The sequence below is a fragment of the Micromonospora sp. M61 genome (assembly GCF_018070245.1).
GTDB lineage: Bacteria > Actinomycetota > Actinomycetes > Mycobacteriales > Micromonosporaceae > Micromonospora > Micromonospora zamorensis.
This window is the reverse complement of record NZ_JAGPYA010000004.1, coordinates 111652-169142: the sequence shown is the minus strand read 5'-3', so window position 1 is coordinate 169142 and position 57491 is coordinate 111652. Positions and strand designations below refer to the sequence as shown.

Below are 57491 nucleotides of genomic sequence, written 5' to 3'. Positions count from 1 at the left end.
CCGCGATACCCGGCCCCGGGCCGATGCGCCGACCCGTCGGTGGCGGCGAGGCTTCCCAGGTCACATCGCAGCCACTGGAGGAACAATGACGACCCACGCCCCACCGGACACCAGCCAAGCGGCCGTCGCCGCCGTCGACCTGGTGAAGGTGTACGGCAGCGGGGACACCGCGGTCCGTGCCCTGGACGGCGTCTCGGTCGGCTTCGGTCGGGCCGAGTTCACCGCGATCATGGGTTCGTCCGGGTCCGGCAAGTCGACCCTGATGCACTGCCTCGCCGGCCTCGACACCGCCACCTCCGGCCGTGTCCTGCTCGGCGGCACGGAGCTGACCGGCCAGTCGGACCGGACGCTGACCCGGGTACGCCGGGAGCGGATCGGGTTCGTCTTCCAGTCCTTCAACCTGCTGCCGCAGCTGACCGCCGCGCAGAACATCACCCTGCCGCTTGACCTCGCCGGCCGGCAGCCCGACGCCGAACTCCTGGCGCGCCTGGTCGACCTGCTGGGCCTCGGCGACCGCCTGAAGCACCGGCCGAGCGAGCTGTCCGGCGGTCAGCAGCAGCGCGTGGCGCTGGCCCGGGCGTTGGTGGCACGGCCCGAGGTGGTCTTCGCCGACGAGCCGACCGGCAACCTCGACTCCCGCTCCGGCGCGGAGGTGCTCACCATCCTGCGCGACTCGGTGCGCGACCTCGGTCAGACCGTCGTCATGGTGACCCACGACCCGATCGCCGCCGCGTACGCCGACCGGGTGGTGCTGCTCGCCGATGGTCGGATCGCCGGCGAGATCGACAAGCCGGACCAGGGTTCGGTCACCGACGCGCTGCGTGATCTGGCGGCCCGCGCATGAGAGCGACAGTGCTGCGTACCCAGACGAGCGCCGCGGCCCGGCGGCCCGGCCGGCTGATCCTGACCGGTCTGGCGATCCTGGTCGCGTCCTTCGTCGTCTTCGGCACCGTGCTGGTGCAGCAGATCACCGAACGGACCGTGCGCGACAACCTGAGCGGCACCCCGGCCGCCACCGACCTGGTGATCGGCGACTTCGACCACGCGCCACCCACTGTGGCGGATCTGGAGCGCGTCCGCGCCGTGCCCGGTGTGGCCGAGGCGGTGAGCCGGGTGTCGATCGGGGTGTCCATCGGTGAGGGGTACCTGAACCTCCAGGCCGATCCGGGCACCGGCCCGCTGACCAGGGTCCGGGTCATCGAGGGCAGCTACCCCGACGCCCCCGGCGAGATCGCGGTCACCCCGCGAACCGCCGAGCGGCTCGGGCTGCCGGTCGGCGCCACGACCAGCGGCACGGGCGGTGAACTCACCACGCCCGCCCGGCTCACCGTGACCGGGTTGGTCGACAGCGCGGCCGACGCCGGGTACGACGCGTACGCCCCGGACACCGTCGTGACGTCCTGGGGACGCCTGACGGGCCTGGAGCGCGTCGACGTGCGGGTGGCGCCGGGCACGTCGACGGAGACCGTCCGCCAACAGGTGGTCGCGGCGGTCGCCGGCCAGCCGATCCGGACCGGTGCGCAGGTGCGCCAGGCGGAGGCCAACGCGGCGGCCGAGGAGGTCGGGAGGCTCTTCATCCTGGTCGGCATGTTCGTCTCGATCGCTGTCGTCGCGGCGGCGCTGGTGGTCACCTCGACCTTCCGCATCGTCTTCGCCCAACGGATGCGGCAGCTCGCGTTGCTGCGTGCGGTCGGCGCGGACCGGGGCGCCCTGGTGGGGGCGATGACCGCCGAGGGGGCGCTGACCGGGCTGGTCGCCGGCGTCATCGGGGTGGCCAGCGCACTCGCCCTCGGGTACGCGCTGCCGGCCATCCTGCGCGCCTCCGGCATGGCCGTCTCCTCGCCGGGTCTGCCACTGGCGACGGCGGGCGTGGTGGTGATCGGTGCCGTCGTGGTCACCGTGCTGGCCGTCCTGGCGCCGGCGCTCTCGGCCGCCCGGGTCTCCCCGCTGGAGGCACTGCGCACGGCGAGCACCACCTCCGGCCGGCGCGGCATCGGGGTGCTCCGCCTGGTGTTCGGGCTGCTCCTGGCAGTCGGCGCGGTGCTGGCCGCCGTCGTGACGGTCAGCCAGTTGCCGGAGCCGGACCAGTCGACGTACGACCCCGTGATGCCGCTGCTCCTGCTGGTCGGGTCCGGCGGGCTGGCGTTCTTCGCGCTGGTGGCCCTCGGGCCGCTGCTGGTGCGGCCGGTCCTGGCCGTGGTGGGTTGGCCGCTGCGCCAGCTCGGACCGCTCGGGCGGATGTCGGTCGGCGGGATCGGTGGGGCACCGCGTCGGGCGGCAGCGGTCTCCGTCGTCGTCGCGCTCGGCGTCACCCTGATCTCCGGGGTGGTCATCGGCGGCGCGTCGCTTCAGGTCCTCGCGGACCGCGAGGTGGCGCTGTCCGCACCGACCGACTTCGAGGTCACCAGCAACGGCGGGACGCTGCCGGGGGCCCTCGTCACCCAGGCGAAGACGGCGGACGGGGCGCTGGCCCGGGTGGTGCCGTACCGGCGGGTCGGCGACGTCACCCTGACGCGCGGCGGTGATCAGCTCAGCGACATCGAGTCCGGTTACCCGACGAGCGACCTGGACGTGGCCGCGTTGCCGACGATCCGGGACCTGGACGTGGCGCAGGGTGCCCTGGCCGATCGTGGTCCGGGTCGGATCGTGCTCGCCGGTTGGGTCGCGCGGGACGCCGGACTGCACGTCGGCGACACCGCCACGCTCGCCCTCGGCGGACGGACCGTGGACGTACGCGTCGCCGCGGTCCTCCCCGCCGAAGGCCCCCTGCACGTCGGCATCCTGGCCGACCGGGGCGACCTCGACCGGCTCGGCGTTCCCACGGCGTACACCGGTCTGCTGGCCGACGCGGCCGGAGCTGGCGAGGACGGTCGGACCGCCGGTGTGCGGGCATTGCGGCAGGCGATCGCCGGCACCGACGGGGTGGGCCTCGCGGTGCTCGCCGACGAACGGGACCGCAATGACGCCCTGGTGCGCACCCTGGTCTGGATCGCTGTCGGTCTGGTCAGCCTGACCGTGCTGATCGCGGTCGTCGGCGTGGGTTCCACCACCGCGCTGTCGGTGGTGGAGCGGATCCGCGAGTCCGGGTTGCTGCGGGCGATCGGCCTGTCCCGGACCGGCCTGCGCACCATGCTGACCGTCGAGTCCGGCCTGTACGGGGTGATCGGTGCGACCATCGGTCTGCTGCTCGGCGTCCCGTACGCCTGGTTGGCGGTGCACGCCCTCGGGATCAACGCACCGCTGACCGTGCCGGTGCTGCCGCTGGTCGGGCTCTTCGTGACGCTGGTCGGGCTGACCGCGTTGGCCGGAGTGCTGCCGGCACGACGGGCGTCGCGGGTCAGCCCGGTGGCGGCGTTGGGGGCAGACGGCTGACCACCGCCACAGGTCGGCGCCGGAGTGGGGCGCCGACCCGTGGTGCCACGGTCAGCGTCACGGGTGCATCGACGCGCCCTTGAGCACCTTGTCCACCACGTTGCGCGGGGCGTGCAGCGCCAGGCCCACCAGGTCGAGCTTCTCCCGACCGACCGCCTGCACGGCCGCGCGGTTGTCCCGGTCGTTGCCGGTGGCGAACAGGTCGGCCGTGAAGACCGCGAGCCGCAGCCCGCGGGAGAGGGCTCGCGAGTGCGCGCCGACCAGCGTCGCCCGATCGCCGGCGAAGACCAGCACGGGCTGGCGAAACATCGGCAGGTACCGGGTGCCGTCCGCGTCGCGGTACTCCTCGCCGAGCAGCTCCGGCTGGGCGTTCGCGATGCCGCTGACCAGGAAGGCGGTGACGTTCAGCCGCTGCCAGCTCGCCAGGTCGTCACGGAGCAGCACAGCGATCTTGGTGGGAAAGCGAATCGGTTCGGTCATGGCGTCGAGCCTGCCCGCCCCGAGACCGACAGGTCTTGTACGTTCTTAGCGTGGCCACCCGCCCGGCGGGCTCGCACGTCAACGCGTGGCGACCCCTGGTAGCCGGGGTCGCCGAGGTCTTCCACGCCCATTTCGTGGACCACGCCTATCCCCGACACATCCACGACGTGTGGACGCTGCTGATCGTCGACGACGGAGCGGTCCGCTTCGACCTGGACCGGCACCGGCACGGTGCGCTGCGCACGTCGGTCACCCTGCTGCCACCGTACGTGCCGCACGACGGCAGCTCCGCCACACCGGGCGGGTTCCGTAAACGGGTCCTGTATCTCGACACCTCGGCGCTCGGTGCCGAGCTGGTCGGCCGGGCGGTCGACGAACCGGACCTGGCCGACCCGCAGCTACGCGACCGGATCCATCACCTGCACCAGGTGCTCGCCGCACCCGGGGACGAGTTCGAGGCCGAGAGTCGGCTCGCGCTCATCCTGGAGCGGCTGCGCGGCCAGCTCCGTCAGCGCCCTCCGGTCGAGGGCCAGCCGGCCGGACCCGGCCTCGCGGTGCGACTCCGGGAGCTGCTGGACGCCCGCACCGTCGAGGGCGTCACGCTGGGCGAGGCCGCCGAGCTGCTGCACGCCCACCCGACCCACCTGGTCCGGACGTTCACCCACGTGCACGGCGTGCCGCCGCACTCGTACCTGACCGGCCGCCGGGTCGAGCTGGTCCGTCGCCTGCTCCTCGCCGGGCAGCGACCGGCCGAGGCCGCCGTCGCTGCCGGATTCTTCGACCAGGCGCATCTGACCCGCCACTTCCGGCGTTACCTGGGCGTCAGCCCGGCCCGCTACCTCGGCGGGCCGGTCACCGGGATCAGACGAGCTGGCCGCCGATGACGGCGAGCAGGCGCAGCTTCTCGTCGCTCTCCGAGCCGGGCACGGCGGTGAAGACCAGCAGCGTCTGGGAGTGGTCGGGGTCCACCAGGGTCTGGCAGTGCAGCTCCAACGCCCCGACCTCCGGGTGCAGGAAGTGCTTCGACGGGCAGTAGCCGGTAGGCACCGGGTGCTCGCGCCACAGCTGCGCGAACTCCGGGCTCCTGGCCAGCAGGTCGTCGACGAGGGCGGCGGCCCGCGAGCCGCGCCCGTCACGGGTGTACGACGCGCGCAGGTCCGCCACGAGCAGGCGGCTCTGCGTCCGGTGGTCCTCCGCCGGATGCAGTTGCCGCGCGGTCGGGTCGATGAACCAGCGGTGGTGCGCGCTGCGGGCCAGCCCGGCGTACCGGGTCTCGTCGCCGAGCAGGGCGACGGCCGGCGCGGTCTGCGCCAGGGTCTCGCCGAGGTGGTTCACCACCTGGGCCGGGGTGTCGTGCATCCGGTCGAGGATGCGCATCATCCCCGGGTTGACGTGGTCGGCCCGTACCGCCCGGTGGGGGATCGCGTGGCCGGCGAGCTGGAACAGGTGGTCGCGTTCGGTCAGGGAGAGCCGCAGGCCACGGGCCAGGGCGGCGAGCATCTGCTCCGACGGGTGCGGCCCCCGCTGCTGCTCCAACCGGCTGTAGTAGTCGGTGGACATCCCGCTCAACGTGGCGACTTCCTCGCGCCGCAGCCCACCGGTACGCCGACGCGGCCCCCGGGGCAGCCCCACGTCCTCGGGCTGGAGCGCCTCCCGTCGGGTGCGCAGGAAACTGGCCAGTTGGGCGCGGTCCACGGTGTCTCCGATCACTGCGTGCCGGCAGGGGCCGGCCTTTTCACTGCAACAGGCGAGCCCGGCGACGGTGTTCCGCCTACCCCAAGATCGCACGTGATCCTGGGGCAGGCGGGCCAGCGGGACGCGGGGCCGGTGCGTCCCGCGGGTGGGGGTTGTCCGGTTCGGTCAGCGCTGGATGGACTTGGTCTCCAGGAACTCCTCCAGGCCGAAGCGGCCGAATTCGCGGCCGTTGCCGGACTGCTTGTAGCCGCCGAACGGCGCGAGCGGGTTCCAGTGCCCGGCGTTCACGTCGACCTGGCCCACGCGCAGCCGCCGCGCCACGGCGAGGGCATGCTCCGGCTCGCCGAAGACACCGCTTGTCAGGCCGTACAGGGTGCCGTTGGCGATGGCCACGGCCTCCTCCTCGTCGGCGTACGGGATGATCGTCAGCACCGGCCCGAAGATCTCCTCCTGAGCGATCGCGGAGGACGGGTCGACGTCGGCGAAGATCGTCGGCTGGACGTAGGCGCCGTTCGTCAGGCCCTCCGGCCGGTCCGGCCCGCCGAACACCAGCCGGGCACCGTCGGCGCTGCCCCGCTCGATGTAGCCGACGACCTTCTGCCGGTGTGCCTCGGAGGCCATCGGACCGACCCGGGTGGCCTCGTCGTTCGGGTCGCCGACGGTGTACTGCTTCGCCGCCTCGACGGCCAACGCCACGACCTCGTCCTGACGGGAGGCGGGCACCAGCATCCTCGGCCACGCGCCGCAGACCTGACCGCCGTTGCTGAACGCCATCATGAGACCCCGCTCGACCGCGGCGGGCAGGTCGGCGTCGTCGAGGATGATGTTCGCGCCCTTGCCGCCCAGCTCCAGCGCGACCCGCTTGACGGTCGCCGCGGCCACCGAGGAGATCCGCTGCCCGGCCCGGGTGGAGCCGGTGAAGGAGATCATGTCGATGTCCGGGTGGGCGGAGATCGCCTCCCCGACGGTCGCGCCGGTGCCGTAGACGACGTTGAACACACCCGCCGGTACGCCGGCCTCGGCGGCGACCTCGGCGAGGATGCGCGCGGTCAGCGGGGCGTTCTCGGACGGCTTGAAGACCATCGTGTTGCCGGCGAGCAGCGCCGGCGCCAGCTTGGAGACGATCTGCTGGAGCGGGAAGTTCCACGGTGTGATCGCACCGACCACACCGATGGGCTCACGGACGATCAGCGAGTTGCCGACCTCCTCGGTCCACGCGAAGTCGTCGGCCAGGCCGGCGATGGACTCGACCACGGCGGCCGGGAAGGCGACCTGGGCGGTCCGGGACATCCCGATCGGGGAGCCCATCTCGGCGGTGATCGCCTGGGCTATCTCCTCCGTGCGGGCGGCGAGGCCCGCGCCGAGGCTGCGCAGGACGTCCGCCCGGTGCTGCGGCGTGGTCGCCGCCCAGGCCGGGAAGGCTGCCCGGGCGGCGGCGACGGCACTGTCGACGTCATCGGCGGTGCCGGCCGGGGTCTCGGCGACGACCTCACCGGTGGCGGGGTTCACGACGGGAAGGGTGCCGGCGGAGCCGACGACGGTCTCGCCACCGATCCAGTGGCCGGTGACGGCGTAGGTGGAAGTTGTCATGGACCGACCGTCGCACCGGCCCGGCACCCCAACCAGGTGCGCTCTATCCAGGGTCTCGCGGTCCCTGGCTGGGGCCCGGCCCGGTCAGAGCGCCAGCACGATTCGCCCGGCGGCGATGCCGGCGTCCTGCCGGGCCCAGGCGTCCGCGACCGAGTCGAACGGCACGATCTCGTGGTCGACGGTGAGCCGCCCCGCCGCCGCATGCCCGGCCACCACGCCCAGCGCCGCCGCCCGTTGCGCGGTCGACAGCCCGTTGTTGGTGTAGCCGACCAGGCGCAGCGAGCCGCCGCGCAGCACGGCGGACTCGATCGGCGCGGTTGCCCCCGCCGCGCTGCCCAGGTTGACCAGCCGGCCACCGGGGCGCAGCACCCGCAGGGCCGCCGCCGCAGGCACACCGAAGACCGGGTCGAGGACGAGATCGACCGGACCGTCGGCGACCGCACGGAGTCGGTCGGCCATCGACGCGACGTCGTCGTCGGGCAGCAGCGGGATGGCGACCGCCGCGCCGAGCTCCTCGGCGCGGGCCCGTGCCGAGGCAGAGCGGGCCACGGCGATGACCCGGCGGGCGCCGCCGAGCAGGGCCAGCTGGACGGCGGCCTGGCCGACCACGCCGCCGGCCCCGAGCACGATGACCTGCTCGCCGGCAGTCAGGCCACCGCCGTGGGTCAGCGCCGCGTGGGCGGCCACCGCGGAGAGACCCAGGGCCGCGAGCAGGGTCAGCGGTACGCCGGACGGCAGCGCCACCACGTCGGCGGAGGGCACCGCGACAGTGGTCGCCATGCTGCCGTCGACGCCGGACCTCATCCCGGCCGACGTGCCGAACCAGACGGCCGAGCCGTCGGCGAGCCGGCCGACACCCTGCACACCCGGCACGTACGGGGTGCTCGGCGCGCCGAAGTAGCTGGTGCCGCTGGCGCAGAGCAGGTCCAGCGGGGTGATCGGCACGGCCTCGACGGTGACCGCCACCTCGCCGTCGTTCGGCACGGGCGCCGGCCGCTCGGTGATCGTCGGCGGTGTGCCGCAGGCGTTGAGCACTGCCGCGCGGATCACGTCGCGATGTCCGGGTAGGGCATCGGGAAGTGCGCCAGCCGTGCGCCGTAGGACTTCTGGTATTCCAGCGGCTCGGTGTTGTCCCGCTCGAAGAGGGCGATGAAGAGGGTCAGGGTGAGGAACGGGTGTGCCCCCAACTCGAACAGCTTCACGTGGTCGTGGGTGGCCAGCGCCTCCCGTTCCACGTCGTCGAAGCGCAACCAGGTGCTCGCCTCGCCGGTGTGGCAGTTCAGCACGGTGTTGGCGCACTCTGCCTCCCACCAGGTGACCAGCTCGCGCGGCTCGCTGCGGTAGCGCTCGACCAGCTCGGGGTCTCGGTCGACCATGAAGAGGAACTTGTTCAGCAGGTACTTGCTCATGCCGCCGGCGCTCCGTTCGGGTACCAGGTGAAGTAGGCCTCCATGGTGTGGAACAGATCGAGGGTGTCGACGTAGTCGGCCTTCGCGCCGGCCCCGGCCACGCCCATCATGAGCATGAAGTCCATGAAGCCGTGGGTGGCGTTGCCCGGCGAGTGCAGGCTGTCCAGCGTGACCTCGCGCAGGCAGCCGTCCAGGTCGCCGTTGGCGATCCATTCGACGGCCCGCTGGTCGAACTCCGGGTCCGGGCCGTGCGGGCCGAACTGTCGGGGGCCGCCCAGCTCCAGCGACAGGTGACCGGTGCCGATGACGGCCACCCGCAGGTGCGAGGGCCACGACTCGACGATCTCCCGGATGGCCTCGCCGAGCTGCACGAAGCGCTTCGGCTGCGGCAGCGGCGGCGCGAAGATATTCGTGTAGATCGGCACGATCGGCAGGTCGGCTTCGGGCCGCAGCGTGATGATTGGGCAGGTGATGCTGTGGTCGATGCGCAGCTCGTTGCTGAACGCGAGGTCGAAACCGGAGTCGAGCCCGGCCCGCAGGATGTGCCCGGACAGGTCCTCCTGGCCCTTGAGCAGCATCCGGGGCAGCCCGAACTCGCGTTCCTCGTTGTACCAGTTCGCGTCGTACGAGGGTGCCTTGCCGACCAGGAACTGCGGCATGTTGTCCAGCCAGAGCTGGTGGAAGTGGTCGGAGCCGACCATCACCAGCACGTCGGGCCGGGCCCGGGTCAACGTCTCCCGGAAGGCCAGGATCTTGCTGGTCCACTCGTCGGCGAACGGCGGCCGGTCATCGCCGGTAGCCGTGCTGGCCCGGTAGTAGAAGGGGTGGTGGGTGGAGGCGATGACCGCGACGACGGTGGCCATTGGGCTCCTTTCGCTGGCAGCAGAGGGGGATCAGGGCTCGTAGACGGCGTTGCGGTCCACGGTGCGGTAGATGTCCATGCCGAGCGGGCGGCGCCGCTCCTCGGCGAGGTGCCCGAGCAGCCCCGCCGCGCGGGCCAGCAGGGCGAAACCGCGCAGCATCTCGACGGGGAGCCCGAGGTCGGCGAGCGCCGCGCCGCAGACCCCGGCGCCGTTGAGGGGCAGGGTCCGGCCGAGCACCTGCGGGTGCACCCGCCCGATCGCCTCGAACAGCCGCAGGTGCGGGCCGTGCAGACCCTCCTCGGTGGCGATCCGGATCAGCACGGGCGTGCGCGGGTCCTGCTCCTTGTGCACCGGATGCCCGAGCCCGGGGACCAGCCGGCGCTCCTGCCTGGCCCGGGTGACCGCGTCGAGCGCCAGCGCGTCGTAGTCGGTCACCTCACCGGCCCCCGCGAGGGTGTCGGCGAGGAAACGTCCACAGTCCTCGGTGACACCGAGGAAGCGGGAGCCGCCGCCGAGCAGGCCGGCGGCGAGCGCGCCCTGCAACGACTCCGGCGCCGACAGGTACGTCAGCCGGGCCGCGATCGCCGTCGGGGTGAAGCCGTGATCGGCGAGCGCCACCAGCACCGCCTCGAAGACCCGCACCTCACCCCGGGTGGGCCGGCGGCCGGCGACCAGCCAGTACGCCAGCTCGCCGAAGCCGACCTCGCCCATCAGGTCGCCGGCCAGGTCCTGCCCGAGCAGGGAGATGCTCGTCGGGTCGGACGTGCCGATCCCGGTCGGAAAGCTCAGTTCTTCAGCCACGCGCGGATCTCCTCGCCGTGTTCGTCGAGCCCGGGCGGCGGCAGCTCGTAGCGCGCCGGGGTGTCGGAGAAGGTGATGGGGTTGCGGACGCCGGGCACGTCACCGACGGCCACGACCGGTTCGAGCCCCAGCTCCTGGGCGAGCGCCACGCCGCCGTCGATGGTGTTGATCGGCGCACAGGGGACGCCCGCGGCGAGCAGGTCCCGGAACCACTCGTCCTTGGTCCGCTGGGCGAGTCGTTGCACCAGCAGCGGTCGCAGCTCCTCGCGGTTGGCGGTGCGGTCCTGGTTGCGCCCGAAGCGCGGGTCGTCGGGCAGTTCTGGCAGGTCGAGCACCTGGCAGAGCTTGCGGAACTGCCCGTCGTTGCCGGCGATGACGATCAGGTCGCCGTCGGCGGTGGGCAGCGGCTCGTACGGGAAGAGGCTGGGGTGCGCGTTGCCCATCCGGAACGGGACGGTGCCGCCGGCGACGTAGCCGCTGGAGTGGTTGACCAGCCCGGACAGCGCCGAGCTGAGCAGGTTGACCTCGACGTGCTGACCCCGCCCGGTCTCGCCACGGTGGCGCAGCGCGGCGAGGATGCCGATGTTCGCGTGCAGCCCGGCCATGACGTCGAAGACGGAGATCCCGGCCCGGTACGGCGAGCCGTCCGGGTCGCCGGTGAGGCTCATCAGGCCCGAGATCGCCTGCACCATCAGGTCGTAGCCGGGGAAGTCCCTACCCGCGCCGGTGCCGAAACCGCTGATGCTCGCGTACACGATCCTGTTGTTGCTCGCGGCGACGCTGTCGTAGTCGAGGCCGAACCGCGCGAGGCCGCCCGGCCGGAAGTTCTCGATCATCACGTCGGCGCGGCGGGCCAGCTCCTGCGCGGCGGCCACGTCGTCCGGCTTCTTGAGGTCCAGGGCGACCGACCGCTTGTTGCGGTTGATTCCGAGGTAGTACGTCGAGACGCCGTCGCGGGTGGGCGGCATCCAGGTGCGGGTGTCGTCGCCACCGGGACTCTCCACTTTGATCACCTGTGCGCCCAGGTCGGCCAGGAGCATCGTCGCGTACGGCCCGGCGAGGATCCGGGAGAAGTCCGCGACGAGCAGGCCGGCCAGTGGCCCCGTCGATTGCTGCACCATGTTTCCGCCCGTCCTGCGGACACCTGTCCGCCCGAACAGCTTGCGACACCGCACGGTGCCTGTCAACGGCGTATTGATCGCGCGGAAACACGCTCTTGACACGTCTCGTGACCGGGACCACACTTGCGCCACTCGGGCTGGCCGCACAGCGGACAAGAGTCCGGGCTCCCCTCGTACCCCGGAAAGGAATGGGTGGCGATGAGCGCAACCGACCGGCCGGTGGTCTTCCGAAACGGCCTGGTTCTCACCATGGACGACGCCCACACGGTGCTGCCCGGCGCCGACGTGCTGGTCGTCGGCGACCGGATCGCGGAGGTCGGCGTCGGCCTCACCGCGCCCGACGACGCCCTGGAGATCGACGCCACCGGCGGCATCCTGATGCCGGGCATGGTCGACACCCACCGGCACATGTGGCAGACCGCCATGCGTGGGTACGGCGCCGACTGGACCCTGACCCAGTACTTCGTCTGGTACTACCTCGAATCCGGCAAGCTGTTCCGTCCCGAGGACGTCTACGCCGGCAACCTGCTCGGCGCCATCGAGGCGATCGACGCGGGTGTCACCACCACCGTCGACTGGTCACACGGGCTCCAGACGCCCGAGCACGCCGACGCGGCGGTGGACGCCCTGGAGGCGGTCGACGGACGGTTCGTGCTCGCCTACGGCAACATCCAGCAGGGGCCCTGGCAGTGGGCCACCTCGCCGGAGTTCCGCGACTTCCACCGCCGCCGCATCGACGGTGGCAAGCTGGCCGGCTTCCAGATGGCGTTCGACGTCACCGGCGACCCGGCCTTCCCGGAGCGGGCCGCCTTCGAGGTGGCCCGGGAGTTGGGCGCCGCGGTGACCACCCACGCCGGAGTCTGGGGCGCCACCAACGACGACGGCATCCGGCTGATGCACGAGAACGGGTTCATGACCCCGTCGACGGTCTACGTGCACGCGGCGACGCTCACCCACGACTCGTACAACCGGATCGCCGCGACCGGCGGCTCCGTCTCCGTCTCCACCGAGAGCGAGCAGAGCGCCGGTCAGGGCTACCCGCCCACCTGGCAGCTGCGCCACCACGACATCCCGGTGTCGCTGTCGATGGACACCAGCGTGTGGTGGAGCGGCGACCTCTTCTCGGCGATGCGAAGCACGCTCGGCGCGGACCGCTCCCGCGAGCACCTGGAGGCGCACGCCAAGCAGGAGACCATCACCCACTGTCACCTGCGCGCCGAGCAGGTCGTCGAGTGGGCCACCCGAGGCGGCGCCCGCGCGCTCGGCATGGACTCCACGATCGGCGCCCTCACCGCCGGCCGACAGGCCGACGTGGTTCTGATCAAGAACGATGCCTCACCGGTGATGTTCCCGATCCTGAACCCGCACGGTCACGTCGTCTTCCAGGCCCAGCGCGGCGACGTGCACACCGTGCTGGTCGGTGGCCGGGTCGTCAAGCAGGACGGCCGCCTCGTCGGCGTCGACCTCGCCGCCGCGCGGGCCGCGGTGGCGTCAACCATCGACCACCTCCGCGAGACAATGGGGGAGGAGGCGTGGCAGCGGGGCATGAACCCGGACGTCCCCGAGACCGCGATCCTGGAGAACCCCTACCAGTACACCGAGTGGGACGCCGGCTCGGCGCAATGGAAGCATTAGGACATGAGTGACAACGGAAGGGGCGCCGGGCCCGACTTCATCGAGGCTCTCGCCCGTGGCCTCGACGTCCTGCGCTCCTTCCGTCCGGCCTGCCCGTCGATGACGCTCAGCGAGATCGCCGCCGCCACCGGCCTCGCCCGGCCGACCGTCCGGCGCATCCTCATCACGCTCGAATCGCTGGGCTACGTCCGCGCGGTCGGCCGTGGCCACACCCTCACCCCGCGCGTCCTGGAGCTGGGGATGGCGTACGTCAACGCGCTGAACATGTGGGACGTGGCCCGCCCGCACATGGAGAAGCTGGTCGCGCAGACCAACGAGTCGACCTCGATGGCGCAGCTGGACGGCAGCGACATCGTCTACGTCGCCCGGGTGGCCGTCCCGAAGATCGTGACGCTCGGCGTCACCATCGGCACCCGCTTCCCGGCTCCCGCGACCTCGATGGGCAAGGTGCTGCTCGCGGCACTGCCACCGGAGACCCTGGCCGCCGTGCTCGCCGAGCCGACCCGCTCCGGCATCACACCACGCTGGCAGCCCTCCCCGGGCGACCTCGACGCCGTGCTGCGCGAGGTGCGGGCGAAGGGCTGGGCCCTCGCCGACCAGGACCTGGCCCCGGGAATCCGGTCCGTCGCGACCGGCGTACGCGACGGCGACGGACGTGTCGTGGCCGCCATCAACGTGACAGTGCACGCGGCCGAGACCTCGCTGGAGACCCTGCGGGAAGAGCATCTGCCGAGGCTGCTGCGCGCCGCCGCCGACATCGGGCACGACTGGGCGCTGACCGCCGCCGTGCCGGTGGTCACCGTCTAGGTGCGCTGGCCTGCCGGTCATGAGGTCGGCGGATCGTCCGGGGCGGCGCCGACACCCGGCCGATGCCATAGTGCCGCGATGAAGGCAGACCTGCACAGTTACTTGAGTGGCGGCCGCGACACGCTGCTGTGGAAGCTCGACGGGCTCGGCGAATACGATATTCGGCGTCCGTTGACCCCGACCGGGACCAACCTGCTCGGTCTGGTGAAGCACGCGGCGGCCATGGAGATCCTCTACTTCGGCGTCGTGTTCGGCCGACCCTTCGACCAGGAGCTGTCGTACGTCGGTGACGGTGCGGAGGCCAATGCCGACATGTGGGCGACCGCGGATGAGACCCGCGAGGAGATCGTCGGGATGTACCGTCGCGCGATCGCCCACGCCGACACCACCATCGAAGCCCTCGCGCTGGACGAGGTCGGCCGCGTGCCGTGGTGGGGTGACGCAGCGGTCACGTTGCACCACGTCCTGGTTCACGTCATCGCGGAAACCCAACGACACGCCGGCCACGCTGACATCGTGCGCGAACTCATCGACGGCGCGGCCGGGCTGCTGCCCAGCAACGACAACCTGCCCCCCGCCGACGAGTCGTGGTGGCTGGACCACCGCCAGCGAGTGGAGCAGGCTGCCCTCGACGCCGGCAAACGCAGCAACTAGGCGTGTTTCAGAAGGGTTCGCTACCAGGGCTGCGGCGTCGCTTCGGCCGGCTAAGTGCCTGTTGACCTTCGTGAGAGGATCTGAGGCGTGACCTTCCACAGAAGGGGCCGTGCCTCGTAGGCAGCCTCAATCGCTTCGTCGCCCCGTACCGATCACGCGAAGCCCGTGGACCCGTTATCGGGATGTTCCTGGACTCTCCGGTCCCGGGAACGCTGCTGTCCGCCTGCTGGAAGGGCAGCGGTGGCTGCCGGGCATGGTGGCAGCCGCAGTCAGCGTATGGGGCGTTCATGCATACGGCGGGCAGCGTCGGTGGAGGCCGTGGGAAGCGGAGTTCACCTGTTCCTGTTGTGGCGATGGCTGGGCCCGTCTGCGCTTGGAGGAGGCAGTCACCATGCTGCCTGGCCATGCCGCGCGAGAGCTCCGAGTCGTTGTCGACCGTCTGGATGACGCCCTGTTGAAACGTACTTATCACGACCCCCAAACGCCCGGGGATGATCCTTGGTGGCTACGCCGCTGTTAAATCCTCGACGTCGTTGCGATCAACGAATGGCTCCGACCCGAGCTATGAAACAGGACCTAGTTCTTTGCCGGTCGTGTCCTCTGCCGGTCGTGGCAGCCAGATGATGACGGCGACGAGGACCGGGCTGGCCCGGTAGAGGGATGCGCGTTGGCGTAGCGGGCGGTCAGGCTCGCCACTGCAGGATCCCGTCGTTGGCCCGCGACCAGAGCCACGGATGCATCCTCCACGGGTCGGCACGGCCTACGGCGGCGGGGCCGTCGGCGCGGAGTCTCCGTTCCTCGGCCGGCTTGCCGCCTGGCCGGGTCTGCTGCGAATCGATCATGATGACTGGAGTTGTCGTACACCTGTTCTAGGCTTGGGTCATGGTCGAGGAGTTGTCGCAGGCAGAGGATGCCATCGCGGCCTGCGCCGACACGGCCATCTGGGCGCTGCCCGAGGGCGAGCTGATCGCCGCGCTCGACACCGCGTACCGCATCGAGCAGCGTCTCGCCGCGGTGCAGCTGGCCCTGATCCGTGAGCTCGACGGCCGAGGCACCGCCACCACGCAGGGTGCCTCCTCCACCGCGGTCTGGCTCCGCGAACGGTTACGCCTCACCAACCCGGCCGCTCGCCGCCTCGTCGACCTCGCCGCCGTCCTGGACACCGGCAACCCTGGCGTACGCCACGCACTGGCCGATGGCCACATCACCGTGGAGCAGGCCCGGGTCATCACCGACACGATCGACACCGTGCAGACCGCCGCCGGTCCCGAGGCCGCTGACAAGGCCCTCGGAGTGCTCGTCGAGTGGGCCGGGCAATTCGACCCCACCCTTCTCCGCAAACTCAGCACCCGCATCCTCGACCACGTCGCACCCGACATCGCCGACGCCGCGGCCAAAGCCGCCCTGGATGCCGAAGCCCGCCGCGCCACCCGCGACCGCCACCTCACCCTCTCCACCCTCACCGACGGCCGTCTGCGACTCACCGGCATCCTCGACACCGAGACCGCCGGGCTGCTCCGCGCCGCCATCGACCCCCTGAGCGCACCGTCGGGCCCTGATGACCAGCGCACTCCCGCGCAGCGCCGGCACGACGCCCTCAGTGACGTGTGCCGCCTCGCCCTGCGCACCGGCGAGCTGCCCGAGCACGGCGGCGATTGCGCCCAGGTCGTCGTCACCACCAGCTACGACGGGTTGACCCGGCAACTGGGCAGCGGCACTCTCGACACCGGCCTGCACCTCATCCCCGAGGCCGTGCGCCGACTCGCCTGCGACGCCGGCATCCTTCCTGCCGTCCTCAGCGGAGCCGGCCTGCCACTCGACATCGGCCGGCAACGCCGTCTCATCACCGGCCCCCTCCGGCGAGCCCTGGTCCTGCGGGACGGTGGCTGCGCCTTCCCGGGCTGCGATCGACCACCGCGCTGGTGCGACGCACACCACATCGAGCACTGGGCCGACGGCGGCCAGACCAGCCTCGCCAACGCCGTCCTGCTCTGCGGCCACCATCACCGGCACCTGCACCACAGCGACTGGACCGTGCGCCTGGCAGGCGACGGCCACCCCGAATTCGTCCCACCGGCCTGGCTCGACCCCGAACAACTACCCCGTCGCAACCACTACCACCGACGAACGTGAGCACCACGAGCACATAACGATCACCCCGGTCAGTAGGCCGACCGGGTGGCCAGCACAGCATGTCCTGATTCCACCCGGCGACCGAGGCGAGGAGAGGCGCGGGACCAGGATTCGCTCGCTGGCTCGCCCTGACCCCGGCGGGCTCGGTGCTGCTGGTGGAGGGCCGGGCTGCCCTCGACGCCGTGCTGCCGTGCTGCCGTGCCTCGTCGTGCCTCGTCGTGCCTCGTCGTGCCTCGTCGTGCCTCGTCGTGCCTCGTCGTGCCTCGTCGTGCCTCGTCGTGCCTCGCCGTGCCGGGCTGCCCTCGACGCGGCCGCCGTGCTGCCGTGCTGCCGTGCCTCGCCGTGCTGCCGTGCTGCCGTGCTGCCGTGCCTCGCTGTGCCGCACTCGCCGCGATCCGGTGATGGACGCGCCGAGCGTGACGATGGTGATCGCGTGGCTGCCGCGCCGCCGATCCCTGGCCTTCGCCGGGCTGATCCGGGCCGCTGCCCGTCCGGCTGGTGGTTCTGCTGGTTGGTCGCCACCCCGACGAGTGGCTGTAAATGGACGGCCGTTCGGATACGCGGCCCGGCGGTCACGAAAACCGGCGGCGAATCGTCACAACCGGCAGTTAGTCTGCCTGCGCGCGTCGTCGTCCTGGCACGTCGCGCCCCGCGCCTGGTCGGCGCGGCATCGCCGCCACCGCCCACCATTGGCCGGCTCAATCGACTTCAGGAGAGTCAGTGACACAGCAATCCGTCGCGACAGCGGACAAACTCGACGCCGCAGTGCTCAAGGTGGCGGGCGTCGTCGTCCTCGGCGCGATCATGTCGATCCTCGACGTGACGGTGGTCAGCGTGGCGCTGCCCACCTTCCAGAGCGAGTTCGACGCGTCGTACGCCCGCGTCGCGTGGACGATGACCGCCTACACCCTGGCCCTGGCCACCGTGATCCCGCTCAGCGGCTGGGCGGCCGACCGGTTCGGCACCAAACGCCTCTACATGGTGGCGTTGGCCCTGTTCACCATCGGCTCGGGTCTGTGCGCCACGGCAGACACGATCGGCGAGCTGATCGGCTACCGCGTGCTTCAGGGCCTCGGCGGCGGCATGCTCATGCCGCTGGGCATGACCATCATGACCCGCGCGGCGGGGCCGCACCGGATCGGCCGACTGATGGCCGTCCTCGGCATCCCGATGCTGCTCGGGCCGATCGGTGGCCCGATCCTCGGCGGCTGGTTGATCGACACCGCGAGCTGGCACTGGATCTTCCTGATCAACCTGCCGATCGGCGTCGTCGCACTGATCTACGCGCAGATGGCGCTGCCGAAGGACGCCCCCGAGCCGTCCGAGTCGTTCGACTTCGTCGGCATGCTCATGCTCTCGCCGGGCCTGGCGCTCTTCCTCTACGGCGTCTCGTCGCTGCCGGAGGCGGGCACCTTCACCGAGGCCAAGGTGTGGGCCCCGATGCTCGTCGGTGGCGTGCTGGTGGTGGCGTTCGTGCTCTACTCGTTCAAGCCCCGGCACCCGCTGCTCGACCTGCGGCTGTTCCGCAACCGCAGCCTGACCATCGCGTCGCTGACGCTGTTCGTGTTCATCATCGCGTTCATGGGCGCCGGCCTGCTGTTCCCGAGCTACTTCCTGCAGGTGCGCGGCGAGACGACGCTGGCGGCCGGTCTGCTGATGGCCCCGCAGGGCATCGGCGCGATGATCACCATGCCGATCGCCGGCACGTTGGCCGACCGGGTGCCGATCGGCCGCACCGTGCCGTTCGCGCTGGGGCTCATCGTCGTCGGGTTCTTCAGCTTCACCCAGGTCGACCCGCAGACCTCGTACTGGCTGCTCGGCGGGTCGCTGTTCGTGATGGGCCTGGGCATGGGCGGCACGATGATGCCGATCATGACGTCCGCGTTGCGGACGTTGCAGGCTCAGGAGGTGGCACGCGGCTCCACCCTGGTCAACATCCTCCAGCAGATCGGCGGGTCGGTCGGCGCCGCCGTCATGTCGGTGATCCTCACCAACGAGCTGAACGGCTCCCGGCCGATCCCCGGCCTGGTGGACGAGAGCGGCAAGCCGGTCACCGAGGCCGGGCTGGCCATCGCCTCCCAGCAGCGGCCGGAGCTGCTCCAGCAGATGCCGGTGGACCCGTCCATCATCGAACGAGGGCTCGACTTCGCCGCCAAGTCGTTCGCCACCACGTTCTGGGTCGCGTTCGCGCTGGTCGTGCTCACGTTCATCCCTGCGGCCCTGCTGCCGCGCCGACGTCAGCCGGCGCAGCTCGACGACCCGCAGGGCGAGCTGGTCAAGACGCCCGTCGTCATCCACTGAGCAACCCGCCCGCCGCGCTCACCATCCACGGATGGTGAGCGCGGCGCTGTCGGGCGGTCGTCAGCGCAGCGGGCCGTCGCCGGGGCCGTCCGGGTCCTCGACCACGTGGATCGCGGCCTCCTCGGCGCTGGCGGCACCCGCGTCGATCCCGGCGTCCCACGCCACCGACTCGGCCTCGTCGTCCTCGCGGAGGCCCTCGTCGTACGCGACGAGACGGCCGGCGCGCGCCTCGGCCTCGTAGCCCCGGCGGGTCAGCTCGTCCTCGTCGTCGCCGCCCTCGGCGTACGGGTCGACATCCGGCACCTCCTGGGCGAGATACTGCTCCAGGGACTCGCCAGCCCGCTCCTCGGCCGGCGTGGTGCCGAACCGGTTCGCCGCCGTCCAGTGGTCCTCGGCGACGATGCCGGTGTCGAGGGGGTCGCCGACGCGGTCGTCGTCCAGGGTGTCCGAGGCGTCCAGGACCCCGTCGTCCTCGGCCACGTTCCACTCGTCGACGGAATCCATCCGTTCGGTCTGGCTCACGGCGGTCTCCTCTTCGTCACGGTGCACCAAAGTGCCCAGCCTATGACCGTCCAACGCCGGCGCAGCCCGAGGCCTGCCCGCTGTGACGAACGGACCTCGGGCTGCGACGCCGGTGCCGGGTCAGCGGCTCAGCAGCCCCACCACGGCCTCGGTGAACTCCGTCGGCTGCTCGATGTGCCCGAAGTGCCCGCTGTGCTCCAGCACGACCAGCCGTGAGTCCTTGAGGCCCGCGTGCGCCTGCTCTGCCCAGTGGGGACCGCAGATGAAGTCGTACGCGCCCACGATCACCACGACGGGCACGGTGATCTCGCCGAGGTTGTCCCGTACGTCGAAGGGCGTGGGGTCCTGCGCGCCGGCCGGCGCCGACCAGATGCGTACGGCGGCCTGGAACGGGACGAACTCGTCCTGTCGGCCCCAGAAGTCCGCGAAGTACACCGGGAGGGCGGCACGCAGGGCGGCCCCCAACGACTCGTCGTCCGTCGCCGCGCCGATCTGCCCGAAGGCGGCCGGAACCGCCGCCGCCTCCGGCCGGTCCGGGTGCCGCTGCGGGTACGCGGCCAGACCGGCCATCGCCTCGGCCCAGAACTCTGCGCCGGTGACGGGTGAGGTGTCGTACAGGGCGAGACCGGCGACCCGGTCCGGGTGGGCGAGGGCGTAGCGCTGGACGACGAAACCGCCGTGTGAGTGCCCGAGGAGGTGGACCCGGGGTGCGTCGAGGTGCTCGACGACGGCGTGCAGGAACCGGACGTACGTGTCGAGACGGTAGTCGGCGGCGTCGTCGAGGCGCCCCGAGGCGCCGGTGCCGACCGGCTCGACGTACACCATCGTGAAGTGCTCTTCCAGGCTCGGCGCCCGCAGGTAGGCCCACTCGATGCCGGGGCCGCCGGAGTGCGCCACGCAGACCGGGCCGGTGCCGGCGACGTGGTAGACCTGCCGAACGCCGTCGACGGTGAAGGTGTGGGCGCCCGGTGCGAGGGCGCTGACGTCGTGGCTGGTGGAACCCATGAACTATCTCCCGTTCCGAGACCCGTGCGGCGGATGCCGGCACGGCAACTGGCGCATGACGCGGACCAGATGCGCGGGCCGAAGGAAAAGTTCGCTCGGTCGGGGAAGTTTCTTCAGACCAGCGCCGGGACGGGGTGGAAGAGGGTGAGGCGGCGCACTCGCCCCTCGCGCAGCACCTGCAACCACAGCGCCGCGGGTGGGCAGTGCTCCGGGTCGTCGGGCGGGCTGATCAGGTCGGTCTCCCAGATCAGCACGTCGCCGCTGGCGGCCACGTTGCGCAGCCGTTGGCGTACCCCTGCTGTCAGGTCTCGGTTCATGCCCTGGATCGCCAGGTCACGACCGCCGCGCGGGCCGCCCGGCACGACCATCTCGGCGTCCGGCCACCAGCTCTCGCGAACCACCCGGTCGAAGTCGCCGCCCATCGCCGTCGCGATCATGTCGCGACCCTCCCGCCACCGCGATTCGGTCGCCGCGGTGACGTCGGTGTGCGCCGCGGTCGCCGCCGCGCGGAGGCCGCCGGCGAGCGCGCGGCGGGCGTGGCTGAGGCGGCTGCGGACGGTGCCGACCGGCACGCCGCACACGGCCGCGATCTGCTCGTACGACGACGCGTCGCTGAAGTAGCGCAACAGGGTGACCAGCCGGTCCGGCTCGGACAACTGCCCGATGGCGTGCCACACCCAGTCGCGCATCGCGCCCCGCTCCAGTGCTTCCTCGGGGGTGGGTGTGTCGGCGGGGCGGGCGAACCAATCCGGTTCGGCGACCGGGACGGCTCTGGGCCCTCGCACGGTCATCCGACTGTTGTTGCGGACGATGGCACGCAGCCACGCGCCGACGGCGGCGGGGTCGCGGACCTCGCCGATGCGACGCAGCGCCACCACCATGGCGTCCTGCACGGCGTCCTCGGTGTCCGGGCCGTAACCGAGGACGCTCAACGCGACGGCCCGCATCTCGGCCTCGTGCCGGGCCAGCAGCGCTCCGAGTGCCGCCGCGTCTCCCGCCTGCGCCAGCGCGACCAGTTCCGCGTCGCTCTGCGTCACGCCCAGTTCCTCCCCGAAAGACCGATTTAGTACGCTTGTGCTCGACCAAGCGTACGGCGGGTCGGCGGGCCGATGCCCCGGCTCGGCGGCCGTCCTACGCTGTGGATGGGCTGGCGGCGCGGGTGGCTCGGACCCCGAGCTGCCGCAGGTGCGCGATCAACTCCGGCGGCTCGTGCACCTCCACGTCGCAACCGAGAGTCAGCAGGCGCCACGCCAGCCACTCCAGCGTGTCGGCGTTGCTGCGCAACAGGCAGGAGGTCGCGTCGATCGGCTCCAGATCGACGCCGGCGCCGCCGAGCGGGCCCGCCATCCGCTCGACCGGCGCGTACAGCGTCACCACCGCCCGGTAGACGGGCGTCAGCTCAAGCAGCTTCTCCGTCATGAACGAGGCGGCGTCCGACGCCGGCAGTTGCCGGGCGGCGACCCGGGTCCGGGTGTGCCGCAGGTCGGTGATCCGGTCGACCCGGAAGATCCGCCAGTCGTCGCGGTCGTTGTCGTAGCCCACCAGATACCAGCGCCGACCCGCCGACACCAGCTTGTACGGCTCGACGAGCCGTTCGGTGTCCACGCCGTCGCGACGGCGGTAGGTGAACCGCAGTTGCTCCCGGTTGTTGACGGCGCCGGCCAGCGCGCTGAGGTGCGCCGGGTCGACAGTCGGTCCCGCCCAGGTGAGCAGCGGTTCGGTGGCCGCCCCGAGCGCGCTGACGCGGTGCCGCAGCCGGGACGGCAGCACCTGCTCGAGCTTTGTCAGCGCCCGTACCGAGGCTTCTTCGATGCCGGCCACCGCATGACCGGCGGCGGTGCGCAGACCGACAGCGATTGCCACCGCCTCGTCGTCGTCGAGCAACAGCGGAGGCATCGCCTTGCCGGCCACCAGGCGGTAACCGCCGATCGCCCCCATCGTCGCCTGCACCGGGTAGCCGAGGTCGCGCAGTCGCTCCACGTCGCGGCGAATGGTGCGCAGGCTGACGCCGAGCCGGGTGGCGAGTTCGCTGCCGGGCCACTCGCGCGGCGTCTGCAACAGCGACAGCAGGCCCAGCAGTCGGGCGGGGGTGTCGGACATGACCTCAGCTTGCCAGCGATGTGTGACAGAACCTGTCCTATATGGCTCGTAGCGTTTCCGGCATGACGCCATTTCGCATCGACATACCGCAGTCGGACCTGGACGACCTGAGTGACCGGCTCGCCCGCACCCGGTGGCCCCGCTCGTTGCCCGGCACCGGCTGGAGCCGCGGGGTGCCGGTGGACTACCTCCGCGAGCTGACCGAACACTGGGCGAACGGTTACGACTGGCGGGCGCACGAGGCGCGGCTCAACGACCTGCCCCAGTTCGTCACCGAGATCGACGGCTTGGACGTGCACCTGCTGCAGGTCCGCTCGCCGGAGCCGGACGCGCTGCCGTTGCTGCTGACACACGGCTGGCCGAACTCCGTGGTCGAGTTCACCGAGCTGATCGGCCCGCTGACCGACCCGCGCGCCCACGGCGCGGATCCCACGCAGGCGTTTCACCTCGTGGTGCCGTCGGTGCCCGGCTACGGTTTCTCGCAGGCGCCGCCGGCCGGGTTCACGATCGACCGGCTCGCCCGGATGTGGGCCGAGCTGATGGCCAACCTCGGCTACCGCCGCTACGGCACCCAGGGCGGGGACCTCGGTGCGTACGTCGCGCCGCGGGTGGCGGCGGTGGCGCCGGAGCGGGTGGTCGGCGTACACATCGACGGTGGGTTCGGCTTTCCGACCGCCGCCGACGTGCCGGAGATGAGCGCGACGGAACGCGCCGAGTGGGAGCAGATGCAGCAGTGGATGAGCGGTGGCGTGGACCATCACGCCCTGCTGCGAGCGGCGCCGCAGACGTTCTCGTACGCCTGGAACGACTCGCCGGTCGGGCTGCTGGCCTGGATGATGCAGAAGTTCAAGGAGTTCACCATGACGGTGCCGACGCCGGAGCAGGCCATCGACCGGGACCACCTGCTCACCAACGTGAGCCTCTACTGGTTCACCGGCACGTCGGGAACGTCGTCGTGGCCCATGTACGAGCGACTCACCGTCGCCGACGACGGCGGATTCGCCTGGCCCACCGGCCAGCGGCGGGTGCCGTCCGGTGTGTACGGCGGCGGGTCCGCGCTGATGCGCCGCCTCGCCGAACGGGACAACACCATCGTCCACTGGCCGCAGGGCAACCCGGGCAGCCACTTCGTGGCCATGGACGAGCCGCTGGCGCACGCGGCGGACATCCGCGCGTTCTTCAAGGGCCTGCGATGACCGACCTGAGCTGGGCGCAGGTGTCCGCTCGACGCCTACAGCGGCACCGGCTCGGCACACCGGTGGTGGACGCGGCACCGGAGGCGGCACCGGACGCCGGACGCGTCGCCGACGTGGTGTCGACGATCTGCGGCGCGCACGCCCAGATCGCATCCGCCGCCGAGCTGTCCATCGGGCTGCGGGTGCCGGGCGCGACCCGCGCCCTGGTGCGCCGGGCTTTGTGGACGGACCGCACGCTGGTCAAGACCCGTGGGCCGCGCGGCACCGTGCACCTGCTCGCCGCAGCGGACCTGCCGATGTGGGTCGGCGCGCTGACCGCGTTGCCGACCCCCTCGTGGGAGCGCAGTGCGGTCCTGCTGACACCCCGGCAGACCGAGCAGGTCCTCGCGGCCATCGCCGAGGCGGTTGCCGAGGCCGACCTGACCACCGCCGAGCTGACCGAGGAGATCGTCGCCCGCACCGGCCCGTGGGCGGGTGACCTGGTCATGGAGGCGTTCCAGGACAAATGGCCCCGGTGGATCGCCGCGATGACCGCCGCCACCCGGGGCGGAGTGATCTGCTTCGGCCCGAATCGCGGTCGGGTCAGCACGTACACCAGCCCGGCCCGGTGGCTGCCCGACTTCGCGCCGATGCCCGGTCCCGCCGCCCTGGCCGCACTCGTCCGCAGTTACCTGCACGCGTACGGGCCGGCCACCCCGGCACAGTTCGCCCGGTGGATGGCGGTGCCCCCGGGGTGGGCGACGTCGCTGTTCGACTCGCTCGACCTGGCCGAGGTGACAGTGGAGGGCACCCGGGCCTGGGTGGCCGCCGACGACACCGAGTTCCCCGACGACCGGCCGTCCGGGCTGCGACTGCTGCCCTACTTCGACGCGTACGCGGTCGGCTGCCACCCCCGCGAACGGCTCTTCCCCGGTCCCGCCGCGGAGCGTGCGCTCGCCGGTGGCCAGGCCGGCAACTATCCGGTGCTGCTGATGGACGGGGTGGTCGCCGGGGTGTGGCATCAACGCCGCTCCGGCCGCTCGATCCACGTCACTGTCGAGCCGTTGCGGACGCTCGACGCCGCCCGGCAACGGGAGCTGGCGGAGGAGGCCGAACGCATCGGCGAGATCCTGGAGGGCAAGGCGTCGCTGACCATCGGCACCGTCAGTGTCGGTCCGCACGCCTGAGACCACGCCGGCCCACCGCGTGGGCGAGGATGAGAGCGTGCACCCCGAACCGGTCGACCACTCGCCCCGGCAGTCGTTCCCCTGGGCCGTCCTGGGCCAGCGCTGGGAGGACCTCACCTTCCTGCACTGGGCCGTCGACCCGGCGCTCGTCGCACCGCTGCTGCCGGCCGGAACCCGTCCGGACACGCTGGACGGCGTCAGCCACGTCGGGCTGATCGGCTTCCGGATGGTGGGGCTGGGCTTCGGGCGGGGCCCCGGTGTGCCGTACTTCGGCACCTTCTGGGAGACCAACGTCCGGCTCTACTCGGTCGACGACCTCGGCCGGCGGGCCGTCGTGTTCCGGTCGCTCGACGCGTCCCGCCTGGTGCCGGTGCTGGTGGCACGGGCGACGCTGCGGCTGCCGTACCTCTGGTCGTCGATGCGGATGGACCGCGACGGTGACCGCCTCACCTACCGGTGCCGGCGACGCTGGCCGGGCCCGGCGGGCACGACGAGCCGGATGGTGGTGCGGGTGGGGGAGCAGGTCGACGACCCGACGCCCCTTGAGCATTTCGTCACCGCCCGCTGGGGGCTGCACACCCGGGCGTACGGGCGCACGCTGCACCTGCCGAACTGGCACCCGCGCTGGCCGCTGCACCGGGCCGAGGTGCTGCACCTCGACGACGAGTTGGTTGCCGCCGCCGGGCTGCCGGCACCGGTCGGCCCGCCGGTCAGCGTGCTCTACTCGCCCGGTGTCGGGGTCAGGTTCGGCCCGCCCGTGGCGGTCCGGCGGCCCGGCTGAGTGGAGCCGGGCCGCCGGGCTGTCAGTAGCGACCGCCCTCGGGTGCGGGCAGGGCGTCCAGGTCGGCCAGGTCCTCGGCGCCGAGCCGGACGTCGCCGGCGGCGCAGTTGTCCGCCAGGTACTTCGGGGTCTTGGTGCCGGGGATCGGAATGACCTGGTCACCCTGGGCGACCACCCAGGCGAGCGCGACCTGCGCGGACGTGACGCCGGCCCGGTCCGCGATCTCCCGGACCCGGGCGACGATGGCGAGGTTGGCGCGCAGCGCGTCCTGCTGGAAACGCGGCAGGCCACGACGGAAGTCGTCGGCGGGCAGGTCGTCGAACGAGGTGAACCGGCCGGCGAGGAAACCGCGACCGAGCGGGGAGAACGGCAGGAAGGCGATGCCCTGCTCGGCGCAGTACGGCAGCACCTCAGCCAGCGGGTCGCGGGTCCACAGCGACAACTCGGACTGCACCGACGCCACCGGGTGCACCGCCTGGGCTCGCTTGATCTGGGCCACCGTCACCTCGGACAGCCCGATCTGCCGGGCCTTGCCCGCCGCCACGACCTCCGCCATCGCGCCCCAGGAGTCCTCGATGGGCACCTCCGGGTCGACGCGGTGCAACTGGTAGAGGTCGACGTGGTCGGTGCCGAGCCGGCGCAGGCTCTCGTCGATCGCCGCGCGGATGTGCTCCGGACGGCCGTTGTTGCCGATCTTCGGCGAGTTGCCGGGACCGCCGGTGGGGGAGGTCGCCACCAGGCCGACCTTCGTCGCCAGGACGGCTCGCTCCCGGTGGCCGCCGGCCAGCGCCCGCCCGACCAGTTCCTCGTTGGTGTACGGCCCGTACACGTCGGACGTGTCGATCAGGGTGGCGCCCAGGTCGAGCGCTTGGTGGATGACCGAGATCGAGGTGTCGTCGTCGCGGGGGCCGCTGATGTCGTATCCGTGGCTCATGCCCATGCACCCGAGGCCGATGACGCCGACCTCGGGACCTGCGCTGCCCAGCGTGGTGGTTCGCATGCGCCCCACGCTACGACAGTCGACGCGCCGCGAAAATCTCGCCGGACGTGTCGAGGATGCTCACGTCAGCTTCGACCATAGGTTGAGGGCCGGGCACCCGGTCTCGCCGATGAGCCGACACGGCACGGACAAGGAGTGGATCGATGACGAAGGTGACGACCGAGGCGACGATGTCGTTGGACGGCTACATCGCGGACGCGTCCCACGGCGGCTTCGAGTACCTCTTCCAGTGGTACGAGAACGGTGACGTCGAGACGCCGACGGCCAACCCCGAGCTGACCTTTCGGACGTCCGCCGCGAGTGCCCGGCATCTGCGGGCTCTCACCGAGCGGACCGGCGCGCTCGTCGTCGGCCGGAGGCTCTTCGACATCACCAGCGGGTGGGGTGGCCGGCATCCGTTGGACGTGCCCGTCGTGGTGGTCACGCACAACGTTCCCGAGGGCTGGGCACCCGAGAACGACTCCTTCGTCTTCGTCACCGACGGCATCGAGAGCGCCATCGCCCGGGCGAAGGCGATCGCTGGCGACAAGGACGTCGGCGTCAACGGTGGCACCATCGCCGCCCAGGTCGTCGAGGCCGGCCTGCTCGACGAGGTGCACGTCAACCTCGTCCCGGTCCTGCTCGGCACCGGCATCCCGCTCTTCGCCGACCTGAAGATCGCGCCACTTCAGCTGGACGGCCCGTTCAGCGTCGTCGAGGGTCACGGCGTCACCCACCTGACCTACCGGGTACGCCCAGCGGCCTGAGCGCCTTGCCCCCATTGGCATTGATCGATATTGTGCGCGAAGGCGCCGCCCCGCCTCAGACCACCACCGTCGATCCGAAGCGGGTTCCGCATGCGCGCACTGAGACTTGTCACGACCCTGGCCGTCGCCGGCCTGCTGGCCGGTGGGGTGGCCATCACCGCCACCCCGGCCAGCGCGGCGACCGCCGTGTTCTCCGTGACGAACAACTGGGGCAACGGCTACCAGGGGCAGATCACCGTCACCAACGACACCTCCACACAGATCACCAGCTGGCGGGTCGAGTTCGACCTGCCGTCCTCCTCGACCGTCAGCCAGTCGTGGAACGCGCAGCAGTCGACCTCCGGCAGCCGCTACACCTTCACCAACGTGTCCTGGAACGGCACCCTCGCCGCGGGCGCCTCCACGTCGTTCGGTTTCCTCGTCAACGGCTCCGGCACCCCGGTCAACTGCACGGTGAACGGCGCGTCGTGCGCCGGCGGCCCACCCCCGACCACGCCGCCCCCGACGACCCCACCGCCCACGACCCCGCCGCCGACCACCGGCACCCCGGTCGAGCGGTACGGGCAGCTGCGGGTCTGCGGCACGACGATGTGCGACAAGACCGGCGCACGGGTGCAGCTGCGCGGCATCAGCAGCATGTGGCTCAACTGGGAAACCGCCCCGTACGCCGAGAACGTCTCCGCGCTGACCTGGATGCGGGACAACTGGAACCTCCAGGTGATCCGCGCGGCGATGGGCGTGGAGCCGGCGGGCGCGTACCTCAGTGACCCGGCCAAGGCGCGTGCACAGGTGGAGACCATCATCAACAACGCGGTCACCGCCGGTGTGTACGTGATCGTCGACTGGCACGCCCACGAGGCGCAGAACAACCAGTCCCAGGCGGTGGCGTTCTTCGGGGACCTGGCCCGCCGCTACGGTCACCTGCCCAACGTCATCTGGGAGCCCTACAACGAGCCGTTGCAGGTGAGCTGGACCAACGTCATCAAGCCGTACCACCAGGCGGTGGTCTCCGCGATCCGCGCCGCCGACCCGGACAACATCGTCGTGCTCGGCACCCCGACCTGGTCGCAGGACGTGGACGTCGCGGCGGCCAGCCCGGTCACCGGCACCAACCTGATGTACACGCTGCACTTCTACTCGTGCACGCACGGCGCGTCGCTGCGGGCCAAGGGCGATGCGGCGATCCGCGCCGGCCTGGCGCTGTTCGTGACGGAGTGGGGCGCCAGCCACGCCGACGGTGGCCTGGACGGCCGATCCTGCCTGCCGGAGGCGCAGTCCTGGATCGACTGGATGAAGACCAACGGCATCTCCTGGACCGCGTGGAAGCTCGACGTCGGCACCGACACCACCAACCTGCTCAGCCCCGGCGCGCCGGTCACCGGCGGGTGGAACAACTACCTGCACGGCCACGCGCCGTTCGTGGTCGCCAACATGAGGTGATCCCGGCCGCTCCCAGGCCGTGATCGACACGCGTTCACTGATGTCGGGGTATCCGGATCGACGGGATACCCCGACATCACCATGCCCGTCGACCCGGCAGGAGCGTGCTGCGCGTCGCTGAGCAGCCCGGCCAGAACGGCGCGTCACCTTAACGCGCTGGAAACACCCCCGGTACCAACCCTGGGAACGCTCGTCGGACAGCCGAGACCACCGACACGCGAACCGGGGTGACCATGGCCGACAACACCACGAACGTGCCGACGTTCGACGGGTCGATGGGCCGGTCCGGCAACGGCCGGACGCTGCCCACGCCCCGCACAAACCCGGTCGCGTCGCTGGACGACGGTGACCCGGCGGACCTGGCCACGATCGGCGTGGAGGAGGAGTTCCACGTCGTCGACCTGCACACCCGCGAGCTGGTGCCCCGGGCCGGGGAACTGCTCGACCGGCTGCCGGCGACCTCGTTCACCGCGGAACTGCACCGCAGCGTGGTGGAGACCAACACCGCGGTCTGTCGCACCCTCGACGAGATCCGCGACGAGCTGACCAGGCTGCGTCAGCTCGCCGTCCGGGTCGCGGACCGGGCCGGGCTGGGCATCGTGGCGGCCGGTACGGTGCCGCTGCGCGCCGACGGGGACCCGAGCGTCACCCCCACCTCCCGCTACCGGCGGATGCTCGACGAATACCAGTTGCTCGCCCGGGAGCAGTTGATCTGCGGCGCGCAGGTGCACGTCGGGGTGTCCGACCGGGATCTCGCGGTGGCCGTCACCCGCCGGGTCCAGCCGTGGCTGCCGGTCCTGCTCGCCCTCTCCACCAGCTCGCCGTACTGGATGGGTCAGGACAGTGGTTACGCCAGCGTCCGGTCGCTGGTCTGGCAACGCTGGCCCACGGCGGGGGACCCGGGCGAGGTGACCAGCGCCGCGGACCACGAGGCTCTGGTCGCCGAGCTGATCTCCTCCGAGACCATCACCGACCCCGCCATGATCTATTTCGACGTCCGGCCGTCGGCCCACGTGCCCACAGTGGAGCTGCGGATCACCGACGCCAACTCCGACGTGGAGACAATCGTCCTGCTCACCGGCCTGTTCCGGGCGCTCGTCCGGCGGGAGGTCGCGGCGCTGCGCGCCGGGGTCGAGCGCACCGGCGTACGACCACCGGTGCTGCGCGCCGCCGTGTGGCGGGCGGCCCGGTCCGGGCTGGAGGGTGACCTGCTCGACCTGCCCCGCTCGGCCCGGCCGGTGCCGGCCGCCGAGGCGGTCCGCCGCCTGGTGACCGACCTGCGTCCGCAGTTGGAGGCGACCGGTGACTGGGAGCAGGTCAGCGAGCTGACCCGTCACGGGCTGGAACGCGGCAGCTCCGCCGCGCGGCAGCGGCGGGCGTACGAGCGGCGCGGCCGGTTGGCCGACGTGGTCGACCTGCTCCTCGACGAGACCCGGGGCCGGATCCGGGGGCCACTGCCCGGAGTGTCGCCGCTGCCCGTCCTTCCCACGTACACCGACTCGTCCGACGAGGTCTTCGGGCCCGGCGGGCCGGAGCCCGCGTACCGTCCGTTGCTGGCCGCCCTGCGCGGCCTCGGCGCCGGCGGCCTGCGTCAACGGGAGAACGACCGGGACGAGGAGCAGCGGGCCCGCGGTGTGACGTTCAGTGTCGCCGGCGAGGCGAGCACCCGGCTCTTCCCCGTCGACCTGGTGCCGCGCGTCGTGCCCGCCGCCGACTGGCGGACCCTGCGCACCGGCCTGGTGCAGCGCGCCCGCGCCCTCGACGCGTTCCTGGCCGACGTCTACGCGGACCGGGCCGTGGTGGCCGACGGCGTCGTGCCGGCATGGGTGGTGGAATCCTCGCCCGGTCTGCGCCCGACCGGGGCGCTGATGGGCCGGAGGGGAACCCGCGCCCAGGTGTCCGGCACCGATCTCGTCCGGGACCCGGATGGCGGCTGGTACGTGCTGGAGGACAACCTGCGGGTGCCCTCCGGCATCGGCTACGCGGTGCAGAACCGCCGGTTGACACAGGCGGTGCTGCCGGAGCTGCCGGTGCCGGCCGATCTGCTGCCCGCCGACGAGACACCGGCGATGCTGTACCGGGCGCTGGTCGCCGCCGCGCCTGCGGCTGCCGACGATCCCGCCGTGGTGGTGCTCAGCAGCGGTCCCGGTGATCCCGCGTGGTTCGAGCACCGGCTGCTCGCCGACGAGATGGGCGTGCCCCTGACCGAGACCAACGACCTGCTGGTGGAGGACGGCCGGGTCCGGCTGGTCCGCGAGGGCTGCCGCCGCGAGGTGGACGTGATCTACCTGCGGATGGACGAGGAGGCGCTGCTGCACGCGCCGGGCGCCGACGGGGTGCCGCTGGGCTGGCCGCTGCTCGCCGCGGTGCACGCCGGGCGGCTCACGTTGGCCAACGCGCTGGGCAACGGTGTCGGCGACGACAAGGCGCTGTACGCGTACGTGCCCCGGCTGATCGAGTACTACCTGGGCGAGAAGGCTCTGCTGGGGGACGTGCCGACGTACCTGTGCGGGCTGCCCGAGCAGCGGGCCGAGGTGCTGGGCCGGCTCGACGAGCTGGTGCTCAAACCGGTCGACGGGTACGGCGGCGACCGGGTGGTGATCGGCCCCCGGGCCGAGGCGGAGGAGCTGGACGCCGTCCGGGAGCAGATCCTCGCGGCCCCGCACCGGTGGATCGCCCAGGAGATGATCGCGTTGACCACCCACCCGGTCTTCGACGGCACGGCTCTCGCCCCCCGTCACGTCGACCTGCGGGCCTTCGTGTTCCTCGGCGACACCGCCGAGGTCGCGCCGGTGGCGCTGACCCGGGTCGCGCCGGCCGGCAGCATGATCGTCAACTCGTCGCGAGGCGGCGGGTCCAAGGACACCTGGCTGCTCGGTGGAGACGAACGGCCGTCGGTGTAACCCACGCTTGACCCGCCCGTCATCGGGACGCAACCCGGTCCGCCAAGCCTGGACCCGTCAGCGGCCCGAGCGGACCCGAGCCGAACAGAGGTGCGTGGCATGTGCGGTATCGGAGGCGAGTTCCGCTTCGACGGGACGCCACCCGACATGGCGGCCGTCGAGCGGATGCTCCCCGCCCTGGCCTCCCGTGGCCCGGACGGTGAGGGCCGGTGGCAGCAGGGGCCGGCGGCCCTGGTGCACCGACGGCTGCGCATCATCGACCTCTCGGACGCGGGCGCCCAGCCGATGGTCGACGACGAGCTGGGTCTGGCCGTCGTCTTCAACGGCTGCATCTACAACTACCGGGAGCTGCGCGACGAGCTGATCGCCGCCGGTTACTCCTTCCGGTCCACCTCGGACACCGAGGTGATCCTCAAGGCGTACCACCGGTGGGGGACGGCCTGCGTCGAACGGTTCTACGGGATGTTCGCGTTCGCCCTGGTGGAGATGGCCACGCACACCCTGGTGCTGGCCCGCGACCGGCTCGGCATCAAGCCGCTCTACCTGGCCGAGGGGCCGGGGCGGGTCCGCTTCGCCTCCACCCTGCCGGCGTTGCTCGCCGCCGGTGACGTGGACACCGACCTCGACCCGGTGGCGCTGCACCACTACATGAGCTTCCACTCGGTGGTGCCCCCGCCGCGCACGATCCTCGCCGGGGTGCGCAAGCTCCCACCGGCGACCGTGCGGGTGATCACCGCATCCGGCCGGAGCACCGACACGCTGTACTGGCGGCCGCAGTTCACCCGGGCCGCGGCCGATCCGATGTCCGCCGACGAGTGGCAGGAACGGCTCATGGCGGCGTTGCGCACCGCCGTACGCCGACGGATGGTCGCCGACGTGCCGGTCGGCGTACTGCTCTCCGGTGGCCTCGACTCCAGCCTGATCGTCGCCCTGCTGGCCGAGCAGGGCCAGACCGGGCTGGCCACCTTCAGCATCGGCTTCGAGGCGGCGGCGGGGGAGAGCGGGGACGAGTTCCACTACTCCGATCTGGTGGCCCGTCACTTCGGCACCGACCACCACCAGATCCGCATCGGCGCGAGCCGGTTCGTCCCCGCCGTGCACGACGCCATCGCCGCGATGAGCGAGCCGATGGTCAGCCACGACTGCGTCGCGTTCCACCTGCTGTCCGAGGAGGTCTCGCAGCGGATCACTGTGGTCCAGTCCGGGCAGGGCGCCGACGAGATCCTGGCCGGCTACGACTGGTACCCGCCGATGGCCAACGTGGCCCGGGCGGACGCCGTCGAGGCGTACGCCCGGGTGTTCTTCGACCGTCGCCACGACGCGCTCGGCGGGCACCTGGCGCCCGAGTGGATGCTCGACCACGACGCGAGCCTGGAGTTCGTGGCCGCCCACTTCGCCGCACCGGGCGCGGACACCGCGCTGGACGCGGCCCTGCGGCAGGACAGCCTGGTGATGCTGGTCGACGACCCGGTCAAGCGGGTGGACAACATGACGATGGCCTGGGGGCTGGAGGCCCGGGTGCCGTTCCTCGACCACGAGGTCGTCGAGTTGGCCGCCGCCTGCCCACCCGGGATGAAGCTGGCGCAGGGCGGCAAGGGCGTGCTGAAGGCGGCGAGCCGGGGCATCGTCCCGGACGCGGTGATCGACCGGCCGAAGGGCTACTTTCCGGTGCCCGCCATCCGGCACCTCTCCGGCCCGCTGCTCGACGACGTGCGCGACGCGCTGACCGCCCGGCCGGCCCGCGAGCGGGGCCTGTTCCGCAAGGACTACCTGGAGGAGTTGCTGGACGCGCCCAATGCCCGGCGGACCACGCTGGGTTCCAACGCACTCTGGCAGCTCGGGTTGCTGGAGCTCTGGTTGCAGCGGATCGGGGTTTAGATGAGCGTACGGACCGAGGTGCCGCGCACCGCCCGGCGGGCCCGACCCGTCGGGCACCGGCCGGCACCGCCGCTGCCTCCCGGCGAGGACCACGCGCCCGCGCCGTCCCCCGACGGTCGCCGGGTGGCGTTCCTCTCCGACCGGGCCGGCGCGCCGGGCGTCTGGGTCCGCGATGTCGACGCCGCCGAGGCTGTCGCGCTGCCCACCGGCGACGACCCGGTGCTCGCGCTGAGCTGGTCCCCGGACGGGCAGTGGCTGGCCTGCGTCGTCGCCCCCGGCGGCGCTCCCCGCACCGAGCTGTGGGTGCTGCGCCCGGACGGGTCACGACGCCGCCAGGTCGCCGGGTTCGGCCGTCGCAGCGCCGCGTTGGCCGGCTGGCTGCCCGAGGGCGCGGTCCTGATGATCACCGAGACCGACGAGCACGCCCGGGCCGTCCTGGTCGACGCGGGCACCGGGCACCGGCGGGTGCTCGCCGAGGGTGACCTGCTCACGCTCCTGGACGTCGCTCCGGACGTCGGCATCGCCCTGCTGCGCCGCGGCCCGCGCAACGCGCGCTGGCTGGAACTGCTCGACGTGGCGACAGGCGTCCGACGGCGACTGTTCCCGGACACCGGCCAGGGCAGCACCGACCAGGGCTGGTTCGGCCCGGACGGGACCAGCGTGCTGGCCCGCACCGACGCGTTCTCGGAACTCGCCGCGCTGCTGCGGGTCGACCTGACCCGACCGGAGCAGCCGCCGACCCGGCTCGCCGGACGACCGGACGCCGAGTTGGAGCAGGCCGTGCCGAGCGCCGACGGGCGGCGGGTCGCGCTGCTGTGGAACACCTACGGTGGCCGCAGTGAGATGAGCCTGCTCGACCTCGCCAGCGGCGTGCAGCGGGCCGTGGTGGCACCGGGCGAGGTGCTCGACGACGCCGTCTTCGCCGCCGACGGTGACCTGCTCTGCGTCACCGCGCAGGGGCCGGTGCAGCCTCGGGAGGTCTGGCTGGTGGACCCGACGTGCGGGGCGCTGCGCCCGCTGCGGCCGGACACCGGTGTGGCGCGTACCGGCGACGGCGGGGTCGCGCCGCACCTCGTCGACCTGCGTGCCCGCGACGGGTTGCCGCTCTCCGGCTGGCTCTACCGCCCGGTCGGGCCGGGTCCCTGGCCGACCGCCATCAGTCTGCACGGGGGCCCGGAGGCGCAGGAGCGTCCCTGCTACAACCCGTTGTTCCAGGCTCTCGTCGCGCAGGGCATCGCCGTGTTCGCGCCGAACGTGCGCGGCTCGTCCGGCTTCGGCCGGTCCTTCGTCGCGGCCGACAACCTCGCCGGCCGGTACGGCGCGATCGCCGACGTGGCGGCCTGCGCGGACTTCCTCGTCGACAGCGGCGTCGCCCGGCCCGGCCAGCTCGGCTGTCTGGGCCGTTCCTACGGTGGTTACCTGGTCCTCGCCGTGCTGGTGAACTTCCCCGGGCTGTTCGCCGCCGGGGTCGCCGAGTGCGGGATCTCCGACTTCCACACCTTCTACGCCGGCACCGAGCCGTGGATCGCCGCCGCCGCCGTCAGCAAGTACGGCGACCCGCAGCGCGACGCGGAACTGCTGCGTGACCTCTCGCCGATGACCCACCTCGACCGGCTCGACGTGCCGGTGATGCTCATCCACGGCGCCAACGACACCAACGTGCCGGCGGGCGAGTCGGCGCAGGTGGCGCAGGCCCTCGCCGCCCGGGACGTGCCGCACGGGCACCTGGTGCTCGCCGGCGAGGGGCACGACTTCCTGAAGCGCGCCAACGCCGAGGCGGCGCGTACGGCCACCACCGCCTGGCTGACCCGGCACCTCGCCGCGGCCACGACCACCGTCGGCTGAGGCGTTATCCTGCGCCGGTGGAGGTCACGGCGCAGGGCGAGCGGTTGGCGTCCGACCTCGGTCGCGCTCTGGCGGACCTGACCTTCGTCGACCTGAGCGCCGACGAGGTCACCGCGCGGGTGATCGACTCGGTGGTGGGGTGGGCCGAGGCCCAGGGCTGGCGGGTCTACCGGCGCGCCCCCAGCGTGCTGCCGTTGCCGCCGCCGCTGGAGCAACGGCACTCGGTCCTGGACGTGGCGTGTGCCCGCCCGGACGGCCCGCCGGTCGTCGTGGAGGTCGACCACACCGACCGGGCCCGTACGGTGCAGAAGTTGCGCGCGGAGGCGGACGCCGGCCGGATTCCGATCTGGGTGCGGTGGGGTGTCGGGCGTTTCACCGTGCCGCCCTTGCCGGTGCGGATGGTGACCGTCGAGGTGACCCGGCGTGCCGGGCCGGCGGGGCACGGACGCCTGCACAGCCGCACCGGCGATCGCCCCGCGCCGGCGCACTCGACCGGCGGCGGCACGGTGGCCACGCAGGCGCTGCCCATCCCGCTGACCGACCCGCTGGCGCAAGCGGCTCCAGGCGCGGCCGGGGACGCCGGTAAGGGCACCTGAAGCGAATCGTAAGCGGGCATTGGCAGAGTTCTGGGTGTCACCGGAGAGCACGACAGACAACCAGGAGATCCCGATGCGCAAGCTCATCAACTCGACCTACATCACCCTCGACGGCGTCATCGAGAACCCCATGTGGACCATGCCGTACTTCGACGAGGAGGCCGCCAGCCTCGCCGGGGCGCAGACCACCGAGGCCGACGCGATGCTGATGGGCCGAGCCACCTACGACGGCATGTCCGCCGCCTGGCCGACCAGGGACGAGAGCGACCCGACCACCGGCGCCGCGTACTTCAACAACGTCAAGAAGTACGTCGCCTCGACCACCCTGACCGACCCCACCTGGAACAACACGGAGGTGCTCCAGGGCGACCTGGTCGAGGCGGTCAGCGCGCTCAAGGCCCAGGAGGGCAGGAACATCATCCAGTACGGCTTCGGCTCGGTCACCGCGCAGCTGATCCGGGCGGGCCTGGTGGACGAGGTCCGGTTCTGGATCCACCCGGTGCTGGAGGGCGGCGCCAACCTGACGGTGCCGCTGACCGACTTCAAGGCCTCGTTCGACCTGGTCGACACCCGGGTGCACAAGAGCGGCGTGATCGTCGCCTCGTACGCGCCGAAGACGCCGGCCTGACCAGATCAGAGCTGAGCCCGGGCCTCGCTCGGGCTCAGCTTCGCGCCCTCGGCGAGCAGCGCGTCGAACCGCTGCGGCCCGAGTGCGGCCCGCAGGCGTTCGGTCGTCCGGTCGGTGTCGTCGCGTTCGGCCGGCGCGGCGGGGGACTGCGTGGCTAGTCGGGCAGCGGCAGCGGCGCCCAGCAATCGGGCGGCCACCTCGGGGGAGCGGACCGCCGCGGCCATCCCCTCCAGGGGGCCGACCGCGTCGCGCATCGTGGTCATCGCCTCGGCGGCCTCGAACGCCTCGATGTGCAGGGCCAGCGCGGCATCCGGGTCACCGCCCTGCTCGAGGGCGTAGCCCAGCTCCACCAGGACCATCGGCAGGTAGAGCGCGGGTTGACTCTCGCCCCGGCCCAGGTCGGCGAGGTGGCTGAGGTGGGTAACGGCCAGGTCGAGCTTGCCATCGCGGCGGGCGGCCAGCCCGAGGCTCATCTCCGCGAAGACCAGCGCACCGGGCGAGCCCTGCTCGACCGCCAGGGCGTACGCGCGTTCGGCCAGTTCCCGACCCTGGGCGTAGTCGCGGGTCTGCACGGCGAGCCAGGCCAGCCAGGACAGCTCTGCGCAGACCTGCGGCCACAGCGCCAGCTCCTCGGCCCAGCGCAGCCCCTCGCGGTGCAGCGCGGCGGCGCGCTCGTGCTCGCCGCGCATGTCGGCCAGGCCACCCACCCACTCGGTGGCGCGGAGCCGGCCCCACCGGTCGCCGAGGTCGGCGAAGAGCGCGGCGCTGCGGGTCGCGGTGTCCTCCAGGGTGGCCTGGTCACCGTTGGCGTGCGCGATGTGGGCCAGGGAGGTGAGCACCGCGGCCTCGGTCCACCTGTCGACGGTGGCGGTGGGCAGCAGCTCCGCCGCCAGGGCCAGGTCGCCGTGCTCGATCACCGCGTTGGCCGCGAACCACGCGGCGTGGCCGCCCGGGTCGGCGGCCACCGCGGCGCGTACGTCGTCCGGCTCGGTCGCCTCGCCCTGCGACAGGGCGAACCCGACCCGCCAGGGGGCCGCCCGGGTCTCCTGTTCCGGGTCGCCCGGCACGGCCAGGGCTCGCCGCGCCTCGGTGAGCCGGCCGCGCAGGTGCCAGTACCAGCTCAGCGCGACCGCCAGGCGCAGCCCTCCGCCGTGCACCAGCGCGGATCGCAGGTTCGCCATCTCGGCGTCCAGCAGCGCCAGCCACCGCTGCTGGTCGGCCCCGCGCAGCTCCGGGTCGGCGCGCTCGGCCAGCTCCGTGTAGTAGGTGGCGTGCCGGGTGCGCACGGCGTCGGCGTCGGTCAGTCGGTCCAGGCAGAACGCCGCGACCGATTCGAGCAGCCGGTAGCGCGGGTTGGCGCCGGAGTCGTCGAGCACCACCAGCGACCGGTCCACCAGCCGGGCGAGGGTGTCCAGGTCGGTCCCGCAGACGTACTCGGCGGCCTCCGGGGTGCAGCCGTCCCGGAACACCGCCAGCCGGGCCAGCACCATCCGGTCGGTCTCGTCGAGGAGGTCCCAGCTCCAACCGATCACCGCGGTCAGCGTCCGCTGCCGGGGTGGCACGTCCCGCTGCTGGGTGGTGAGCAGCCGGAAGCGGTCGTCGAGCCGTTCCACCACACCGCGCACGCCCAGCGCGCGCACCCGGGTCGCGGCCAGCTCCAGCGCGAGCGGCAGGCCGTCGAGGCGGCGGCAGAGCTGCGCGACCGCGGCGGCGCTCTGCCCGTCGAGGCGGAACCCGCGCTGCTGCGCGGCGGCGCGGGCGGCGAACAACCGGGCCGCCGCCGAGCGCCGGACCGTGCCCAGGTCACCGTCATCCGGCACGGGCAGTGGGGGTACCTCCCAGAGCAGTTCACCGGTCAGCCCGAGTGGCTCCCTGCTGGTGGCCAGCACCCGCAGCCCGGGCACCTCGCGCAGCAGCCGGGCGACCAGCTCGGCGACCGGGTCGATGACGTGTTCGCAGTTGTCCAGCACGAGCAGCAGGTGTCGGTGCCGCAGGGTCGCCACCAGCCGGTCGGCGGGGGACATGCTCGTGCCGGCCGCCTCGTAGCTGCCCAGAGCGGCGAGCACCTGCTCGGCGACGAGCGCGTCACCGGCGGGCAGCGGGGCCAGCTCGACCAGCTGGACTCCGTCGGGAAGGGACTGCGCGCGGGCCGTCTCGACGGCCAGTCTGGTCTTGCCGACGCCACCCGGCCCGACCAGCGTCACCAACCGCTGCCGGGACAGCAGCTCGCCCAACTCGGCCAGCGCCTCGGCCCGCCCGACCAGCTCGTCGAGCGGGGCGGGAAGGCTGGTGCGGATGACCGCGGCCTTCGGCGGGGCGTTGAGGGCGGCGTCCTGTTCGAGGATCCTGCGGTGCAGGGCGACCAGCTCGGGGCCGGGGTCGAGGCCCAGCTCCTCGGCGAGCCGCTCCCGCAGGTCGGCGTAGCTGTCCAAGGCCTCAGACTGGCGGCCGGCCGCGTACAACGCGCGGAGCTGCACCGCCCGCAGGCCCTCACGCAGCGGATGCCGGGTGACCAGCTCGGCGAGGTCGGCGGCGACCAGGTCGTGTTCACCCCGGGCCAGCCGGGCCTCGGCCAACCGTTCGTGGACGGCGAGGCGCTGCTCGGCGAGGCGGGTGGCCTCCGCGCGGACGAACTCGGCATCGGCCACGTCGGCGTACGCCTCGCCGCGCCACAACGCGAGGGCATCGGTCAACCGCTCGACGTCGGTGCACCGTGCCAGCTCGTCGAACCGGGCGACGTCGACCGCGTCGACCCGCAGCAGATAGCCCGGCGGCCGGGACTCGACCAGCTCGCGGGCACCCGGCTCGGCGTCGTTGAGCGCCTTGCGCAACTGGGACACCCGCACCTGGAGGGCGCCAGCGGGGTTGGCGGGGCAGTCCTCGCCCCACAGATCGTCGATGAGGCGGTCCGCCGAGACCACCTGATTGCGGTTGACCAGCAGGTCGGCCAGCAGCGCGCGTACCTTCGTGCCGGGCACCACCACCGGCTCGCCGGCGTCCGTGGTCACGGCGAGCGGCCCGAGCACCCCGAACTGCACGGCGGTCATCCTAACGCCGGTAAGGCGGCCTGAAGCCGACCGCAAGATTGAAGATCCAGAGGCTGTTTCGCGGCTCGTTGCCCGGGGCAATCAAAGGCCGACGACATTCCCCTCGCAAAGGACGACTTCCGTGGAAATTACCGGCTTCTTCGCCGCCATCATCATCGGTCTGATCATCGGCGTGCTGGGCCGGCTGGTGGTGCCGGGCAAGCAGAACATCCCGATCTGGCTGACCCTGCTCATCGGTGTGGTCGCGGCGATCCTCGGCACCCTCGTCGCCGGTGCCCTCGGTGTCGACGACACCAGCGGGATCGACTGGATCGAGCTGATCCTGCAGGTCGTCTTCGCCGCTGTCGGCGTGGCGATCGTCGCCGGTGCCTACGGCCGGCGCCGGGTGCGCTGACCTCTCACACCATCGTGGCGGCCCGCCCTCCTCAGGAGGGCGGGCCTCGCCGTATCCGGACTCCGAAATGGACCGACCGGTACCGGCGCCAAGTTCGCCGTCCGTGGTCATGGCGGGCGGCCGGATTAACGGGTAGAAAGATGTCAACCCCCTTCTGGTCCGGCTCAACTCCGGCGGCAGGGGTCAGAGAGCGCTCTCACCGCCCCCAGCTGCGCCGGAAGCATCTCCGGCCAGCGGAGAGGACGAACTACATGACAAGCCCGTCCCTACGTACCCTCACCCTTGCTCTGCTGGTGACCACCGCCGTCACCGTGACCAGCACCGCCGCCACCGCCGGTCGCCCGACCCACGGCGCACCGGACTTCGGCCCCAACGTGACGATCTTCGACCCGGGCATGCCGGTCGCCGAGATCCAGCAGACCCTGGACGCGGCCCACGCCCGGCAGGTCGACAACGAGATGGGCACCGAGCGGCACGCCTACCTGTTCAAGCCGGGCACGTACGGCACGGCCGAGCAGCCGTTGCAGGCCAAGGTCGGCTACTACACCGAGGTGTCCGGTCTGGGTGCCTCGCCCACCGACGTCACGGTGAACGGCAAGCTCGAGGTCTACAACCGTTGCCTGGCCGACGGCGGCACCGGCAACTGCCTCGCGCTGGTCAACTTCTGGCGCACCCTGTCCAACCTGTCGCTCACCATCAACGCCTCCGGCCAGGACGGTTGCCGGTCGACGGCGAACTTCTGGGCGGTGTCCCAGGCGGTGTCGATGCGCCGGTTGAACATCAACGGCGGCGGTCTGTCGCTGATGGACTACTGCACGGCCGGCCCGCAGTTCGCCAGCGGCGGCTTCATCGCCGACTCGCGGCTGCCGGCCACCACCAACGGCTCGCAACAGCAGTGGCTGACCCGCAACAGTGAGGTCGGCAGCTGGTCCAACGCGGTGTGGAACCAGGTCTTCGCGGGCGTCGAGGGCGCGCCGGACGACGCCACGTTCCCCGACCCGCCGTACACCACCCTGGAGACCACCCCGCTGAGCCGGGAGAAGCCGTACCTCTTCGTCGACGGCAAGGGTCGCTACAACGTGCGGGTTCCCGCCGCGCAGCGCGACAGCCGGGGAGTCTCCTGGGCCGACGACATGACGCCGGGACGGACGATCGGGATCGACGATTTCTTCGTCGCCAAGCCGTCCGACCCGGTACGCGTCATCAACGCCCAACTCGCGCGCGGGAAGCACCTGCTGCTCACCCCCGGCACGTACGACATCGCCCGCAGCATCGAGGTGCGGCGGCCCGGCACCGTGGTGCTCGGAATCGGCCACGCGACGCTCACCGCGGTGAACGGCGCCATCCCGCTCGACGTCGCCGGTGTCCCCGGCGTGATCGTCGCCGGTGTCACGATCGACGCCGGTCTCGTCGAGTCGCCGGTCCTGCTGCGGGTGGGCCGCCAGCACGGCCACAACGCCAGCAGCCCGCACAACCCGACCACGCTGTCCGACGTGTACTTCCGGGTCGGCGGCCCGCACATCGGCCGGACGAACACCGCGCTGGAGGTCAACAGCGACAACGTGCTCATCGACCACACCTGGGTCTGGCGCGGTGACCACGGCGTCGAGGGCTTCACCGAGGGCGTCAACGGTGACACCGACCGCTGGCGCACGAACACCGGTCGCTACGGCGCCGTCATCAACGGCGACCACGTGACCGCGACCGGTCTGTTCGTCGAGCACTTCCAGCGCTACAACACGGTCTGGAACGGCGAGCACGGCACCACGATCCTTTACCAGAACGAGCTGCCGTACGACCCGCCGACGCAGGCCGACTGGATGAACGGCGCGGTCGAGGGCTGGGCCGGGTACAAGGTCGGTGACCGGGTGCGTCACCACACCCTGCACGGCGGCGGGGTGTACGTCTTCAACCAGAACAACCCGTCGATCCACACCGAGAACGGCTTCGAGGTGCCGAACCAGCCGGGCGTGAAGCTGCACCACGTCATGACCGTCAACCTCAGCGCCGGCACGATCGACCACGTGGTCAACGGCGTCGGCGAGGCGGCCGACATGACCAAGGTGGGCGCGCCGGTCTACCTCGCGGAGTACCCGACTTCGTAAGGGTCTCGGGTGTACCGACGGGGCCGGAGCCGGCGTGGCTCCGGCCCCGTCGGCTGTGGAACGGTCAACGGATCCAATCCGCGCGGGAACGCTGCCGGCCGACCGTGGCCGCGACGAACCCTCATGTCCACTCGGGTGCATTAGGCGAAAAGTCTCTTTCGTGGTTATTTGGTGGGTTACTGTCGTGCCTGGCCGTCTTGGTGTGCGAAGCGGGCCGACAGGCTCTGTCGTCCAAGGAGTTCCAGGTGGACCTGCCAGTTACTGCCGTCGGCGCCGACCCGGCGACCGACCTGACGCCCCGGCGTGTTCTGGTCACGGGAGGTGCCGGCTTCATCGGTAGCCACGTGGTCGCCCGGCTGATGCTGATGGGCAGCCAGGTCCGGGTGCTCGACAACTTCTCCACCGGCCGGTTCGAGAATCTGGCGGACGCCGTGTGCGGCGGTCTGACCGATGCGGACGTCGTCTCCGGTGACATCCGTACGCCGGAGGGCGTCGAGGTCATCCACCAGTGGCAGCCGGACGTCGTGGTGCACCTCGCCGCGCAGGCGAACGCTCCGGTGGGTCGCCGCTCACCGCTGTACGACGCCGACGTGAACGTCTTCGGCACCGCCAACGTGCTGGACGCGTGCGCCCGCAGCGGCGTACGACTGGTGGTCAATGCGGCCGGCAGCGCCATCTTCGGCAGCGTCCCCGCCCACGACCTGCCGGTCCGCGAGGACCACCCGATCGCACCGGTGGACCCGTACGGCATCAGCAAGGCCGCCGGCGTGCACTATCTCGACTGGTACGGACGCCAGCACGGCCTGTCGTACACGTCGATGGTCTTCGGCAATGTCTACGGGTCCCGGCAGGACGGCGGCGACTACGGCGTCGTGTCCCTGATGGTGGATGCCCTGCTCGGCGGCCGCCAAGCGGTGATCTACGACGACGGCACACAGACCCGGGACTTCATCCACGTCAGCGACGTCGCCGAGGCGGTGGCCGTCGCCTGCCACCACAGCGGGGTGGGGATGGTCAACATCGGTTCCGGCCAGCAGACGAGCATCAACGACGTGTACGACACCGTCCGGGAGGCGTCCGGTGTCGACAACACGGCCCGCTACGAGCCGTTGCCCTGGCCGGGCGAGGTGCGCAACATGGCGCTGGACACCAGGAAGGCGCGCGAGCTGCTCGGTTGGCGGCCGAAGCTCGGCTTCACCGAGGGCGTACGGATGACGGTGCGCGACGCCCGCCGTTGGCAGGCCGGCAGCCGGATCCTGTCCCCGGTGCGCGCCCTGGACCAGGCACTGACCCACTAATGACCCAGCGTGAAATTCCCGTCATCTGATCTGGAATTTCATCGATCAGTCTAACTCTTGCGGGCTGGCATCGGCTGCTGCCACGATGACCGTCAATGCCTTCCGTCCCGAAGGAGTGGTCGTCATGGCGGTCTCCCGCCGCAGGTTCGTCACGTCCGTGATGGCGGGGTCCGCCCTCGCCGCCGCCTCCAGCACCGAGCTGCTCACCACCCTGGCCAGCCCCGCCTCCGCCGCCAGTCCTCCCGGGGACGTGGTCGGCAAGGTGACGGTCGGCTACCAGGGCTGGTTCAGCGCCCCCGGTGACTCGGCGCCGATCGGCGGTTGGTGGCACTGGAGCCGCGACCGTTTCCAGCCGCCCTCGCCCGCCAACACCACCATCGTGTCCTGGCCGGACATGCGCGAGTACACGCGCACCTATCCCACCGCGTACCCCAACCTGGGCAACGGCCAGCCGGCCACCCTGTTCTCCTCCTACGACCAGCAGACGGTGGACACCCACTTCCGGTGGATGCAGGAGTATGGCTGCGACACCGCCGCGTTGCAGCGGTTCAACCCGACGGGTGACGAGGGCCCGACCCGCGACGCGATGACGCAGAAGGTCCGCTCCGCCGCCGAGCGCTACGGCCGCAAGTTCTACATCATGTACGACGTCACCGACTGGTTGAGCTTCCAGTCGGACATCAAGACCGACTGGACGACGAAGATGTCGGCACACGTCGCGTCCTCCGCGTACGCCCGGCAGAACGGCAAGCCGGTCGTGTGCATCTGGGGCTTCGGTTTCAGCGAGCCCAGCCGACCGTTCACCCCCGGGCCCTGCCTGGAGGTCATCAACTGGTTCAAGGCGCAGGGCTGCTACGTCGTCGGTGGCGTGCCCACCTGGTGGCGGCAGGGCATCGAGGACTCCCGTCCGGGCTTCCTCGACGTCTACCACGCGTTCAACGCGATCTCGCCGTGGATGGTCTACCGGGCCAGGACGGTGGAGGAACTCGACTCGTACTACAACAACGTCAACGTCGGCGACATGGCCGACTGCGCGGCACGCGGCATCGACTACCTGCCCTGCGTGATGCCCGGTGACCTCGCCGGTGGTCACCGCAAGCACGGCGACTTCTACTGGCGGCACATCTACAACATGATCCGACTTGGCTCCCAGGGCCTCTACGTGTCCATGTACGACGAGTACAACGAGGGCAACCAGATCGCGAAGACCTCCGAGACCCAGGCCACCACCCCGGCCGGCGCGAACATCCGCGCCCTGGACGAGGACGGCGTGGCCTGCTCCTCCGACTACTACCTGCGGATCACGGCCGACGGCGGTCGGATGCTCAAAGGGCAGCTGGCGCTCACCGCGGTCCGTCCCACGCCGCCGATGATCGGCACGCCGCCACCGACCGGCGGGAACCTGGCCGCCGGCCGGCCCACCTCGGCGAGCAGCCAGGGCGGCGGGTTCCCGGCGTCGAACGCGGTGGACTCGAACGTCGGCAGCTACTGGGAGAGCAGCGGCGGCGCCTTCCCACACTGGTGGCAGGTCGACCTCGGCGCCAGTCACCAGGTCAACCGACTGGTGCTACGGCTGCCCGCCGGATGGGGCGCGCGCACCCAGACCATCACCGTGCAGGGCAGCGTCGACGGCAGCTCCTTCACCACCATCGCCGGGGCCTCCGCGTTTGCCTTCGACCCGGCCACCGGCAACACCGTCACCCGCACGCTGACGACCACCACCGCCCGCTACGTCCGCCTCAGCATCAGCGGCAACACCGGCTGGCCGGCCGCCCAACTCGCCCAGGTCGAGGTGTACGCGGCCACCACCACACCGGACAACCCACCGACCGCGCCGAGCGGCCTGACGGTCACCGGCAAGACCTCGACCAGCGTGTCGCTGGCGTGGACGGCGTCGACCGACGACACCGGCGTGACCGGTTACCAGGTGCGCCAGGGTGGCACTGTCGTCGCCACCGTCACGGGCACCACGGCGACCGTGAGCGGGCTCAACCCGTCCACCGCGTACACCTTCACGGTCACCGCGCGCGACGCCGCCGGCAACACGTCCGGCGCGTCCAACACGGTCACCGTGACGACGGACGCACCGACCAACGCGGACCTCGCCCGGGGTCGACCCACCAGCGAGAGCAGCCACGTCCAGAGCTACGGGTCGGGCAACGTGGTCGACGGCGACCCGAACAGCTACTGGGAGAGCGCCAACAGTGCGTTCCCGCAGTGGGTCCAGGTCGACCTCGGTGCGACGCGCACGGTCGGGCGGGTGGCGCTCAAGCTGCCCCCGGCCACCGCCTGGGCCAGCCGCACGCAGACCCTGGCCGTGCAGGGCAGCACCGACGGCGGCAGCTTCAGCACACTGGCCGGCTCGGCGGGGCGGACCTTCAACCCGGCCACCGGCAACCAGGTGAGCATCACCTTCACAGCCGCACAGACCCGGTACGTGCGCATCACGGTCACCGGCAACACCGGCTGGCCGGCCGGGCAACTGTCGACCCTGGAGGTCTACCAGAGCTGAGCCGACGAGCAGGGCGACCGCCGGGGGAGCGGCGGTCGTCCGGCTCGGGTCGTCCGTGCTCGGGTCGTCCGTGCTCGGGTCGTCACGCTCCTGCGCCCGGCCGGGGTTCTCAATGACCGGGTCCGCAGTTCGGCCGTCGGGTTGGGGCGACGCCACGGTCTGACCGAGCGGTCTGTCCAGCATCCGGTCTAAGCGTTCCGCCTGTCGGGACCGCGGCGATGATCGACTCGGGTTCCTTGAAGTCGGGGTATCCACGCGGCGGGGACACCCCGATTTCAGCAAACCCGTGTTGATCTCGGCGGTCCGACATCGCGCAAGCCGACGCCGACGCCGCGCGTGCCGCCGCTTGCAGGGTCAGCCCGGCGGGCATGGGTCAGGCCGGCGGGCTGGGTCCATTGACGCGCAGGGGGTCAGCAGAACCAGCCGTCCTGCACCCAGCCGCGGCGGTTGATGTGCCCGTAGGCGAAGCCGTAGACGTAGCCACCGCTGCGGGGGCCTTCGACCAGGAACGTCTGACCCTGGTAGAGGGTGCCCATCCAGGCGCCGACGGGTTGGGTGCGGACGAACAGGTCGGACGCGCACACCGTCTCCCGTTGCCCGATCGTGCCGTTGGCGGCCTGCGCGGAAGCCGGCAGCGCGACTGTCGCGGCGAGAACCCCGGCGAGCAGGCCGGGGAGCAGACCGGCGAGTGTCCGGCGCCGGGTCACCATGAGTCGTACCCGCCGATGCACTCGGCGCGCAGGTAGCCCCAGTCGTTGGGGCCGAAGTCGAACGATGCCGCCCACCCGTTGTAGACCGGGTGCGCGCCCGGCGTGTGACCGATCTTGTTGCCGTAGGCGAGGGTGCGCTTGAGGCCGGTGGGGCCGCCGGCGGAGTCGTAGTTGGCGTAGAAGCTGGCGCTCTGGCACACCACGACGGCGTGCCGGGGCACCACCGGGTCGGCGTGGGCCGGCGTGGCACTCAGCGCGGCCGTTGCTGACCCGAGGGCCAACGCGGCGACCGTGGTGCGGATTCGTCGGGACATGCCCACCTCCCGTACGCCGAAACTTTCCTACCTCCGACCCTATCGAGAGCGTCGATATCTGTCGATGGCTGGAGGGGTCGCTGTGCTTTCGACGGCCGGCATATCCGCCGACCCGGCGGGAAAGCGCGCTGACGTCCGACAGCCCGATACCGGAGCAGGAGACAAACATGCCTTTCATTACCGTGGGAACGGAAAACTCCGCGCCCATCGACCTGTACTACGAGGACCACGGTTCCGGTAAGCCGGTGGTGCTGATCCACGGCTTCCCGTTCAACGGGGCGACCTGGGAGAAGGTGACCACCCAGCTGCTCAACGCCGGATACCGGACGATCACCTACGATCGGCGCGGTTACGGCAACTCCGCCCAGCCGACCTTCGGGTACGACTACAACACGTTCGCGGCGGACCTGGACGTGCTGATGACCGAGCTGAACCTGAGCGACGTGACCCTCGTCGGTCACTCGATGGGCACCGGTGAGGTCATTCGCTACCTGGGCAACTACGGCTCCCAGCGCGTGAGCCGGGCCGTGGTGCTCAGCCCGCTGCAACCCATGCTGGCCAAGGCCAATGACAATCCGGAGGGTGTCGACCGGAGCCTCTTCAAGGGTTTCCAGGACGCCATCATCAAGGACCGTTTCGCGTACCTGACGTCGTTCTGCGACGCGTTCTTCAACCCGGACCAGAACATGGGCAAGCGGGTCAGCGAGGAGGCGTACCGGGCGCACTGGCAGATCGGCGCGATGGCCTCCGCCAAGGGCACCCACGACAGCGTGGACGCCTGGCAGGAGGACTTCCGCCCCGACCTGCCGAAGATCGACATTCCGGTGCTGATCGTGCAGGGTGACCAGGACCGGGTGCTGCCCTACCCGGTGACCGGCCAGCGGCTCGGGCCGATGATGCCGACCGGCAAGCTCGTCACGCTCAAGGGCGCGCCGCACGGCATCCCGTGGACACACGCCGAGGACGTCAACAAGGCGATCCTGGACTTCATGAAGCAGCCGGTCAAGGCTCGCGCCTGACCCGTACCGGTAGCCGATCGGACGCCAGCGCCGTGAGGCGCCGCGACACCCGGCCCACGGTTCGCACCGGGGCCGGGTGTCGTCGTCGGTCAGGCCCGCCGGGCCACCACAGCGCCGTTGGCACCGGGGGCGTCGAACGGCACGGTACGCACGTCGACGAAACCGGCATCGGCGAGCCAGGCAGCGTACTCGGCGCCCGAGTAGTTGCGGCCACCCTCGGTCTCGACCAGCATGTTCATCCCCATCAGCGCGGCCTCCGGCGGCCCGGTCCGCTCGTCGTTGAGCAGGAGTTCGCAGACGACGATCGCCCCGCCTGGCGGCAGCGCCGCGTGGCACCGGGCCAGCAGCGCCCGGTTCGTCGGCTCGTCCCAGTCGTGCAGGATCATGCTGAGCAGGATGACGTCGTGCCCGTCCGGCAGCGCCGGGTCGGCGAGGAAGTCGCCGCCCACCGCGTCGATCCGCTCCGTCAGGCCGGCCTCCGCGATCCGCTCCCGTGCCCGTACGCAGACGTGCGGCAGATCCAGGACGGTGGCCCGCAACTCGGGCAGGCGGCGGCAGAACTCGATCGGGAACGCCCCGGCCCCGCCCCCGACGTCGAGCAGGCGGCGGTGCGTGGAGAAGTCGTACGCGTCGGCCAACGCGGCGGCGGTGAAGCTGGACGTGGAGAACATCGCGTCCCAGAACTGTGTCAGCATCTCCGGGTCGGCGGTGTCGAACATCGACTGCTGTGCCTCCGGGTCCCAGGTCAACGGCCGATCCGTGCGCAGGGCCTCGCCGATGCGGTGCCAGGGCAGGTAGGTGCGCAGGTCGGAGTAACGGATCTGCGCACCGAAGTAGTACGGGCGACCCTCGACCAGGAACTGCTCGGCCAACTCGGAGTTGCGGTAACCGTCGCCGGCCTTCTCCAGCAGGCCGAGCGAGGCACTGGCGGCCAGCAACAGGTCCGCGGGCCGGTCCGGCAGCCCGAACTCGGCAGCGGCCTGCTCGACGGTCATCGTCCGACCCCCGGCGAGCCGGGTGAACAGACCGAGTTCGACGCCGGCCGCGAGGGTCTTGAACCCCCACACACCGGCCACCAGACGCATGAGGGGAGTCGGAGTGATCATGCCGCCATGAGACCACAGATCGGTTCCGTCCACGATGGTCGGTTCACGCCCGGAGCAACGTGACCAATCCGGCGGCGACCAGCACCCCGGCCCAGAGCCGGTCGACGTTGAACCAGGCCCGACGCAGCACACCGACCCCGAGCACCTGGTAGACCAGAATCGCGATGGCCAGCGCGGTGCCGAGCATCGCCACTGTGTGCACGCCGGCGGCGGCGAGCCCGGACAGGGCACCCACCGGCGCGCTGGCCAGGTGCCCGGAGTGGCCCCCGGGCACCGGCTCGGCCACCAGCACCGGCAACAGCATCAGCCCCGCGCCGTGGGCCGACGACATGAGGAACGACCAGCCGGCGAGCTGCGCCGCGGACAGCCGCATCCCCGCCCAGCGGAAGTGCCGCTCGGAGAGCAGTCGCCACAAACCGAACGCGACCAGCAGCACGCCGCCGACCACCGCGAGGGCGGTGCTCGCCGTCACCGAACGGGTCGCGGTGACCAGTGCCGCGACGATCCCCACCGAGGCGAGGTGCCCGGCCGCGATCGGCGACAGGGCGCGCAGCAACGCCGTCCGGCTGCGCTCCTGCAGGCCCCGGGCCACCGCGAACAGCCAACCCATCGCCGGGTTCAGACCATGGAACGCGCCGAGCGCGGCAAGCGTCGCCAGTGTGGAGACGGTCACGGAAAGCAGTACGAGTCGGAGGACGCGTCCCCGCCCTGCAACCGGGTCTGGTGCACCCGCAGGCCCCGGAACTCCTCCCCGTGCGGAAAGAACCGCTCGTCCGGGGTGAGCCCACCGGCCTCGACGTCCACGTCGAGCTTGGCCAGCCAGGCACCCACCCCGTCGGGGTAGAACTGGTCGTCCCACGCGCCGTAGAGCGAGTTGCTGACGTAGACCCGTCGCCCGTCCCGGCTCACCTCCACCATCTGCGGGCCGCCGGCGAGGGCCTCGTCCGGCGCGGACGGGTGCGCCGTGCGACGCACGATCCCACCGAGATGCACGGAGCCGGTCAGTACGGGACGCAGCGGGTCGCTGACGTCGTACTGGCGCAGCTCTCCCGTGCCCCAGCAGGAGACGTAGAGGAACCGGTCGTCGACGGACAGGTCGATGTCGGTCACCAGTGGCGGCACCGCCGAGAACGGCTTGAGCAGGTCGGGCAGATTCGCCGGGTCCGCCGGCTCGGCCGGAATGTCGATCACCTTGGTGACCGCCCAGGCGTCGCCGTCGCGGTGCCACAGCCAGACTGAGGCGGAGAGGTCCTCGACACTGATCACCACCCCGACGAACCCGTACGACTTCGACGGGTCGTGCGCCGGGCGCAGCTCCAGCGGCATCTGATATTGATCGCCCAGGTCGACCCGCTGGACGTGCCGACGTTTCGCGAGGTCCCAGAAATGGATGGCGTGGCCGTAGCGTCGACCCAGCAGCAACTCGCCGATGATGCCGTCCTCGATCATCGACGGAGTGCCCCACTCGCTGGTGACCAGCACGTCCTGGGTGAGGTGCCACCACAGGTCGTACGCCAGGAACTGTGGACCCCGGTCGGCCTCCCACGCCCCGCGTACCTCGAATGTGGTGTGGTCGAGGATGGCGATGCCTCCCGGACCCTCCGCGCCGTCCGCGCCCCCGAGAGCGGAGAGGTAGATGCCGTCCGGGCCACAGTGCACTGTGTGCGGGCGCGAGTAGCCGGCGCGCTTCGCCAGCTCCTCCGGGCCGATCACCTTGACCACCTGCGGCTGACGCGGGTCGGGTTGGGTGTCGACCACGTGGATCCGCGACGACCGCAGGCCGGGAACGATCAGGTAGCGCCGCTCGACGTGCGGGTGCGGGGCGGTCGGACAGAGCGCGCTGCTGCACGCGTTCCAGCCGAAGTGGTGCAGCTCGTCGCCGACGTAGGGCAGGTCGGTCCAACCCACGACCCGGCCGTAGTCGGGGGAGTCCGGGTCGGTGTCCAGCACCACGATGGCGTCCGGACGGCTTGCCGTACGGTCGAAGGCGGCCACGTAGGCGAGCTTCTCGGCCGGTGCGGTCACCGCCTCCCGAGGCGAGGGATAGAACGTGGGGTCGGGGGTCCAGCGGGTCATCACAGCTCCGCTCGTCAGGTGGTGGGAACGCCGAGTCGGTCGAGCAGGTGGCGGCGCAGCGCGCCGAAGGCCGGTTCGTCGGGCGTACGGGTGGGGGCCAGGTCGACGGGCAGCTCCGCAGCGATGCGGCCCTCGTCGAGCAGCAGGATCCGGTCGGCGAGCAAGAGCGCCTCCTCCACGTCGTGGGTGACCAGCAGGGCCGCGAAGCCGTGCTCGGCGCGCAGCCGGCGCAGCAGGATCTGCATCCGCAGGCGGGTCAGCGCGTCGAGGGCGCCGAACGGCTCGTCGAGCAGCAGCACGTCCGGTTCGCGGACCAGTGCTCGTGCGACGGCCACCCGTTGCGCCTGCCCGCCGGACAGCTCCGCCGGCCAGGCCCGGTGCCGATCGGCGAGCCCGACCTCGGCCAGCGCCCGCCGGATCCGCTCGTGGGCGTCCGGCCCGGACAGGCCGAGCCCGACGTTGTCCGCCACCCGCTTCCAGGGCAGCAGCCGGTGTTCCTGGAAGACCACGGCGGCGGTGCCGTGCACGACGCTCGTGCCACTGGCCTCACCGTCGAGCCCGGCGAGAATCCGCAGGAGCGTGCTCTTGCCGGAACCGCTGCCGCCCAGCAGGGCCACCACCTCGCCGCGTGCGATGGCGAGGTCGACCCCGGCCAGCACGACCGTCGGCCCGAACGCCCGGCGCACCGCGTGGGCGGTCAGCACCGGCGCGGTGTCGTTCACGTGGCCCGCAGTCCGCGACGCCATGTCAACATCCTCCTCTCCAGGACGCGCAACGCACTGTCGGATATCAGCCCGAGCAGCGCGTAGACGAGCAGCCCCAGCACCACCACGTCGGTCTGGCTGAACTCCCGTGCCTCCATCATCAGAAAGCCGATCCCGGTCTGGGCGTTGACCTGCTCGCCGACGACCAGGCTGAGCCAGGCCGCCCCGATCGCCAGGCGCAGCCCGAGGAACAGGGCCGGCAGCGCGCCGGGCAGCACCACGTGCCGCAGTCGGGCGGCCTGCCCCAGACCGCAGGTGCGCGCCGCCTCCACCAGCCGCTCGTCGATGTCCCGGATGCCGGCGTAGGTGTTGAAGTAGATGGGGAAGAAGGCGCCCAGAGCCACCAGGCTGATCTTGAGTGACTCACCGATGCCGACCCAGATGATCAGCAACGGGACCAGCCCGAGGTGCGGCAGCATCCGGGCCATCTGCACCGGCGGGTCGACCAGGTCGTCACCGAGCCGCAGCAGCCCGGCCAGGGTGCCCAGGGCAAGGGCCAGGACGCCGCCGATCAACAGCCCCGCCCCGGCCCGGGTGAGGGAGTCCAGCAGATGGACGCCGAGCGTTCCGTCCCGGCCCAGCCGCCAGCCGGTGGCCAGGACGTCACTCGGCGCGGGCAGCTTCTCCGGTGCCAGCAGGCCGGTCCGCGAGGCCAGCTCCCAGCCCAGGACCAGTGCCACCGGGCTGGCCAACCGCCACCACCGTCGTGTCGGCCGAAGACGTCGGGGCGCGACCGGCGGCGCCGCCGCGATCTCGGCCGGCGCCTCGGCCAGCGTCGTACGGCTCACTGGAACACCGCGCTGAACCGGCTGTCGACCCGGGACCGGATGTCGACCGGGCCCGGGATGAGATCCAGGGCGATGAAGCTGTCGGTGATCGCCTGAAGTTCGTCGCCGATGGCCGGGGTGACGGGGGCGAGGGGTCTGGCGCTGCGGGCCAGGGCCCGACCGGTGACGTCCTGCGGGATCTTCAGCTCCGGCGCGAGCGTGCTGGCCCGCTCCTCGGGGTGGGCGATGCCCCAGTCGGTCACCTCGCGGTAGCGCTGAAGGAAGGCCCGGATCTCGTCCGGCTGCTTCGTGACGGCGTCCGGGGCGGCCAGGACGTACTCGCGGTTGCTGGCCAGCCCGGTCGCGTCGGCGAGCACCTGGACCCCCGGCTGCTCGGCCAGCGCGAAGTACGGGTCCCAGATGACCCAGGCGTCGACCTGGCCACCGTCGAACGCGGGCCGCCCTTCCGCGGGCTTGAGGTACTTGACCTGGATGTCCTTCAGGGTCATGTTGTTCGCCTTGAGCAGCTGGACGAGCAGCCAGTGCACGTTCGACCCCTTGTTCAGGGCCACCGTCTTTCCCTTGAGGTCGGCGAAGGTGCGGTAACCGCGATCGGCCTTGACGAGCACGGCCTCGCCCTGCGGGATCGGCGCCGAGGTGCCGATGATGGAGAATGGGATCTTCCCGGCCGCGGCGAAGACGGGTGGTGCCTCGCCGACCTGTCCGATGTCGATGGAGCCGGCCTTGAGCGCCTCGGTGAGCGCCGGACCGCTCTCGAACAGCGACCACTCCACATCCGGCGCCGCGCCGCGCGCCTTGACCAGGCTCAGCCCGCCGAAGCGCTGGTAGCCGATCCGGAGTTTGCTGGCGGTGCCGCCGGCATCGGCGGACCCGCCGCACGCGCTCACCGCGGCCGTGGCGAGCAGCGCCACTGTGGTGAGGGCGGCCGTCAGGAGGCGGCGATGCGGGGGACGGCTCGTCGGCGGGGTGGGCATGGCGGCTCCTCGGGTCGGGCATGCGGGTCGGGACGCATCGACAGGTGTCGGCGCCGTGGCCGGTAGCCTACTAACCCGATAGGTTTTATGGGTAGGCTGTCGGCGGGATCGTCCCACCCCTCAGGAGGTGCCCGCCTGCGGTGCGCGCACCCGTACCCGCACCCGCCGCGCACTGGAGGAAAGAGCCGCGATGACCCTCACCTTCCACTGGTTCCTGCCCACCAACGGCGACAGCCGGGACATCGTCGGGGGCGGCCACGGCGTACCGACCGGCGCTGCCGGAGGCGCCCGCCCGGCCACCGTCGCGTACCTCGGGCAGATCGCCCGCACCGCCGAGCAGCTCGGCTTCGTCGGCGCCCTCACCCCGACGGGTGCCTGGTGCGAGGACGCCTGGCTGAGCACCGCAATGCTCACCGAGGTGACCGAGCGACTCAAGTTCCTGGTCGCGTTCCGACCCGGGCTGCTGGCTCCGACACTGGCCGCCCAGATGGCCTCGACCTTCCAGCGGCTGTCCCGGGGCCGACTGCTGCTCAACGTGGTCACCGGGGGCGAGTCGCAGGAGCAGCGGGCGTACGGCGACTTCCTGGACAAGGACGCCCGGTACGCGAGGGCCGACGAGTTCCTGCACGTGGTGCGCGCGCTGTGGCGGGGTGAGACGGTCGACCACACCGGCACCCACCTGCGCGTCGAGCAGGCGCGGCTGCACCGGCTGCCCGACCCGGTCCCGCCGGTCTACTTCGGTGGCTCGTCCGCAGCGGCCCTACCCGTGGCGGTGCGGCACAGCGACGTCTACCTCACCTGGGGCGAGCCGCCGGCCCAGGTCGCCGACAAGCTGACCCGGGTCCGGGCGCTGGCCGCCGACGCCGGGCGCGAACTGCGGTTCGGCATCCGGCTGCACGTCATCGCCCGGGACACCTCTGATGAGGCGTGGGCGCAGGCGCGCCGCCTGCTCAACGGCGTCGACGAGGCCGACATCCGGGCGGTGCAGGACGGGCTGCGCCGCAGTGAGTCCGAGGGGCAGCGCCGGATGCTCGACCTGCACGGCGGTTCCCGCGACAGCCTGGAGGTCTCGCCCAACCTGTGGGCCGGCGTCGGGCTGGTCCGGGGCGGGGCCGGCACCGCGCTGGTCGGCAGTCACCGCGAGGTCGCCGACCGGATCGCCGAGTACCACGCGCTCGGCATCGACGAGTTCATCCTCTCCGGCTACCCGCACCTGGAGGAGGCGTACTGGTTCGGCGAGGGCGTGCTGCCGATCCTGCGCGACAGTGGCCTGTGGCGGCACCCCGACGGCCAGCCCGGGCCGACGGACAACGTCGACATCCCCTTCGCCGGGGTGCCCCGGCCGGCGGCGGCACCCGTCGCGGCCCGCTGAGCGGGCGGGCCCCGGCCAGCGGCGGCACCCCTCGCGACCCGCTGAGCGGGCGGGCCCCGGCCGGCGACGGGGCGGCGGCTAGCTGGGTCGGCCGGCGACGCGTCGGCCGACCCGCCGCGCGACGAGACTCACGGCCGTGCTGCCGGCCGCCATCCCGACCAGCACCAGCACCGCCCCGACGGCCCACAGGCCGGTGTCGTCGGTGGACGCGGCCTGCCACCCCCAGGCCGCCGTGAAGGCGACAGTCATCACCGTCGCCACCAGCCACGGACTGAGTCGCGTGGCGGCGAGCGCGGCCAGCAGGACGAGCGTCAGCACACAGCCGACCACCTGCCACGCCTCGTACGGGCCGCTGCTCGCGCCGGTCTCCGCATCGACCGTGTAGTCGGTGTCCCAGCCCAGCCAGAGCAGCCACGTCCCGACCGTGGCCGCCGCCAGGAACAGAACACCGAGCAGTGCGCGCGTACCCCTTGTCGCCGTCATCCGGCGATCATGCCCTGGGGTCGTACGCGAGGGGAATGAGCACCGGCACCCAGAAGTGGGCCGGCGCGAACCCGGATCGACTGTTGCCCCGGCCGGTGGTGATCCTCTACGGTCGGCTCAGCGGTGGGCGGTGCGGTCCGCATCCGACCGAGACACCGCCGGTTGCCCGTCACGCGGGCCGGGATGGTGGAGTCCCGGGTCGCCCCGTCGGCGGGGACTCGGCGGTCGTGTGACTCCAGCTCGTACCCCGGGTGTCTGCTGCCCGGCGCGCGGCCCCCTGAGGGGCCGATGGCGAGCCGGGCACGCCCACCCCACCGGGAGAAGCCCGTGTTTCTCAGCCCGCATGAGCAGGACCGCCTGCTCGTCCACGTCGCGGCCGATGTCGCCCGCGCCCGCCGCGAGCGCGGCCTGCGCCTCAACTACCCCGAAGCCGTCGCGGTGATCACCGCGTTCCTGCTCGAAGGGGCCCGCGACGGCCGGTCCGTCGTCGACCTGATGTCGGCCGGCCGGAGCGTGCTCGGCCGCGACGACGTCCAGGACGGCATCCCCGAGCTGCTGAGGGAGGTGCAGGTGGAGGCGACGTTCCCGGACGGCACCAAACTCGTGACGGTGCACCACCCGATCCCGTGATCCCGGGGGAAATCCTGCCGGCGCCCGGCCCGGTCGAGATCAACGCGGGCCGCCCGGTAACCACGCTGCTCGTGGTCAACACCGCCGACCGGCCGGTGCAGGTGGGCTCGCACTACCACTTCGCCGAGGCCAACCCGGCCCTGGCGTTCGACCGGGACGTCGCCTGGGGGCAGCGGCTCGCCGTGCCGGCGGGCACCTCGGTCCGGTTCGAGCCGGGCATCAGCCGCAGCGTCGACCTCGTCCCGTTCGGCGGCGCGCGCGTCGTGCCGGGGCTGCGTGGCGCGTGTGCGGGCCCACTGGACCCGCCGACGGCCGACGGGTCACCGGAGTGAGCGCCGTGCGGCGGGACCGCTACATCGACCTGTACGGGCCGACGACCGGCGACCGGATCCGGCTGGCCGACACCAACCTGCTCATCGAGGTGGAGACCGACCACTGCGTCGGTGGTGACGAGGCGGTCTTCGGCGGCGGGAAGGTGATCCGCGAGTCGATGGGGCAGTCGCGGGCCACCCGCGCCGAGGGGGCACTGGACACCGTCATCACCGGCGCCGTGGTGCTCGACCACTGGGGAGTGGTCAAGGCCGACGTGGGGCTGCGCGACGGGCGCATCGTGGCGCTCGGCCGGGCCGGCAACCCGGACACCATGCCCGGCGTCCACCCCGACCTGGTCATCGGCCCGTCCACCGAGGTGATCGCCGGCAACGGGCGGATCCTCACCGCCGGCGCGGTCGACACCCACGTGCACTTCATCTGCCCGCAGATCGTCACCGAGGCCCTGGCCAGCGGCGTCACCACGTTGGTGGGTGGCGGCACCGGCCCGGCCGAGGGAACCCGGGCGACCACTGTCACCCCGAACGGCTGGCACCTGGCCCGGATGCACGAGGCGCTGGACACCATGCCGGTCAACGTGTTGCTGCTCGGCAAGGGCAACACCGTCTCCAGCGAGGCGCTCTGGGAACAGTTGCGCGCCGGTGCGGGCGGTTTCAAGCTGCACGAGGACTGGGGCACCACACCGGCGGCGATCGACGCCTGCCTGCGGGTGGCCGACCAGTCCGGGGTCCAGGTGTCGATCCACACCGACACGCTCAACGAGGCCGGTTTCGTCGCCGACACCCTGCGCGCGATCGGCGGGCGGGCCATCCACTCGTACCACACCGAGGGTGCTGGCGGCGGGCACGCACCGGACATCATCACGGTGGCCAGTGAACCGAACGTGCTGCCGTCGTCGACCA

The 57491-nt window shown here is 71.8% G+C and carries 50 protein-coding genes (1 of these 50 running past the window's edge); 27 read left to right on the top strand and 23 right to left on the bottom strand.

Translation table 11 applies throughout. The features are described 5' to 3' along the window. Window positions 1-85 precede the first annotated feature (85 nt). Both KBX34_RS04105 and KBX34_RS04100 read left to right on the top strand, forming a co-directional pair. Window positions 86-844: an ABC transporter ATP-binding protein gene (locus tag KBX34_RS04105; RefSeq protein WP_141909790.1), complete on the top strand. Its 759-nt coding sequence runs from the start codon at window positions 86-88 to the stop codon at window positions 842-844. Then, entirely contained in the window at window positions 841-3372 is a 2532-nt protein-coding gene (locus KBX34_RS04100) for an FtsX-like permease family protein (RefSeq protein ID WP_210923353.1), read from the top strand. Before KBX34_RS04105 ends, KBX34_RS04100 begins: the two co-directional genes overlap by 4 nt. Before the next feature lie 57 nt (window positions 3373-3429). Here the strand turns inward: KBX34_RS04100 and KBX34_RS04095 are convergent, their stop codons facing one another. Continuing rightward, on the bottom strand, window positions 3430-3852 hold the full coding sequence (locus KBX34_RS04095) for a DUF2000 domain-containing protein (protein WP_210923350.1): 423 nt from the start codon (window positions 3850-3852) through the stop codon (window positions 3430-3432). 50 nt (window positions 3853-3902) lie between these two features. Here KBX34_RS04095 and KBX34_RS04090 point away from each other — a divergent pair, with 50 nt between their 5' ends. Beyond that, entirely contained in the window at window positions 3903-4736 is an 834-nt protein-coding gene (locus KBX34_RS04090) for an AraC family transcriptional regulator (protein ID WP_141909787.1), read from the top strand. On the opposite strand, the gene KBX34_RS04085 is transcribed toward KBX34_RS04090, so the two are convergent. From KBX34_RS04085 to KBX34_RS04055, 7 genes are all read right to left on the bottom strand, one after another. Then, window positions 4714-5547, bottom strand: coding sequence for a helix-turn-helix transcriptional regulator (locus KBX34_RS04085; RefSeq protein ID WP_210923348.1), 834 nt, complete (start codon window positions 5545-5547; stop codon window positions 4714-4716). The two genes, KBX34_RS04090 and KBX34_RS04085, sit on opposite strands and share 23 nt — an antisense overlap. Before the next feature lie 165 nt (window positions 5548-5712). Continuing rightward, window positions 5713-7137 carry an aldehyde dehydrogenase family protein gene (locus KBX34_RS04080; RefSeq protein WP_210923340.1) on the bottom strand — a complete coding sequence of 475 codons (1425 nt, stop codon included), beginning with the start codon at window positions 7135-7137 and terminating at the stop codon, window positions 5713-5715. Window positions 7138-7221: 84 nt separating this feature from the next. After that, window positions 7222-8187 carry a zinc-binding alcohol dehydrogenase family protein gene (locus KBX34_RS04075; protein WP_210923338.1) on the bottom strand — a complete coding sequence of 322 codons (966 nt, stop codon included), beginning with the start codon at window positions 8185-8187 and terminating at the stop codon, window positions 7222-7224. Beyond that, window positions 8184-8546: a hypothetical protein gene (locus tag KBX34_RS04070; RefSeq protein WP_088948613.1), complete on the bottom strand. Its 363-nt coding sequence runs from the start codon at window positions 8544-8546 to the stop codon at window positions 8184-8186. The genes KBX34_RS04075 and KBX34_RS04070 overlap by 4 nt, the downstream gene beginning before the upstream one ends. Further along, window positions 8543-9409 carry an extradiol ring-cleavage dioxygenase gene (locus tag KBX34_RS04065; protein WP_088948612.1) on the bottom strand — a complete coding sequence of 289 codons (867 nt, stop codon included), beginning with the start codon at window positions 9407-9409 and terminating at the stop codon, window positions 8543-8545. Before KBX34_RS04065 ends, KBX34_RS04070 begins: the two co-directional genes overlap by 4 nt. A 30-nt stretch (window positions 9410-9439) precedes the next feature. After that, window positions 9440-10210 (bottom strand): citryl-CoA lyase, encoded by a 771-nt coding sequence (locus KBX34_RS04060; RefSeq protein ID WP_088951811.1) that lies wholly within the window; start codon window positions 10208-10210, stop codon window positions 9440-9442. Beyond that, window positions 10195-11331 carry a CaiB/BaiF CoA-transferase family protein gene (locus KBX34_RS04055; protein ID WP_210923337.1) on the bottom strand — a complete coding sequence of 379 codons (1137 nt, stop codon included), beginning with the start codon at window positions 11329-11331 and terminating at the stop codon, window positions 10195-10197. The genes KBX34_RS04060 and KBX34_RS04055 overlap by 16 nt, the downstream gene beginning before the upstream one ends. Before the next feature lie 198 nt (window positions 11332-11529). Here KBX34_RS04055 and KBX34_RS04050 point away from each other — a divergent pair, with 198 nt between their 5' ends. The 5 genes from KBX34_RS04050 (at window position 11530) to KBX34_RS04030 (ending at window position 18861) form a co-directional block, all read left to right on the top strand. Beyond that, a complete protein-coding gene (locus KBX34_RS04050; RefSeq protein WP_210923335.1) occupies window positions 11530-12966 on the top strand; it encodes an amidohydrolase family protein in 1437 nt (478 codons plus the stop codon). 3 nt (window positions 12967-12969) lie between these two features. Next, on the top strand, window positions 12970-13773 hold the full coding sequence (locus KBX34_RS04045; RefSeq protein ID WP_088948609.1) for an IclR family transcriptional regulator C-terminal domain-containing protein: 804 nt from the start codon (window positions 12970-12972) through the stop codon (window positions 13771-13773). A 78-nt stretch (window positions 13774-13851) separates the two neighbouring features. Next, window positions 13852-14427: a DinB family protein gene (locus KBX34_RS04040; RefSeq protein WP_210923333.1), complete on the top strand. Its 576-nt coding sequence runs from the start codon at window positions 13852-13854 to the stop codon at window positions 14425-14427. An 882-nt stretch (window positions 14428-15309) separates the two neighbouring features. Next, complete coding sequence (locus KBX34_RS04035) at window positions 15310-16560, top strand: HNH endonuclease signature motif containing protein (RefSeq protein WP_210923331.1); 1251 nt, start codon at window positions 15310-15312, stop codon at window positions 16558-16560. A 720-nt stretch (window positions 16561-17280) separates the two neighbouring features. Continuing rightward, window positions 17281-18861 carry a DHA2 family efflux MFS transporter permease subunit gene (locus KBX34_RS04030; RefSeq protein ID WP_210923329.1) on the top strand — a complete coding sequence of 527 codons (1581 nt, stop codon included), beginning with the start codon at window positions 17281-17283 and terminating at the stop codon, window positions 18859-18861. Window positions 18862-18921: 60 nt separating this feature from the next. Here the strand turns inward: KBX34_RS04030 and KBX34_RS04025 are convergent, their stop codons facing one another. From KBX34_RS04025 to KBX34_RS04010, 4 genes are all read right to left on the bottom strand, one after another. Continuing rightward, the gene (locus KBX34_RS04025; RefSeq protein WP_210923327.1) at window positions 18922-19383 is read right to left on the bottom strand and encodes a DUF5709 domain-containing protein; all 462 of its coding nucleotides are present in this window, start codon (window positions 19381-19383) and stop codon (window positions 18922-18924) included. A 120-nt stretch (window positions 19384-19503) separates the two neighbouring features. Next, complete coding sequence (locus KBX34_RS04020) at window positions 19504-20388, bottom strand: alpha/beta fold hydrolase (protein ID WP_210923325.1); 885 nt, start codon at window positions 20386-20388, stop codon at window positions 19504-19506. A 113-nt stretch (window positions 20389-20501) separates the two neighbouring features. After that, the gene (locus tag KBX34_RS04015) at window positions 20502-21425 is read right to left on the bottom strand and encodes an RNA polymerase sigma factor (protein WP_210923324.1); all 924 of its coding nucleotides are present in this window, start codon (window positions 21423-21425) and stop codon (window positions 20502-20504) included. 94 nt (window positions 21426-21519) lie between these two features. After that, the gene (locus tag KBX34_RS04010; protein WP_210923322.1) at window positions 21520-22488 is read right to left on the bottom strand and encodes a YafY family protein; all 969 of its coding nucleotides are present in this window, start codon (window positions 22486-22488) and stop codon (window positions 21520-21522) included. Between the two features lie 62 nt (window positions 22489-22550). Here KBX34_RS04010 and KBX34_RS04005 point away from each other — a divergent pair, with 62 nt between their 5' ends. Genes KBX34_RS04005 through KBX34_RS03995 form a run of 3 tightly spaced genes read left to right on the top strand, consistent with a single transcriptional unit; the run spans window position 22551 to window position 25631 of the window. Next, on the top strand, window positions 22551-23684 hold the full coding sequence (locus tag KBX34_RS04005; RefSeq protein ID WP_210923320.1) for an epoxide hydrolase family protein: 1134 nt from the start codon (window positions 22551-22553) through the stop codon (window positions 23682-23684). After that, entirely contained in the window at window positions 23681-24850 is a 1170-nt protein-coding gene (locus tag KBX34_RS04000) for a winged helix DNA-binding domain-containing protein (protein WP_210923318.1), read from the top strand. Before KBX34_RS04005 ends, KBX34_RS04000 begins: the two co-directional genes overlap by 4 nt. Window positions 24851-24887: 37 nt before the next feature. Then, window positions 24888-25631, top strand: coding sequence for a YqjF family protein (locus KBX34_RS03995; RefSeq protein ID WP_210923316.1), 744 nt, complete (start codon window positions 24888-24890; stop codon window positions 25629-25631). A 22-nt stretch (window positions 25632-25653) separates the two neighbouring features. On the opposite strand, the gene KBX34_RS03990 is transcribed toward KBX34_RS03995, so the two are convergent. Beyond that, window positions 25654-26631, bottom strand: coding sequence for an aldo/keto reductase (locus tag KBX34_RS03990; RefSeq protein WP_210923308.1), 978 nt, complete (start codon window positions 26629-26631; stop codon window positions 25654-25656). Window positions 26632-26774: 143 nt separating this feature from the next. Here KBX34_RS03990 and KBX34_RS03985 point away from each other — a divergent pair, with 143 nt between their 5' ends. The 7 genes from KBX34_RS03985 (at window position 26775) to KBX34_RS03955 (ending at window position 36667) form a co-directional block, all read left to right on the top strand. After that, window positions 26775-27377, top strand: a complete 603-nt coding sequence (locus KBX34_RS03985) for a dihydrofolate reductase family protein (RefSeq protein WP_210923306.1) — start codon at window positions 26775-26777, stop codon at window positions 27375-27377. Window positions 27378-27467: 90 nt separating this feature from the next. Then, entirely contained in the window at window positions 27468-28817 is a 1350-nt protein-coding gene (locus tag KBX34_RS03980) for a cellulase family glycosylhydrolase (RefSeq protein ID WP_210923304.1), read from the top strand. A gap of 233 nt (window positions 28818-29050) precedes the next feature. After that, window positions 29051-31720, top strand: coding sequence for a carboxylate--amine ligase/circularly permuted type 2 ATP-grasp protein (locus KBX34_RS03975; protein WP_210923302.1), 2670 nt, complete (start codon window positions 29051-29053; stop codon window positions 31718-31720). A 99-nt stretch (window positions 31721-31819) separates the two neighbouring features. Next, window positions 31820-33598, top strand: coding sequence for an N-acetylglutaminylglutamine amidotransferase (locus KBX34_RS03970; RefSeq protein ID WP_210923299.1), 1779 nt, complete (start codon window positions 31820-31822; stop codon window positions 33596-33598). After that, window positions 33599-35443 (top strand): prolyl oligopeptidase family serine peptidase, encoded by a 1845-nt coding sequence (locus KBX34_RS03965; protein WP_210923297.1) that lies wholly within the window; start codon window positions 33599-33601, stop codon window positions 35441-35443. 17 nt (window positions 35444-35460) lie between these two features. Beyond that, window positions 35461-36039 carry a hypothetical protein gene (locus tag KBX34_RS03960; RefSeq protein WP_210790053.1) on the top strand — a complete coding sequence of 193 codons (579 nt, stop codon included), beginning with the start codon at window positions 35461-35463 and terminating at the stop codon, window positions 36037-36039. A gap of 73 nt (window positions 36040-36112) precedes the next feature. Continuing rightward, complete coding sequence (locus tag KBX34_RS03955; protein WP_210790051.1) at window positions 36113-36667, top strand: dihydrofolate reductase family protein; 555 nt, start codon at window positions 36113-36115, stop codon at window positions 36665-36667. Between the two features lie 5 nt (window positions 36668-36672). On the opposite strand, the gene KBX34_RS03950 is transcribed toward KBX34_RS03955, so the two are convergent. After that, entirely contained in the window at window positions 36673-39714 is a 3042-nt protein-coding gene (locus KBX34_RS03950; RefSeq protein WP_247671420.1) for a BTAD domain-containing putative transcriptional regulator, read from the bottom strand. Between the two features lie 121 nt (window positions 39715-39835). Here KBX34_RS03950 and KBX34_RS03945 point away from each other — a divergent pair, with 121 nt between their 5' ends. The 4 genes from KBX34_RS03945 (at window position 39836) to KBX34_RS03930 (ending at window position 46023) form a co-directional block, all read left to right on the top strand. Next, window positions 39836-40108, top strand: coding sequence for a GlsB/YeaQ/YmgE family stress response membrane protein (locus KBX34_RS03945; RefSeq protein WP_210790049.1), 273 nt, complete (start codon window positions 39836-39838; stop codon window positions 40106-40108). Window positions 40109-40359: 251 nt separating this feature from the next. Continuing rightward, window positions 40360-42213: an adenylyl cyclase gene (locus KBX34_RS03940; protein ID WP_210923295.1), complete on the top strand. Its 1854-nt coding sequence runs from the start codon at window positions 40360-40362 to the stop codon at window positions 42211-42213. A gap of 245 nt (window positions 42214-42458) precedes the next feature. Continuing rightward, window positions 42459-43511: an NAD-dependent epimerase/dehydratase family protein gene (locus KBX34_RS03935; RefSeq protein WP_210923294.1), complete on the top strand. Its 1053-nt coding sequence runs from the start codon at window positions 42459-42461 to the stop codon at window positions 43509-43511. 124 nt (window positions 43512-43635) lie between these two features. Then, window positions 43636-46023 carry a discoidin domain-containing protein gene (locus tag KBX34_RS03930; protein ID WP_210923292.1) on the top strand — a complete coding sequence of 796 codons (2388 nt, stop codon included), beginning with the start codon at window positions 43636-43638 and terminating at the stop codon, window positions 46021-46023. 410 nt (window positions 46024-46433) lie between these two features. On the opposite strand, the gene KBX34_RS03925 is transcribed toward KBX34_RS03930, so the two are convergent. Then, the gene (locus KBX34_RS03925; RefSeq protein ID WP_210923290.1) at window positions 46434-46733 is read right to left on the bottom strand and encodes a hypothetical protein; all 300 of its coding nucleotides are present in this window, start codon (window positions 46731-46733) and stop codon (window positions 46434-46436) included. Then, a complete protein-coding gene (locus KBX34_RS03920) occupies window positions 46727-47047 on the bottom strand; it encodes a hypothetical protein (protein WP_210923288.1) in 321 nt (106 codons plus the stop codon). The genes KBX34_RS03925 and KBX34_RS03920 overlap by 7 nt, the downstream gene beginning before the upstream one ends. 167 nt (window positions 47048-47214) lie before the next feature. Between KBX34_RS03920 and KBX34_RS03915 the strand changes: the two genes are divergently transcribed. Next, window positions 47215-48066, top strand: coding sequence for an alpha/beta fold hydrolase (locus tag KBX34_RS03915; protein WP_088948591.1), 852 nt, complete (start codon window positions 47215-47217; stop codon window positions 48064-48066). 89 nt (window positions 48067-48155) lie between these two features. Here the strand turns inward: KBX34_RS03915 and KBX34_RS03910 are convergent, their stop codons facing one another. Genes KBX34_RS03910 through KBX34_RS03885 form a run of 6 tightly spaced genes read right to left on the bottom strand, consistent with a single transcriptional unit; the run spans window position 48156 to window position 53774 of the window. Beyond that, window positions 48156-49172: a methyltransferase gene (locus KBX34_RS03910; RefSeq protein WP_210923286.1), complete on the bottom strand. Its 1017-nt coding sequence runs from the start codon at window positions 49170-49172 to the stop codon at window positions 48156-48158. Window positions 49173-49215: 43 nt separating this feature from the next. Further along, on the bottom strand, window positions 49216-49845 hold the full coding sequence (locus KBX34_RS03905; RefSeq protein WP_210923284.1) for a hypothetical protein: 630 nt from the start codon (window positions 49843-49845) through the stop codon (window positions 49216-49218). Then, entirely contained in the window at window positions 49842-51248 is a 1407-nt protein-coding gene (locus tag KBX34_RS03900) for a selenium-binding family protein (RefSeq protein ID WP_210923282.1), read from the bottom strand. The genes KBX34_RS03905 and KBX34_RS03900 overlap by 4 nt, the downstream gene beginning before the upstream one ends. A 14-nt stretch (window positions 51249-51262) precedes the next feature. Then, window positions 51263-51994 carry an ABC transporter ATP-binding protein gene (locus KBX34_RS03895; RefSeq protein WP_210923280.1) on the bottom strand — a complete coding sequence of 244 codons (732 nt, stop codon included), beginning with the start codon at window positions 51992-51994 and terminating at the stop codon, window positions 51263-51265. Further along, complete coding sequence (locus tag KBX34_RS03890; protein WP_210790029.1) at window positions 51967-52800, bottom strand: ABC transporter permease; 834 nt, start codon at window positions 52798-52800, stop codon at window positions 51967-51969. The genes KBX34_RS03895 and KBX34_RS03890 overlap by 28 nt, the downstream gene beginning before the upstream one ends. Further along, window positions 52797-53774: an aliphatic sulfonate ABC transporter substrate-binding protein gene (locus KBX34_RS03885; protein WP_210790026.1), complete on the bottom strand. Its 978-nt coding sequence runs from the start codon at window positions 53772-53774 to the stop codon at window positions 52797-52799. The genes KBX34_RS03890 and KBX34_RS03885 overlap by 4 nt, the downstream gene beginning before the upstream one ends. Window positions 53775-53964: 190 nt before the next feature. Here KBX34_RS03885 and KBX34_RS03880 point away from each other — a divergent pair, with 190 nt between their 5' ends. Further along, a complete protein-coding gene (locus KBX34_RS03880; RefSeq protein ID WP_210790023.1) occupies window positions 53965-55146 on the top strand; it encodes an LLM class flavin-dependent oxidoreductase in 1182 nt (393 codons plus the stop codon). A gap of 78 nt (window positions 55147-55224) precedes the next feature. Here the strand turns inward: KBX34_RS03880 and KBX34_RS03875 are convergent, their stop codons facing one another. After that, entirely contained in the window at window positions 55225-55629 is a 405-nt protein-coding gene (locus KBX34_RS03875; protein ID WP_210790021.1) for a hypothetical protein, read from the bottom strand. Between the two features lie 327 nt (window positions 55630-55956). Between KBX34_RS03875 and KBX34_RS03870 the strand changes: the two genes are divergently transcribed. The 3 genes in view from KBX34_RS03870 to KBX34_RS03860 are tightly spaced (each overlapping or abutting the next) and all read left to right on the top strand, a layout consistent with a single transcriptional unit that may run on beyond the window. Continuing rightward, on the top strand, window positions 55957-56259 hold the full coding sequence (locus KBX34_RS03870) for an urease subunit gamma (protein WP_088948581.1): 303 nt from the start codon (window positions 55957-55959) through the stop codon (window positions 56257-56259). Further along, window positions 56256-56591 carry an urease subunit beta gene (locus tag KBX34_RS03865; RefSeq protein WP_210790020.1) on the top strand — a complete coding sequence of 112 codons (336 nt, stop codon included), beginning with the start codon at window positions 56256-56258 and terminating at the stop codon, window positions 56589-56591. The genes KBX34_RS03870 and KBX34_RS03865 overlap by 4 nt, the downstream gene beginning before the upstream one ends. Continuing rightward, window positions 56588-57491 carry the 5' portion of an urease subunit alpha gene (locus KBX34_RS03860; RefSeq protein WP_210923279.1) on the top strand. The gene runs 800 nt beyond the window's last position, so the window shows 904 of its 1704 coding nt (coding positions 1-904); its start codon is at window positions 56588-56590; its stop codon lies off the right edge, out of view. The genes KBX34_RS03865 and KBX34_RS03860 overlap by 4 nt, the downstream gene beginning before the upstream one ends.

Excerpts from the sequence above, each read along its gene's own strand:
- KBX34_RS04105 (WP_141909790.1), top strand. The coding sequence starts at position 86 with ATGACGACCCACGCCCCACCGGACACCAGCCAAGCGGCCGTCGCCGCC.
- KBX34_RS04100 (WP_210923353.1), top strand. The coding sequence starts at position 841 with ATGAGAGCGACAGTGCTGCGTACCCAGACGAGCGCCGCGGCCCGGCGG.
- KBX34_RS04095 (WP_210923350.1), bottom strand. The coding sequence starts at position 3,852 with ATGACCGAACCGATTCGCTTTCCCACCAAGATCGCTGTGCTGCTCCGT.
- KBX34_RS04080 (WP_210923340.1), bottom strand. The coding sequence starts at position 7,137 with ATGACAACTTCCACCTACGCCGTCACCGGCCACTGGATCGGTGGCGAG.
- KBX34_RS04070 (WP_088948613.1), bottom strand. The coding sequence starts at position 8,546 with ATGAGCAAGTACCTGCTGAACAAGTTCCTCTTCATGGTCGACCGAGAC.
- KBX34_RS04065 (WP_088948612.1), bottom strand. The coding sequence starts at position 9,409 with ATGGCCACCGTCGTCGCGGTCATCGCCTCCACCCACCACCCCTTCTAC.
- KBX34_RS04055 (WP_210923337.1), bottom strand. The coding sequence starts at position 11,331 with ATGGTGCAGCAATCGACGGGGCCACTGGCCGGCCTGCTCGTCGCGGAC.
- KBX34_RS04050 (WP_210923335.1), top strand. The coding sequence starts at position 11,530 with ATGAGCGCAACCGACCGGCCGGTGGTCTTCCGAAACGGCCTGGTTCTC.
- KBX34_RS04045 (WP_088948609.1), top strand. The coding sequence starts at position 12,970 with ATGAGTGACAACGGAAGGGGCGCCGGGCCCGACTTCATCGAGGCTCTC.
- KBX34_RS04040 (WP_210923333.1), top strand. The coding sequence starts at position 13,852 with ATGAAGGCAGACCTGCACAGTTACTTGAGTGGCGGCCGCGACACGCTG.
- KBX34_RS04035 (WP_210923331.1), top strand. The coding sequence starts at position 15,310 with ATGGTCGAGGAGTTGTCGCAGGCAGAGGATGCCATCGCGGCCTGCGCC.
- KBX34_RS04020 (WP_210923325.1), bottom strand. The coding sequence starts at position 20,388 with ATGGGTTCCACCAGCCACGACGTCAGCGCCCTCGCACCGGGCGCCCAC.
- KBX34_RS04010 (WP_210923322.1), bottom strand. The coding sequence starts at position 22,488 with ATGTCCGACACCCCCGCCCGACTGCTGGGCCTGCTGTCGCTGTTGCAG.
- KBX34_RS04005 (WP_210923320.1), top strand. The coding sequence starts at position 22,551 with ATGACGCCATTTCGCATCGACATACCGCAGTCGGACCTGGACGACCTG.
- KBX34_RS04000 (WP_210923318.1), top strand. The coding sequence starts at position 23,681 with ATGACCGACCTGAGCTGGGCGCAGGTGTCCGCTCGACGCCTACAGCGG.
- KBX34_RS03990 (WP_210923308.1), bottom strand. The coding sequence starts at position 26,631 with ATGCGAACCACCACGCTGGGCAGCGCAGGTCCCGAGGTCGGCGTCATC.
- KBX34_RS03985 (WP_210923306.1), top strand. The coding sequence starts at position 26,775 with ATGACGAAGGTGACGACCGAGGCGACGATGTCGTTGGACGGCTACATC.
- KBX34_RS03980 (WP_210923304.1), top strand. The coding sequence starts at position 27,468 with ATGCGCGCACTGAGACTTGTCACGACCCTGGCCGTCGCCGGCCTGCTG.
- KBX34_RS03975 (WP_210923302.1), top strand. The coding sequence starts at position 29,051 with ATGGCCGACAACACCACGAACGTGCCGACGTTCGACGGGTCGATGGGC.
- KBX34_RS03970 (WP_210923299.1), top strand. The coding sequence starts at position 31,820 with ATGTGCGGTATCGGAGGCGAGTTCCGCTTCGACGGGACGCCACCCGAC.
- KBX34_RS03965 (WP_210923297.1), top strand. The coding sequence starts at position 33,599 with ATGAGCGTACGGACCGAGGTGCCGCGCACCGCCCGGCGGGCCCGACCC.
- KBX34_RS03955 (WP_210790051.1), top strand. The coding sequence starts at position 36,113 with ATGCGCAAGCTCATCAACTCGACCTACATCACCCTCGACGGCGTCATC.
- KBX34_RS03950 (WP_247671420.1), bottom strand. The coding sequence starts at position 39,714 with ATGACCGCCGTGCAGTTCGGGGTGCTCGGGCCGCTCGCCGTGACCACG.
- KBX34_RS03940 (WP_210923295.1), top strand. The coding sequence starts at position 40,360 with ATGACAAGCCCGTCCCTACGTACCCTCACCCTTGCTCTGCTGGTGACC.
- KBX34_RS03930 (WP_210923292.1), top strand. The coding sequence starts at position 43,636 with ATGGCGGTCTCCCGCCGCAGGTTCGTCACGTCCGTGATGGCGGGGTCC.
- KBX34_RS03925 (WP_210923290.1), bottom strand. The coding sequence starts at position 46,733 with ATGGTGACCCGGCGCCGGACACTCGCCGGTCTGCTCCCCGGCCTGCTC.
- KBX34_RS03920 (WP_210923288.1), bottom strand. The coding sequence starts at position 47,047 with ATGTCCCGACGAATCCGCACCACGGTCGCCGCGTTGGCCCTCGGGTCA.
- KBX34_RS03915 (WP_088948591.1), top strand. The coding sequence starts at position 47,215 with ATGCCTTTCATTACCGTGGGAACGGAAAACTCCGCGCCCATCGACCTG.
- KBX34_RS03910 (WP_210923286.1), bottom strand. The coding sequence starts at position 49,172 with ATGATCACTCCGACTCCCCTCATGCGTCTGGTGGCCGGTGTGTGGGGG.
- KBX34_RS03900 (WP_210923282.1), bottom strand. The coding sequence starts at position 51,248 with ATGACCCGCTGGACCCCCGACCCCACGTTCTATCCCTCGCCTCGGGAG.
- KBX34_RS03895 (WP_210923280.1), bottom strand. The coding sequence starts at position 51,994 with ATGGCGTCGCGGACTGCGGGCCACGTGAACGACACCGCGCCGGTGCTG.
- KBX34_RS03885 (WP_210790026.1), bottom strand. The coding sequence starts at position 53,774 with ATGCCCACCCCGCCGACGAGCCGTCCCCCGCATCGCCGCCTCCTGACG.
- KBX34_RS03880 (WP_210790023.1), top strand. The coding sequence starts at position 53,965 with ATGACCCTCACCTTCCACTGGTTCCTGCCCACCAACGGCGACAGCCGG.
- KBX34_RS03875 (WP_210790021.1), bottom strand. The coding sequence starts at position 55,629 with ATGACGGCGACAAGGGGTACGCGCGCACTGCTCGGTGTTCTGTTCCTG.